Genomic DNA, 53,761 nt, shown 5'->3' with positions numbered 1-53,761 from the left:
GCCGCACAGCGGCCTGGAAGGAAACCTATGAGCATCATCGAAACAAGGGCAAGGCCACCACTGAAGCGCTGGTGATTTTGTCACGTAAACTTGCGCGTATTGCATACGCGCTGCTGAAGAGCGAGAAGCATACGTCAGCAAAACTGCCTAAAAAACGTTGTTCGCAACCATAGAATCTCCCACAGGGGAACGCATTCCAAAATGTGGGAGCGGGCTTGCTCGCGAAGAGGCCAGTCGCTTTAACGCAAAATAATCAGATGCCCAAGCACCTGATGCTGCTCAAACCCCAACACCCCCTGCAAAGAATTCAACACCGCCTGCGGATCCTTACTCGGAAAACTGCCACTGACCTTGCGCGCCGCCAACTCATCATTGAGCAGCACAATCCGCCCCGGATAATACCGGCGCAAATCCTCCACCACGTCCCCCAGTGTCGACTTGTAATACGTCAGCCAACCCTGCCGCCAGGCCAGTTGCGCCTCGCTGTCCACGGCATGCAGTTTTTCCGCCGATCCCGCGCCGTAAGCGACTTGCTGCCCGGCCGTGAGAATCTGCTGTTCGCCATCACGATCCGCCGTCACCCCGACACGCCCGGACAACACCGTCACCTGCGCGCCATGCGCTTGCAGTCGCACCTCGAATTGCGTCCCAAGCACCCGCGCCTGGCCCTTCTCGGCCTCGACCACAAACGGTTCACCAGTGTGCGTGACCGTGAAAAATCCGGCGCCACGGCGCAACTGCACATGCCGCTCACCCCGGCTGAAATCCACTGCAATCGCACTGTCAGCATCGAGGGTGACTTGCGATTGATCGGCCAACGTCACCGTGCGAATTTCCCCCGGCGCGGAAACGTAATCCGCCCCCAGATCATCGATCCAACGCTGCGGCTGCCACCCGGTGCCGAGGCTTATCATCAGCAACAGACACGCGGCCATCGCCAGCGCACCCGACCACCGCAAGAGTTGCGGACGACGCGGTCGATCCATCGCATCGAGATATTCCTGCAGCGCCAAAGCGTCTTCATCGGCCAATGTTCGCGCCGGGCCTTCGCTCAGCTCCCAGACCACTTGCGCCTGCGCATAAGCCTCGGCGTGCGCCGGATCGGCACGCAGCCATTGGCTGAAGGTGAGTTGATCGCCCGCGCTTGGCCGATCATGCAACAGGCTCAGCCAGGCGAATGCAGCCTGCTCCTGAGCCGGTGTCGGGGTGATGTAATCGGTTGGCTTCACGGTGCTTTCCCTGGCAGACGTGGCGCGGGTTCGCGCAGGCTGGCCTTGCAGGCCTCGAGGGCGCGCATCATATGTTTTTCCACGGCACTTTGGGACAGGCCCATGGCTTTGGCGATGTCGGCGTACTTGCGGCCGTGGATGCGATTGAGCAAAAAGATTTGTCGGGTGCGCTCGGGCAATGCACGCAACGCGGCTTCGACGTGGCGCAGATCATTGCCCGCTTCGAGCGCGGCTTGCGGTTCGCTGCCGTGGCTGTCCGGCGCGTCCGGCTGCCAGCCTTCGTTGACCCGTGTACGCGTGCCTTCGCTGCGTAAATGGTCGATGGCGATGTTGCCGGCGCAGCGCAAAAGATAGGTACTGAGTTCTTCGACCTGCACCAGCGGCCGCCGCCAGAAGCGCAGAAACAGATCCTGCACCAGATCCGCCGCTGTCGCCCGGCAGCCGACGCGCCGATTCACCAGCGCTTCCATCTGCGAACGCTGGGACAGAAACACCTGGAGAAAGTGCGCACGCGCCCCGCGCGGTTCGTCGTCGCGGGATTCCGGAGGGAGACCGATCAACACCTCAGCACTGCGCCCATGCCGCCACCGGGCTGGCCAACAGACTCAGCCCGGCGAGCGCCAACGCCAGACGCGGGCGATACGGCATCAGCAACACCAGCGTCAATGCGCTGAGCATCAGCACGGCGAACCAGTCGACCAGGCCAAAGCTCCAGCCGTTCACCGTCACTGCCGCCCACAGCGATAAACACAGCAACAACCATCCGCCGATTTTCAGCGCCTGACGACGCGAGGCCGAAGGTTTGTGGCCGAGCAATTCATCGTGATGACGAGGCATCGACAGGCACAACGCGGTGAACCCGGCATAGCACAGCAGCAGCGCCAGCAGCATCAGTTCGCTCCCTGCTCAAGGGTGATCGCCCGAGCCTTTTCGCGACGAGGATTTTTCACGCTGACGGTGCTGGCGGCGCGTTGCATTTTCCATGCGGCCCACGCCAGAAACACGCCGGTGGCGAAGCAGGTCAGATCGAAACCGGCGAGCGTCCAATCGCCTTGCGTCAGGGTCGCTGCGAGATTCCACGGCGTGGTCAGCGCGTTGATTATCGGCACGGCAGTAAACAGCAACGCGCCGCACGCCAGCTGCTCGACCCAGGCCTTGCGTCCCGGCCGCAACAGCGCGTGAACCACGCTCAAACCCCAGGCGATAAAGAACGCATTCACTTCCCAATCCGCACGCCCGGCGAGGCCAATCGGCAACAGACGATTAGCCAGGAATAACACCGCAATCGCCGTCACCAGCCCGGCCATGCTGGCGATGTTCAGCACTTCAACCAGCCGCAGTTCAAACGGCATCACGCCGCTCTTCGCATGTTTCAGTTGACGCTTGCCGAGCCAGATCACCAGCCCGGTGCCGATCATCGCCGTACCAGCCAATCCGCAAATAAAGTACAGCCAACGCAACACCGGCCCGGCGAAGTGGCCCATGTGCAAACCATAGAAAGCGCCGCCGACCGCCATGGCCATCGGCTGATTCGGTGTGCTGCCGAGCATCTGCCCGCTGACGCCATTGAACGTCACCGCACGGCCGAAATCGTGCACCACGCGGTCGCCGGCACGCGACAGCACCACCGTCGCGTTGGCATCGCCCGGATTGTTCACCGACAGTCGCGCCGTATGGCCGCCCGACCATTGTTCGCTGGCCTTGGCCAACAGCGGTGCCATGGGCGCCAGCGCCTGCGCAATGTTGGCGCGTTCCGGGGTATTCGAGGCTGGGAATACTTCATCGTAAAACTTGTTCACGTCGCTGCCGTACGACGCCAAAATGCTCGCCGGCATGACCATCGACATGAAAATCACCAGGCTGCTGTAGGTGATCATCAGGTGAAACGGCAGCACCAGCACGCCGACCGCGTTATGCCCGTCGAGCCAGGAGCGCTGGCCTTTGCGGGGGCGGAAGGTGAAGAAGTCTTTGAAGATTTTTTTGTGGGTGATGATCCCGGTGATCAGCGCGACGAACATCACCATCGCGGCGATCGTCGCCAGCCAGCGCCCCCACGGATAGGGCATTTGCAGCTGAAAGTGGAAGCGGTAGAAGAACTCGCCGCCCATGCTTTCGCGGCCCTGCACTTCGCTGCCGGTTTGTGCGTCGAGGGTTTTCGATTCGAAGCGGCCGCGTTCGCCGGGTTTGCCCGGTGACTGTTGCCAGCGCACGGTCAGGCCGGGATCACGGGCGTCGGGCAAGTCGATCAGCCAGCGTGAGGCGCCGGCGGCATGTTGTTGCAGATAGTCCTGCGCCAGGCCCAGGCTCGCCTCGGCATTCAACGGTCGCGAGGGAATTTCCGGCTGCATCCAGTGCGTGGTTTCATCATTGAAATAGGCCAGCGTGCCGGTCAGAAAAATCGCGAACAGCAACCAGCCGAACACCAGCCCGACCCACGTGTGCAACCAGGCCATGGCCTGGCGAAAACCCTCTTTCATGCAAAGCCCAACCCGCGAGCAGCGCCGGAGATGGTCGCCAGAATCACGCTCGGCACCAGCAAACCGACCCACGCCGACCACGCCGTGCGACAGGCAAAGCACCACAACACCGCCACCAGATAAACCAGAAACGAGACGGTCATGCCAGTCACCACGGCTTCGGCGCGGTTGAGCGGCAACCACATAGTCAGAGTGACACTGGCCAGCGCCGCGACCAGATAGCCGCCAAACACCGCCGCCAGCACCCGCGAGGTAACGGCCAGACGATAGGACATGGGAAGTGTGGCGAGTTTGGCTTTCATGTTTCGACCCTGAAACGAAAACGTCCGGCCGACAAGCCGAACAACAGTCGAGCAATATTAATGATAAATATTCTCATACGCAAAAGCATCTGATTGCCGGACACCGTCAGCGCACCCTACAATGCGAACAGTTCTTGTTCTCTAACGCACCTCTCTACTGCGTCAACAAAACGCCCGGAGTCACCGTTGTCGTCCGCCCATCCCGTCGAATCGCTCTATCAGGCCCACCACAACTGGCTGACCGGCTGGCTGCGGCGCAAACTCGGCTGCCCGGACAGCGCGGCGGATCTGGCGCAGGACACCTTCATCAAAGTGCTGACCGCTCGCGATCCACCGGTGATCATCGAGCCGCGCGCGTTCCTCACCACCCTCGCCAAGCGGGTGTTGTTCAATCACTACCGCCGTCAGGATCTGGAGCGCGCCTACCTCGACACCCTCGCGCAGATGCCGGAAATGCTTGCGCCCTCGGAAGAACACAAAGCGATCATCCTGCAAACCCTGATGGAGCTGGATGAGTTGCTCGACGGTTTGCCGCGCCAGGTCAAACGCGCGTTTTTGCTGGCGCAGGTCGATGGCCTGACTTATCCACAGATCGCCGCCGAACTCGGCATTTCTGTGGCCACGGTCAAACGTCATCTGAACAAAGCGGCGATGCGCTGCTACTTCGCCCTATGAATCGCGCTCCGGATTTTTCTTCGCAGGTGGCCGAACAGGCTGTGCACTGGCTGATGGAAATGCAGCAAGGCGCCCTGAGCCCGCGCGAGCAGATGGCGATGCAGCAATGGCTGGAGGCGCACAGCGAACATCGGCGGGCGTGGGAACACATTCAGCGGGTCAATCAGCGGTTGCGCGGTGTGTCTTCACCGCTGGCGCATGCGGCGTTGAACGGGCCGAAGTCGGGCAGTCGGCGTCAGGCGCTGAAATTGTTGCTGATTCTTGGCGCTGGTTCGGCTGCGACCTGGGGAATGCGTGAGCACAATCCGCTGCCGTCGCTGCTTGCTGATTACCGCAGCCCGGTTGGCCAGCGGCGCAAGGTGGCGTTGGGTGCGGGCGATCAGTTGCACCTCAACACGGCGAGTGCGGCTGACGTGCGGATTGATCAGCGTCTGATTCGTTTGCTTGAGGGAGAAATGCTCCTGACCGCGTCGCACGGGTTTGAAGTGCGCACGGCGCAGGGCATTCTGAAAACCCAGGGCGCGCGTCTCAATGTGCGGCAATTGGCTGATCGCACGCAGGTGGCGTTGTTTGAAGGGCGGGTCGAACTAAGCGCCGATGGGCGTGCGCCGATGCTGCTGCCGGTGGCACGGCAACTGAGTTTTACCTCGACGTCTGTTGGTGACGCGCAAGCGCTGGATGCCAACAGTGGCGCCTGGGTCGATGGCATGTTGGTGGCGGCGCATATGCGTCTGGGGGATTTTCTCGAGGAGCTCGGTCGCTATCGTCGCGGGCAGCTTAATTGCGACAGGAAGGTTGCTGATTTGTTGATCTCCGGGACGTATCCGCTGGACGACAGTGAGCGGATTCTTGATCTGCTGGAAATCAGTTTGCCGGTGAAGGTGAAGCGCTTTACCCGGTATTGGGTGACCGTTGAGGCGCGGGTGTAAGGAGCAAGATCAAAGGATCGCAGCCTTCGGCAGCTCCTACAGGAGATATCCATTGCAAATGTAGGAGCTGCCGCAGGCTGCGATCTTTTGATCCTTGAAAAATAAATGAGCCGTTTTTCAGATCTGGCGTGACAGAGAAGGAAAGCCCCCTTGATTCAACCTTCTCAGGATCATCCACCATGCACCCCACCCGCCTCACGCCACTGGCCCGCAGCCTGCGCAATCTCGTCCTCGGCGCCAGCTTGAGCTTCAGCGCACTGCCCGTCGCGATGGCGGCCGACGCCAAGGCTTATCACATCGCACCGTCGTCGCTGGAAAACGCCCTCAACCAGTTTGGCCGTGAAGCGGGCGTGCTGATCTCTTTCGGTTCACAAGTCACCAGCGGCGTACAAAGCCGTGGTCTGGAAGGCAGCTATACGCCTGAGCAAGGTTTGAATGCGCTGCTCGAAGGCACTGGTCTGCAAGCACGCGCCGAAGGTAACAACGCGTTCAGCCTGCAACCGATCACCGATGCCGCGCTGGAGCTGGACACCTCGAAAGTCGTCGGCGACTGGCTCGGCGATGCCGCGCAGATCAACGTCTTCGAACACCCCGGCGCGCGCGATGTGATCCGCCGCGAAGAATTCGAACGCCAAGGCGCAACTCAAGCGCGTGATGTGCTCAACCGCATTCCCGGCGTCAACGCCCCGGAAAACAACGGCACCGGCAGCCACGACATGGCGCTGAACTTCGGCATCCGCGGTTTGAATCCGCGTCTGGCCGCACGCTCGACCGTGTTGATGGACGGCATCCCGGTGCCGTTCGCACCTTATGGCCAACCACAGTTGTCGTTCGCGCCGATCAGCATGGGCAACATGGATGCGGTGGACGTGGTGCGCGGCGGCGGCGCGGTGCGTTACGGCCCGCAGAACGTCGGCGGCGTGGTCAACTTCGTCACCCGCGCGATTCCTGAAGCGCCTACGGTCAAGGGTGGCTTCCAGACTGAGACCAGCCCTTCGTCGAGCCACGACGGCTTCAAGACCAGCGCCAACCTGCTGGCTGGCGGCACCAACGCCAACGGTCTCGGCGGCGCATTGCTTTACTCCGGCACGCGCGGCGGTGATTGGCGCGAACACAGCGACACCGAAATCGACGACCTGATCCTCAAGGGCAAATACCAGCTCGACGAGGCAAACAGCTTCAACGCCATGGCGCAGTATTACGAAGGCAAGGCCGACATGCCGGGCGGTCTGAACGTCGCCGATTACGATGCCGATCCGTATCAGTCGACGCGCCCGAAAGACCAGTTCTGGGGCCGTCGCACCATGTTCAACTTCGGCTATCGCTATCAGGAAGATCGCCGCGAATTCACTGCCAACACTTTCTTCACCAAAACCCTGCGCAGCGGTTATCTGGATCAGGGCAGCTTCCTCTCGCTGTCGCCGCGCGAGTACTGGGTACGCGGCCTGGAAACTCGCTTCGCCCAAGGCTTCGACCTCGGCCCGACCAGCCATGAAGTCGGCATCGGCTACCGCTACATCAACGAGGCCGGCCACGAACTGCGCTATCGCACGCCGATCGCCAGCAACGAATACCCGACCACCAACAGCCGCAACGACCGCGATACCCGTGGCGGCACCGAAGCCAATGCGTTCTTCGTCGACGACCGCATCGACATAGGCAAATGGACGATCACCCCGGGCGTGCGCTACGAGATGATCGACTCGCAGCAAACCAACAACCTGACCAACGTCAAATATGAAGGCGACTACAACACCGCGCTGCCGGCGCTGAACGTGCTGTATCACCTGACCGACAGCTGGAATCTGTACGCCAACACCGAAGGCTCGTTCGGCAGCGTGCAGTACAGCCAGATGCCCAACCGCGTGAGCAGCGGTGAAGTGAAACCGGAAAAGGCCCGCACCTGGGAGCTCGGTACTCGGTATGACAATGGCGCGTTGCGCGCGGAAATTGGTGCGTTCTTGATCAACTTCGACAATCAATATGAAAGTAATCAGACCAACGATTCGGTGATCGCCCGGGGTGAAACTCGTCATCAGGGCATCGAGACCAGCGTCAACTACGCGCTGGATGACTTGAGCCCGGCGCTGGCGGGTTTCGATGTTTACGCGACTTACGCCTTTGTTGACGCGACCATTCGTGAAGACGGGCCGAACAAAGGTAATCGTGTGCCGTTCTCGTCGAAGCACAAAGGCACGATTGGCATGGGTTATACCGAAGGGGCGTGGAAGTTGAATCTGGACAGCAGTTTCCAGAGCGACCAGTTTGCTGATAACGCTAATACCTCGAAGGAAAGTGCTGATGGCAGCAATGGCAAGATTCCAGGGTACATGCTGTTCAGCAGTCGCGCGGGGTATGACTTTGGGCCGCAGTTGTCGGATTTGAATGTCGCGGTTGGGGTGAAGAACATTTTTAACACGCAGTACTTCACGCGCTCATTTGATGACAACAACAAAGGCAAGTATGTGGGGGAACCGCGGACGGTTTATGTGCAGACTTCGGTAGCGTTCTGAGGATTGAAGAGCCCCTCACCCTAACCCTCTCCCGGAGGGAGAGGGGACTGACCGCGTTGTTTTGGCGTATTGCGCCGACATGCAATATCGAGCCGAACTCAAGTCTTGATACAACTAAGATCGGCCCCCTCTCCCTCTGGGAGAGCGCTGGGGTGAGGGTTCTCGGCTACAGTGAAATATCAAATCAACTTCACAAGGATCGTGAAGCATGCAAACCCGCCCCACCCTCGTCCAGTTCTCCCGCCAGTTACGCGCCCAGCAAACCGACTGCGAACTCCTGCTCTGGCAGAGATTACGCTCCCGCCAGATCGCCAATCTTAAATTCCGCCGACAGTTTCCCTGCCCGCCTTACGTGCTGGATTTTTACTGTGCTGAGCTGAAATTGGCGATTGAGCTGGACGGTGGGCAGCACTTTGAAACGTCGGGATTGATTCATGACCAGCGCGAACTCTCTATTTGTACCTGCAAGGCATTGAGGTCGTACGGTTCAGCAATCTGGAGGTACTTCAGCAGATGGATGCCGTACTGGAGCAGATCATACGAATAGCGGCAGCTCGAAAATTGCCCTCACCCTAACCCTCTCCCGGAGGGAGAGGGGACTGATTGGGGGATGCTTGCGAGTCACGCCGACCTGATTCTGCTTTGCCGAATCCATAATCAACGCGGTCTTTCAGGTCGATGTACCCCGCAAGACACCTCGGTCGGCCCCCTCTCCCTCTGGGAGAGGGCTGGGGTGAGGGGCTGTCCTGCTACAAAAAAAACGGGCCTGCTTCCGCAGGCCCGTTCTCATCAGGTTGGCTTATAAAATCAGCGCATCAACTGTTGATCGCTGCCTGTTCGTTCTCGTCAAATTCTTCCGCCAACAGCTTGTCGTTGGCCTTGCCGGTGAAGGGCACTACAGCGGCGCGTGGTTTACCTCGCAGTTTGCCGAAGAGGTGCTCCAGGGCGTGCTCGAGTTTTTCGGCAGCGCCGTCGATCGCCTGTTCCAGCGAATCGGCTTTGTGGGTCACGGAAATCGGTTGATGGCCTTTTGGCCGCGCTTCCAGTTGGCAGCGCATGTCATGCGGTCCTGGTTTGTCACCGTTCTCGTCGCTCAGATGGACTTCGACACGGGTCAGGTCTTCCTCATAACGGTCGAGCGTGCTCTCAATGGTTGTACGTACCCACTCCTCCAGTCGTTTACTGCCTTGAACATGGTTATCGCTGTTGACTTGGATTTGCATAGTTCATCCCTTATTTCAGCTAGCTCGCGAGGGGCCTGAATTGAATTTCCTGACCCCTTGGTTACAACAATCGGCCCGACTGCCGAACATTTCAACCCCTGAGAAAAGATAAATATTCATTCGCAAAAAAAGCCGGACAACCGAGTAAAGCGCTGGTAAGGTCGGGAGTTGGGTCGCCTCGCAACCCGGCAAAATCTGCTCACAATTGCCCGTCGTTCAACGGGTGCAAGCTGCGAAAAATCCCAGCCTCTTCTACCAGCCAATCATGCACCGCACGCACGCCCGGATGGCTCAGCGCCCCTGGCGCATAGAGCAACACGTAACGTTTGTGATTGGGCACCGACAAGCCGAACGGCACGATCAACGCGCCCCGCTCCAGTTCATCGTTAAGCAATGTGCGCCGGGCAATCGCCACACCCATGCCGGCAATCGCCGCTTCGATGGTCAGGTGATTGCGGTTGAAGGTGTGCCCACGCCGTACGTCGGCGCCTTCGAAGCCGATCGCGTTGAGATAAAACTCCCACTCCGCATATTCATAACTGCCGCGCCAAGCGGTGATGTCGTGCAGCAGCGGGAAATGCCCCAGATCCGCCGGCCCGTGCAGCGGTGGGCGACCGCGTAGCAGGCTCGGCGCGCACACCGGGAAAATCTGCTCATCGAGCAAGGCTGTGGATAACAATCCCGGATAGCTGCCGTCGTTGAGATCGATCGCCAGATCGAAATCGCCTTCGTGCAACGGCACGCTGCTGTCCTCCGCCACCAGTCGCAACTGAATATCCGGAAAACGCTGTTGCAGGCGCGGCAAGCGTGGCGTCAGCCATTTGCTCAGAAACGATGGAATCGAGCGTACCCGCAGCGTGCCGCTGATCATCCCGGCATCGAGTCGACGCAATTCCGCATCGATGCTGCCGTACGCCTCGTTGACCGTGATCGCCAGCCGCTGCCCTTCCGCGCTCAACTCCACGCCCCGCGCACGCCGGTGAAACAGACGAAAGCCGAGGCGCTCTTCCAGTTGGCGGATTTGCTGGCTGACCGCGCCCGGGGTGATGTGCAGCTCTTCCGCGCACCGGGTGAATGACAGGTGCCGCGCGGCACAGGAAAACACCTGCAGCCAGACATAGGTCTGTGCGTGCAATTGACGACTCATCGTTTAGTCCTGCTAAAGGCTGTCTTAGGAAGTTTCGTTGGTCACGTCAGACCGAGAGAGGCAGTATCGCCGACATTGCGCTTGGCCTACAAAAAATGGCGGCGATTCCTACTCCATGACTTGCAAGGCTTTAGTATGGCTATCAGTGTTTTCGATCTTTTCAAAGTCGGCATCGGCCCGTCCAGTTCCCACACCGTCGGCCCGATGCGCGCCGCCGCGACCTTCGCTCAGGCGCTGATCGACCAGCGGTTACTCAATGATGTGCGGCGCGTGGAAATCCGCCTGTACGGCTCGCTTTCCGCTACTGGCGTCGGTCACGCCACCGATCGCGCCACGGTCATGGGCCTGATGGGCGAATGGCCGGACAGCATTGATCCGTCGACCATCGACCCGCGCATCCAGCAATTGCGTGAGTCAGGCCAACTGTCCCTCGCCGGTCAACGCGCGATTGCCTTCAACTGGCAGGAAGATCTCCTACTGCTCGACGAGAGCCTGCCCTACCACCCCAACGCCATGTCGCTGACAGCTTTCGGCGAAACCAACGTGCTGCTTGAGCAAACGTACTACTCGGTCGGTGGTGGTTTCATCGTCGAAGCGGCGGAAGCCGAGTCGGGTGTCGCCCCGGCCGGCGACGTGGTGCTGCCGTACGATTTTTCCAGCGCCGCCGAACTGCTGTCGTTGTGCAAAAAGCATGGCTTGCGGGTGTCCGAGCTGATGATGGCCAACGAGCGCGCCTGGCGCAGCGACGCCGAAATCCGTCAGGGCTTGTTGCACATCTGGTCGGTGATGCGGGAGTGCGTCGAACAAGGTTTGCGCCATGAAGGCATTCTGCCCGGCGGTCTCAATGTGCCGCGTCGAGCGGCGAAATTGCACCGCAGCTTGTTGGAAATCGGCAAACCGAATGTGATCAGCTCGACCTTGTCGGCGATGGAATGGGTGAATTTGTTCGCCCTCGCGGTGAACGAAGAAAACGCTGCAGGCGGACGCATGGTTACTGCACCGACCAACGGCGCTGCGGGGATCATTCCGGCCGTTCTGCACTACTACATGAAATTCAATCCGGACGCGTCTGACGACGATGTTGTCGCGTTCTTTCTCGGCGCGGCCGCCGTCGGTATTTTGTGTAAGAAAAATGCCTCGATCTCCGGCGCCGAAGTGGGTTGTCAGGGCGAAGTCGGCTCGGCCTGCGCAATGGCCGCTGCGGGTCTGGCTGACGTGCTCGGCGCCACTCCGGAGCAATTGGAAAACGCCGCCGAAATCGGTCTGGAACACAACCTCGGCCTGACCTGCGACCCGGTCGGCGGGCTGGTGCAAGTGCCGTGCATCGAGCGCAACGCGATCGCGGCGGTGAAAGCGATCAATGCCACGCAAATGGCCCTGCGCGGCGACGGCAATCACTTCATCTCCCTGGATCGGGTCATCCGCACCATGCGCGATACCGGCGCCGACATGCACGACAAGTACAAGGAAACGTCGCGCGGCGGCCTGGCGGTGAACTGGGTGGAGTGCTAATCCCGATTGCACTGTCAGCGGTCATCTGCGCAGTTCTGCCCTGAAACCGCGCGATAAAAAAAGGCGAGCCCCGTGGCTCGCCTTTTTTATCGCCGTGTTCATTGTTCGACAATTTTTCCGGCATGTCCCTTGCAAACTCCCCGTAGGAGCTGCCGAAGGCTGCGATCTTTTGATCTTCATGACTGAAATCAAAACAACGAAGATCAAAAGATCGCAGCCTGCGGCAGCTCCTACACGAGCAATTCGCGAATGGCCACGGAATGGCCGGTGATCAGGTCTGGCGAACCAACCCGATCACGGCCGGTCAACAACTGCACGTTCAATCAGGCGGTGACGCATCATGGACAATCCATTTCAGATCATTACCGATGCCTTTGCGCCGGACTATCAGATCAACCTGAGCATTCAAGGGCTGGACGGCAGCATTATGCTGACCCTGTCCAACAACGGCCGGATCGTGGCCAAACGCATGATCAGCGCCGAACAACGCAACGATCCCGCACGCCTTAAACGGCTGGTGCAGAGCATTCAATTCGGCATCGCCATCGAACAGGGCCACAGCGCCATGGCGATCCTCGAATCGATGACCAGCGGCGAAGGACTGACCCCGCCACCGCAAAAAATCATTGATCAGCCCCGACCAGCGGCCGGACTTTAAAGCTCGCCCTTCTCGACCTCGGGATGCTCGCTGGAACCTGTACCGAGGGTGCGCTGTGGTTTCTCGATTTTCACCGAGGGAAATTGTGACGAGGCGTAACGCACCACCAGAATCGCCAACGCCAGCAGCAGAATCCCGCCGCACAGGTAGATGATGCCCATGTCCGGCGGGTTGTGGTGCGAGACGTTGGAGATCAACAGGCGCGTCAGCGCGGTGATCGCCACGTAGATCAGGAAGCGCACCGGCATGTGGTTGGTCTTGAAATAAATCCCGACCATCGCGCCCAATTCGAGATAGATGAACAGCAACAGAATGTCATCAATCTTGATGTGGCCCTCCTCGAGCATCCCGAGAAACTCCATCACCGCCGCGTATGCCGTCACCGCACCGATGGCAAACAGCGCCAGATAGTGGAAGGTTTCGACGAACAGGTTGCCCAGGGACTCGGCCAGTTGATGCACGTTTTGCCGCAGTTTCTCGGCCCAGTTTATTTTCACGATGATGTTCCTTAGCTCGATGCGAGCGGATGATGCGCGTTGGACGTGACGGTTTTCTGCACGTAACGGTTTTCATGCAGAAAAGAGGCCACGCCATCATGGCGAGCCATCACCAAACCCGCGCCGTGGCGTTTGGTCGCAGGCCTCGGGTTTGCACGATCCCTGTGGGAGCGAGCCTGCTCGCGAATGGCCCCAACACGATCCCACTGCCAAACCCTAAATCCGGTCTACATTAAAATCCCACTACCCATGGCGCAGGGATTCGCTTATCCTTTTCGCTGTATATGGATACAGTAGTCGTCAAGACAACTTAATGTGAAGGCATGTGAGGTGGTGAATGGCCGTCGAAGTGGTATACCGCAGCAGCCGAGATCTGGAGCGCTTGTTCATGGATAAAGCCGAAGCTGACCGTCATGACAAAATGCTCGAACTGGCCGAATATCTGGCCGATGTCCTGCAAAAAGCCGTTCCGTCCCTGACTGAACAGCAAGTGGAAGAAGCCGGGATCTACATGGCGAAGAATCGCGATGTGTTCGCCCGGGCGTTCAAGAGCCAGCCTGACGCACTGTCGGAGCTGATCAACGCACCGGCCGAGCCTGTCGAGAACGCTGAAGTGGTGGAAGTCGCTGAAGCGCCGGCCAAGCCTGCGAAAGCGGCAAAGGCCCCGAAGTAATCAACAAAGGATCGCAGCCCCTGCAGGAGCTGCCGAAGGCTGCGATCTTTTGATCTTCCCCCCATCACCGATACAAAACCCGCTCCGCCAACTCATCCGCCACCCGCGCTGGCGAACGCTTCTCCGCCTGCGCATGAGCAAACACTTCCGTCAGCCGCGAACTGATTTTCGACAGATGCGCGGTAATTGTCGGCAACTCTTCGCCGCGATGTTTCAACGAAACATAAATCAGCCCACCGGCATTGATCACATAATCCGGCGCATAAAGAATTCCGCGCCGTTCCAATTGATCAGCCACGTCCAGATGTGTCAGTTGATTGTTCGCCGAGCCCGCCACCGCCGAGCAACGCAATTGTGTGACGGTGTGACTGTTGAGCACCCCGCCCAGCCCACACGGCGCAAGAATGTCGCACGGCGTACTGAGCAACGCATCGTTGGCAATCGGATGCGCGTTGAGTTGCTCCATCGCCAATTGCACCTTGCCGTGATCAATGTCACTGACCAGCAATTCGGCACCCGCCGCGTGTAGTTGCTCCGCCAGCGCATACCCGACATTGCCCAAACCCTGAATCGCCACGCGCAAACCTTCAAGATTATCGCTGCCCAGCCGCGCCATGGCGGTCGCGCGAATGCCGGCGAATACGCCCATTGCCGCATGCGGGGCCGGATCGCCCGCCGAGGTGGTGCTGGTGACGTGTTGGGTTTGTTGAGCGATGCAATCCATGTCCGCCACTGAGGTGCCGCTGTCGATGGCGGTGATGTAACGGCCATCAAGCTGATCGATGCAGCGACCGAACGCCTCGAACAGCGCCGCACGATTTTCCACATGCGCCGGCCGCACGATCACCGCAACGCCACCGCCCTGCGGCAATCCCGCCAGCGCGGCTTTGTAGCTCATGCCCTGAGCCAGACGGATGGCGTCCTCGATGGCTGATTCATCATTCGGATAGGCAAGGTAACGACACCCGCCCAAGGCTGGCCCGAGGCGACTGTTATGGATGGCAATGACCGCCTTCAACCCGGAAACCGGGTCGACGCTAAGGTGCAGCGAATCCAGGCGAGTGCTTTGCATGAGCGCAAACATTGTTGGGCTCCCGAATCACTTCTTGTAGAACGCCAGTATAGGCTTGCGCCTGAAAATTGCTGGAGCGCACCGGAATAAGCGGCCTCGAAGTCAGATGTTTTGCGGCATAACTCAATCGCTGCAAAATCCGCCACTGGACGAATAGCACTGACGGGGCTAAAACGAGGCATTCGAGGGAGATTGCGATGAGTCCGCGTCAACGATTTTTCGAGTGCCTGCACCGTTCACCGCCCGCGCTGTTAGAAGCCGCGTTGTGGATTGCTGCCGAGCACGAAAAAGACGTCGACCCGGCGGCGCTGCTGCACGATTTCAAAGAGCTGCAACAGCGGGTGAGCTATGGACTGCCGATGCTGCCGGTCAGTGAACTGGCGCAACCGTTGCTGCGGCGGATGACCGATCTGGGTTTCGCTCAGGATGATTTTTTGCCGCTACGACCGCAGGCGGCGATGCTGCCCAAAGTCATGCACACCCGTCGCGGTCAGCCTTTGGCGCTGGCGTTGATTGCGCTTGAGCTGGCGCAAGGTCTGGAGATTCCGCTGGTCGGGGTCAACTTCCCCGGGCACTTTCTGCTGCGAGTACCGGGGGCCGATCACCTGCTTGATCCCTGCGGCGGTCGACGCCTGTATCCGAATGATTGTCGCGAGTTGTTGCAGCGCCAGTACGGGCCGAACATGAAACTCAACGCCGAGCATTTGCTGACGGCCTCGCCGGTGCAGATGCTGCAACGCCTGTCGCGCAACTTGCGGCAATTGCACCTGACCCATGAGGACTACATTGCCTCGCTGATCGACGCTGAACGGGTACTCGAACTGGGCGACGCCGCTGCCGCTGATTATCTGGCGCGGGCGAGTTTGTATCAGCGGCTGGATTGCCCGAATGCCGAGCGCTTCGATCTGGAGCGTGCGTTGTTGCTGAGCGATGATCCAATCCAGCGTTTGCGCCTGACCGACCGGCTCAGCCACTTGCCGCCTAATTCTGTCGTCCATTAAAAGCAAAAGATCGCAGCCTGCGGCAGCTCCTACAGATGATCCCATGTAGGAGCTGCCGCAGGCTGCGATCTTTTGATCTTCAGGATTTAACCGCCGCCGCAACACCCACAACCGAACCACCCTCGGAAGGCGAGCGCACCTGGATGATCAGCAGCGCCGCAATGACCGCCGGAATCGCGCAGAAGAAGAAAATCTGCGCCACCGGAATGTGCATCGCCAACAGCAGACTGCCGAACAACGGCCCGAGAATTGAACCAAAACGCCCTACACCCAATGCCCAACCAGTACCCGTGGCGCGAACGTGCGCCGGATAAAAATTACTCGCGAACGCATTCAACGTCAGTTGCCCGCCGATGATGCAGAACCCCGCCGCAAACACGCAGGCCACCAGGTAACGCGGATTGTCGTGATTAAGGCCAAGCAAAATCGTACACAGCGCCGCGCCGGCCAACACGCCAGACAACAGCCGCACCTTGCGCTTTAAACGGTCGGCAAACCACGCCATGCAAATCGCGCCGAGGGTGCCGGCGAACAGGAACATCGACGTCACCAGATTGGCTTCGTTGAGTGTCAGGCCACTTTCCAGCAGCAACGTCGGCAGCCAACTGATCATGAAATACAGAAGAATCAGGCTGACAAAAAACGTCGCCCAAATCAGCAGCGTCGGTCGCGCGTAGCCGTTGCGGAACAATTCGACCACGGTCAGTTTGCTGCCCTGCTCGCGCTCGTTCTGCTCGACGCTCGCCACTGGCGGTTGCCAGTCCGGCAACATTCGCGCGGTGACTTTGCGCAGGCGCGCATACGGCGGCGCGTCACGCAGCAAACGCGGCAGCGACTCCGGCAGCATCCACCAGAGGAACGGAAACAGCAGCAACGGCGTCACGCCGCCAGCGAGGAACACTGCTTGCCAGCCGAACTGATCGATAAATCCGGCCGCGACAAAACCACCCGCCGCCCCACCGAACGAAAAACCGCACGCCGCCAGCGTCACCATCAAAGTACGCAAGCGTGGTGGCGAATATTCCGACATCAACGCCATCGCGCTGGGCATCGCGCCGCCCATGCCGATGCCGCAGATAAAACGCGCGATCATCAGCGTATTCAGGGAATCGGCGAACACCATCAACACGGTGAGCGTGGCGTAGATCAGCACGCAAGCAAGCAGAATCCGTCGCACGCCGAAGCGGTCGGCCAATGGCGTGACCACCAGCGAACCAATGGTCAAACCGAGCAGGTTGGCGCTAAAAACAGGTCCGAATGCGGCTTTTTCCAGACCCCAATCCTGAGCCAGTGCCGGGACAACGTAACCGAGCACCTGCGCGTCGTAGCCGTCGGTGACGAGCAGCAAGGCGAGCAGGATCAGGAGCAACCACTGATAACGGGACACCGGACGGGCGTCGAGTGCCGCACGGAAGCTGGCAATCTGGTTGTGCATCGCAAGGTACCTGTTTTGTTTTTATGATTTTTTGCTGTGGCAACCGGATCGTTCCCACGCTCCGCGTGGGAACGATCCGTCACAATTTTGGTTACGGGGTGTCAGGTTGATTCGCGGGATGGGCTTTGATGAACGCCGGATGGTCTGCCGCCAGCGCCGCCACTCGGCAGATTCGCGGGTAAGCCTCCAGCGACACATTGAACCGCTCAGCCGCATACAACTGCGGAATCAGGTAAACATCCGCCACACACGGCCACTCGCCGAAACAGAAACCGCTATCACCAATCAACTGCTCCACCGTCGCCAAGCCTTGGCCGATCCAGTGGCTGATCCACTCCACCACCTGCGGCTCGTCATGCCCCAACTGACGCAGGCGATTGAGCACGCTGACGTTGTGCAGCGGATGCACGTCGCAACCGATCACCGCCGCGACAGCACGCACATGGGCGCGGGCCGCGAGGCCTTCCGGCAACAACGGCACCTGTGGATAACGTTCCTCCAGGTACTCGATGATCGCCGGCGACTGGATCAATAACTCGCCTTCATCAGTGCGCAAGGCCGGCACTCGGCCTTGTGGATTGATCGCCAGATACGCCGCCTGCCGATGCTCGCCACCGGACGGCGCGATCAGATTGACCGGCAACGCCTGATAATCGAGGCCCTTCAATGCCAGCGCGATCCGTACGCGGTACGACGAGGTCGAACGGTAGTAGGTATAGAGATCCATGAACCGCTCCTGTCAGCGCGCCGCCAACACTTTGCCACGGCATTCGCCGAAGCCGATCGAGGCGAAACCATCACGGGCGCAACGTGCGCGCAGGATGATTTCGTCACCGTCTTCAAGGAATTTGCGCACTTCGCCGGAGGCCAGTTCGATCGGTTTTTTACCGCCCTCGGTGATTTCCAGCAGGCTGCCGAACTGACCGTTTTCCGGGCCGGACAAGGTGCCCGAACCGAACAGATCACCGGCCTGCAACTGGCAACCGTTGACGCTGTGGTGCGCGACCATTTGCGCGACAGTCCAGTACATGTAGCGGGTGTTGCTCAGGGTCAGGCGATGGGCTGGCAGATTCTGTTCGCGCATGGCTTCGGTGAGCAGCAGCACTTCCAGTTCGATGTCGAAAGCACCGCCGTCCTGATCGCGTTGATCGAACAGGTACGGCAGCGGCTGCGGATCACCCTCCGGACGCTTCGGTTGCGCGGTGCGGAATGGCGCCAGCGCTTCTGCTGTTACGACCCACGGCGACACGCTGGTGATGAAGCTCTTCGACAGGAACGGGCCCAGCGGTTGGTATTCCCACGCCTGGATATCGCGCGCCGACCAATCGTTGAGCAGGCAGAAACCGGCGATGTGATCAGCGGCATCGCCGATGGCGATCGAGTCGCCCATCTCGTTGCCCTGACCGATCCAGATGCCCAGTTCCAGTTCATAGTCCAGACGTGCGCACGGGCCGAAGGTTGGCTCGGTCTGACCGGCCGGCAAGGTCTGGCCTTTCGGACGACGAACGTCAGTGCCGGATGCGCGTACGGTGGAAGCGCGACCGTGGTAACCGATCGGCACGTGCTTGTAGTTCGGCAGCAGCGGGTTATCCGGACGGAACAGTTTGCCAACATTTTGCGCGTGCTCGATGCCGACGTAGAAGTCGGTGTAATCGCTGATGCGTGCCGGCAGGTGCAGTTGGCAATCGGCGGCCAGTGGCAGCAGTTTTGCACCTTGCGCTTCGATGCTGCCACGGTGCGTGCTGCCTTCGCTGAACAGTTCCAGCAAACGCTCACGCAGAGCCACACGAGCGTCGCGACCGAGTTCAAAAAACGCGTTCAACTGGCCGCCGTGCATGGCTTCGACGGCACTGCGCGCGGCGCCGTCGAACAGCCCGGCTTCCAGCGCGACTTGCAGATCAAAAATCTGTTCGCCAATCGCCACGCCTGCGCGCGGCGCCGAACCGTCGATACTGAACACACCGAGCGGCAAGTTCTGCAGCGGGAAATCTGCGTGACCGTTGGCTGAAGCGACCCAGCTGCGGGTAATGGAATTCTGCGTCATGGGTTATCTCCGGGTCGGGTCGAACGTGGCGGGCAGCGTGGCCCAGCAAGCGTCGTAAGTAGATTGCAATTGCGGGCAGTCGAGGGCGAAACGGCTTGGGCGCAGCACCTGACTGGTCTCGAACATGAAGGCCATGGTGTTGTCGATTTTCGCCGGTTTGAGCTCGGCGTTGATCGCCTTGGTGCAGGTCTCGCCGTCCGGGCCGTGGGCGCTCATGCAGCTGTGCAGCGACGCACCGCCGGGCACGAAGCCTTCAGCCTTGGCGTCGTATTCACCCTGGATCAGGCCCATGAATTCGTTCATCAGGTTGCGGTGGAACCACGGTGGCCGGAAGGTGTTTTCGGCGACCATCCAGCGCGGCGGGAAGATCACGAAGTCGAGGTTGGCCAGACCGTGCACGCTGGTCGGCGACGTCAGCACGGTGAAGATCGACGGATCCGGGTGATCGAAACTGACCGTACCGATCGTATTGAAACGGCGCAGGTCGTATTTGTACGGCACGTTATTGCCGTGCCAGGCGACCACGTTCAGCGGCGAGTGATTGAGTTCAGTGGCCCACAACTGGCCGAGGAATTTCTGCACCAGCGTGGTTGGCTGCTGCAGATTTTCGTAAGCGGCGACCGGGGTCAGGAAGTCGCGCGGATTGGCCAGACCGTTGCTGCCAATCGGCCCCAGATCGGGCAGACGCAGCGGCGCGCCATGGTTCTCGGCGACATAACCGCGCGCCTGCGGGTCGAGCAGTTCAACGCGGAATTTCAAGCCGCGCGGCAGCACGACGATTTCCAGCGGCGCCACTTCCAGCACACCCAATTCAGTGGCGATGCGCAGACGGCCGAGTTGCGGCACTAGCAGCAGTTCGCCGTCGGCATTGAAGAACACGCGTTCCATCGAACGATTGGCGGCGTAGTTGTAAATGCTGATGCCGGACGGTTTTTCGGCGGCGGAGTTGGCCACCATGCTCACCAGACCATCGATGAAATCAGTCGGCTCGGCCGGGATCTCCAGCGGATTCCAGCGCAGACGATTCGGTGTCACATCGCCCAACGGCCCACCGGCCAGTTGCCGTTCCAGTTTGACGAACGCCGGGTGATTGGCCGACGGCTGAATCCGGTACATCCAGGTGCGCCGCGCTTCACTGCGGGTCATGGTGAACGCTGTGCCGGAAAACAATTCGGTGTAGAGGCCGTACGGGGCTTTTTGCGGGGAGTTCTGGCCGACGGGCAGCGCGCCGGGCAACGCTTCAGTGCTGAATTCGTTGCCGAAACCGGACTGATACGCCAGCGCCTGAGCGGTTGAATCGAGGTTCATGGAGCCTCCTGAACAGGGAGTCGGCAGTGGCCCATCACTCTGGCTCAGAGGTTTCGGCACGCCGGGGTTGTTATTATCGTAATTCGATTACGCATAACGTAATTTGCTCGCTATCCAGCGTCAAGCTATAAAGACGCCCATTCGTATCGGAACCCGGCCGCACCATGGAAAAAACCACCGACAGCAACGGCAAACAGAAAGTCCGCTCCGCCGAAGTCGGCACCGACATCCTCAAGGCTTTGGCCGAGTTGTCACCGTCGACCTCGCTGTCGCGTCTGGCCGAACACGTACAGATGCCGGCGAGCAAGGTACATCGCTATTTACAGGCGTTGATCGCCTCGGGTTTTGCCGAGCAGAACGCCGCCACCAACCATTACGGTCTCGGTCGCGAAGCGCTACGTGTGGGTTTGGCCGCACTCAACAGTATGGACGTGCTGAAAGTCGCCGCCCTGCCGTTGGCCGAACTGCGCGACGAACTCAACGAGACCTGTTTTTTGGCGGTGTGGGGCAATCAGGGTGCAACCGTGGTGCACATCGAACCGGCGGTGCGTGCGGTGACGGTGGTGACGCAGTTGGGCTCGGTGCTGCCGCTGCTCAGTTCTTCAACGGGACTGGTGTTCAGCGCGTTTCTGCCGCATCGGGAAACCGATGATCTGCGCGAGCAGGAAATCGCCGTTGCCGATCACCCGCTCAAAGACGAAAAGACTTACACAACCCTGTGCGAACAGATCCGCGAACGCGGTCTGCACCATGTTCACGGCTTGCTGATGCCCGGCGTGGATGCGTTGTCCGCGCCGGTGTTCAATGCGGTTGGCCAAGTCGCGGCGGTGCTCACGATTGTCGGCCCGACCTCGCTGTTCCATGCAGACGAAAACGGCCCGGCGGCGCAGCGCTTGTTGGCGACGACGCGGGCCGTGAGTTGGCGCATGGGCTTCGAAAAACCAGCCAGTCAGCTCATGTGAGGAAACTGGCAAAGGCATCTGCGTTTCAAGCGATCAAGCGAGCTTGGCCCTTAACATCATGTTGGGGCACAACGACCGCCGTCAGATAGTCAACACCCACCGGAACACCGGTCGCCGCCGAAACCAGTTCGGAAATGTCCTTGATGTTGGACAGCAAACCAATTGCATTGACCGGGGCACCGACCGCCGCGACCTTGCCTATGTACAGTGAGATCGCCCCCCTCCAGGCGGAGGCGAAAAACGAATTGGCCGCTTTTTCATCGCCCTGGCTGGCCGCCGCGATGCCTTGAATGACCGAACGCGTAATGCGCAACAGGCTAGCTACCAGGCCAACAGGGGGAATGAACAGAGACACCACATCCGCGGCAAACTCGATGAGGATTCTTGCATCACGCCAGAAAGCTTCGGTGGGGCTGGTGGTCTGATAGTCAACATCGGCTAGGAATCGGCCAATCATGTCTTGATACTGACTCTTGAAACTGTATACCTGATAGCTGTTATCCAGAACCGGCGCTGGTGTACTAACGGCTTGCTTCGGTGAGTATTTATTCAGGAGGTTTTTCACGACCGTTGTGTCTTCAAGACGAACCAGTTTCAAAATATCCATTTTGAAATCGAAAATGGCCAGCCGCGCAGCAAATTCCTTTACAGGGAAAAAGTCTTTCCCATCGAAGGTATGCGGCACATAGATTATCGATTCCAGCCGATCATTAATGTGCCGGCTGAAGACATAAGCGCCAGAGACCTTCCGTCCTTCCAGCGTCAAATTGTAAACACCGACGCCGGGGGTTCTGCCCCCGACAATGGCACTTTCCAAAGGGATGTCTTTATCCAACCCGTCAATCAACTCTTTTAACCAGTTAAATTCATGTGACAACAGGCTTCTTTGCATCTTCTGGGTCAGCGCAGCCCTGAGCATTTCGTTTTGTTTTAGTTTGCGATAAAGGTCCACCCGCAGATCAATATCCCGCGCATTCAAAAATCTGGCCCTGAGGTACTCGGCGTATTTTTCTCCGGGCATCAAATCGATCAAATAACTCACAACATTTGCGCTCAATCCCGCCACAACGCCTTCTTTGTCGGCATGCCAGAAGGTTGCTGTACGGAGCTGTTCCTTTAAGTCGCCAGCTACTTTGAAATCAGGTCGCAAGGCATAAAACAGCTTTTCAAAAACCGAAACATCACTGCGCCAAAGCTGCCATTGAATGAACAGGTCAGTCAGGCTGATTTTTGAGTCGGCGTGAAAATTTACCCATACTTTGTCCGGGTCAATATATGGATAATTCCCCCTCTGAGCGAGGTACTGATTGATCTCCCTCATGACCAGATCACGGGAAAATTTTTTAAACGGAATGATATCCAGCTTGTCCTTGGATAACTCATAGAGCGCTTTGAAATCCGTATTTAACCGATTGAGCAGATTCTGCTCTGGGGCAATGGCCCGACTGAACCAGCTCGGCGTTGTCTCTTCCACCTGACTGGATCCACGCTTCGTAAGCGCATTAGCAACGCCCATCAATGGGCCACTTTCAACCCAGACTTTCAAACCAATGCTGGACGTATCAATCCAGCGATCAAGTCCGTAGTTATTTTTCATCAAACTGTTTTGCAGGGCTGCCAGGTCGATTGTGCTCAGTTGCACGCTCAGATAGGCCCAGCCTTCATCCTCCATGATCCAGCGCAGTATATGGGAGCGTAATTCTTTCAGCCCGGCAAACTGATACCACTCCTGTCCGGTTGGATACCCGGGCGCATACAAGACATGGGTATCTCGCTCGGCAGCCGCACCTTTGCCTCGATAAATCGTTAATCCAATTAATGGTTGAACCGAATTCAGTGTTAAGGCCGCGGTCTCGAAAGACTGATCGCCAAAGTTGTAACGCATCACCACATTTTGTGCAGTGGGATTAACATGTTTCTGAAGTACAGCAGAAAATATCGCCAATGCCGTCTGCCGCCCCAGCAACTCTCGCATGGCCTCAATCACCTGCATCCCGTTGAAAACCGGACCGCGAGCAGCACTGTAAGCGACTCGCAAATTCATTGAGCGGACGGCCCGCAGGATATTGTCCGGGCGCAATTTCGAATTATGGTGAAGCCCTTCAACTATCAACTCATATTGCCCGGCTTCATCATGAACGCCATACATGAATAGTTGCGTCAGTGTTTTGCGCTCGGCGAGCTCGATTTTTTTACCGCTTGCCAACTTCACGTAGTGCCGAGTGGTCACGAAAATGCTGTCCGGATCCAGACGTTCATCCGCACCCGGCGAGATAAAATTCTCTACAGCCAGACGCGCATAATCTTTCAGCGTGCCGACACCTCGGCAGGCTTGGTGGTATTTGACTTGGGCCTCCAGTAATTGCTGTTCGAGGGATGCGTATACTTCCTGATTCAAGGAGTCGGCTGATTTCAACCAATCGGGCCTGGCATTCTTCTGCACCTGGCGGAGCAAAGCCGCCTGTCGGGACGCGGCCATTTGAGCAATAGTGGGAAACGACTGCACCGCGTCAACCGCTGCAACGATTGCGTTCAAATCCGAATCCAAGCCCTTTAACTGATCCAGATGAAAGTCCTGATCCGCATACATGTTTTTTAACATGTGATCGGTAAAGTGCGTGAACAACTCGCCCTCAACTTTTATGAAGCGCACCTCCGGAACCGCCGGAAAGTTGGCTCGGTGATTGAGCGAAAGCATCTGCAAAAATTCTTCACGGCCCTCGGGTGACGTCAGTCGTTTGATCAACACACGATGAAGTACGGCTGACGATGAGAACTTCTCGATGCCGCGAGCGGGCGAATAAAACACAATCTCACCATCATTCGTCGGGGTCAGCTCATCGTTGACCGGTGCATTGAGCGGCACGGCAAAACAAAAAGGTTGCTCAACGAATGCATCGCCCTGTGCCCCAATGTATACGCCATGGCAAGCCCCCCAGAGCCCTGGCCTGATCTTCGATTCAATCGCGGCGTGATCGATGGGTGTAATGCTCCCCAGCACTACCTGAGCTTGCATCTCCTGAATGAAAAGTTTTGCCTGGAGCAGGCTTAACTCATACTTTCTGGAGGCTGAATTCAGGTTTCTCCCGGGACTGTCTTCCGACTTGGACTCCCAGTGTTTTCCTGCCATTGAAATATAGTATTCAGGGAACTTGCGAATCAAGCTACCCAACATTGCCTCGATGCTGGCAATACTGACTCCCGACAAACGATCACGAGGATCGGTCGTACCGGCAAAATCATAAACAGCGTAATTCGCCGTGTCGTATATGGGTACGTAACCGCGTTGCAAACAGGTTAAAAACACATCTGACAAACGACCCACCGGCTCCGCTTTCTGCGGATTAGACGCCGTGGAAAAGTTGATAAACGTTTTGCTTACCAATGCATCAGGCGCAATTTTCGAAAGCCCTTCGACGAGGCAATCATGAACGACTTCCATGAATCGTGGAACCCGCTTCAACTCCTCCAGCAACATGGCCAACGCCTTGCCTATTTCCGTCAACTTTTCAGTTTGTGCTTGCAAAACGTCCATATTCAATAATCCCGACCAGTTTGATATTAGCAGGCAGAAAACTGCTACCTGCGCTGTCAACACAAACTAATCCGAACCGTAAAAATAGATACCACCAATACCTTTCCAAACTTGTGCACCTCCCTGCCAACAGCCAAGACAAAGGGGCTCGCATTTATTACTAAATTGAAATCCCCAACAACCTGGCTTTCGCGACAGCGTGAGTTCGGCGCTCCACACCTAATTTTCCGTAGATCCGCCGCACATGGGTTTTTACTGTATGTAATGAAAGAAAAAGCTTTTCAGCAATTTGCTGATTCGAATCACCTGATGCCACCAGCATCAACACTTGAAGTTCGCGCTGACTCAATAAACTACTTACCTGCGCGTCAACCTCCAGTTCGGATAGAACTTCACTGTGGGTTTCTACCTCAAAGATTTTCGCCTGACGCAAAGCGGCATGAAGTTTCAATGCCTGCAGGTTCGAGCGCTGAACACCTATCAAGCCCTGCTCTGCATGTTGATGGGCCAAGGCAGTCTCGTTTAGTAATAGCGCCACCTCCGCCAATGCGAAATGCAGTTGCACTTGCAGCGTTACAGCACCACGCTGATAGGCTTCGTCCAGCATCGACTGAAGCCGATCAAGTGGGTCGGCAATGCGGCGTAAGTATGCTTTGGCCAGCACCAATAAATATTCGATGCGCGGGATCAACTCGACCGTCGCCGGAGGTGCTTGCAAAGCATTGGGCGGTTGATAGTGGCATAACACCCGACTCAGCGCCTCGTGTGCCAATTCCGGACGCCCCTGCTGCAACCACAACTCACTGCTGACCTGCAGCAGCACACCGCGGTACACCGAGTCCGGAATGTGCCGCTGCTGCATCAAGCGTTCGGCTTCACGCAGGCGTTCAAATGCGTAGGCATAATCAGCGCGATTCGCAGCGATTCGCGCCTGACCGAGATAACCGAACAGCACGCGTTTGTCATGACTGCGCAAACAATCTTCCAGACCCCGATGAAACAACTCGGCGGCCCGCTCTGCCTGGCCCATACACAGGGCTAATCCTCCGCGGCGCAGAGCGATGCGCCCCAGTAGCGGCGTTGGCCGTTCCGCCCTGTGGATCAATAATTCATGAATGCCGGCGAGTAGCGTTTCGGCCCTTGCCGGAGCGCCTCTTTGCTCCAATAGTTGCGCGTGATCAAGTTCAAGCAAACCTTCAAACAGCAACGCCCCCTGAGCTCGGGCCAGGCACAACGCTTCACGATTGAACGCTTGCGCCACGTCGAACTCACTGCGCAGCAACGCCTGCTGAGTCAGCCCCGACAGGCACAGCAGTCGGGTCGGCCACGTCTCGGGCGCCAGCTCGGCCAGCGCTTGCTGAAAGTGTTCCTGCGCGGGCTGCATCTGCCCTTGCAAATGCAGGAGCCAACCCTGTTGCGCCTGCCAACGGGCGATCAATTGCCGCTCGGATTGCACTGACGGTTGCGGCAGGAATCGCGTCATATGCGCAATGCATTGCTCTGCTTGCTCGAAGCGGCCGGCAAATAACAGTGCCCCGGTAAACAGTCCAACCAATTGCGGCGAACTCAGAATCAATTCTTCGCCCTGTTGCTCGTGCAAGCGCAGCAACAACACTACGGTCTGCTCTTCAAAAAGATGCTCGAAACTGAAGTGCTGCAACAGGCTGACCGCCACTTCGAATTCTTCTGCGAGCAGCGCCTGCTCGAACGCCGAACGCCAATCCTTGCCGACGGTAAAAAACTGACAGGCACGCCGATGCCAGGAACGGCTCGCCGGCCATTGCTCTTCGCGCATGACTTGCGCGAGCGGCGGGAACACTTGCAGCCATTCAGCCGATTCGTGCCACGGCTCGATAAAGCAGCCCAGCGTTTGCAGCGTGCGCAAGAGTTGCGCACCCTCGCCGGCACCGAACAAGTGCTCGCACAGTTCGGCATTGAATCGCGGCAGATGTGCCAACACCCGCCAGGCCTCGGCCAGCTCCGGCGTGAGGCTGCTGAAGAGTTCGTGTTGCAGATAATCCAGCAGCGTATCGACACGTTGCTGCGGCTGCAGACTTTGCGTCCAGTCGCACTTTTGCAGCAGCGCCATGCGCACCCCGGCGCACCAGCCGCCAGTGCGCTGGACAATTCGCCCGGCCACACTGTGGGCCTGCTCTGCCGTCAAATGCGTCAACGCACAGGCGATTTCGTCTTGGGTCAGGGCGAGGGTCACGCTTTCAGATTCATATAACTCATCGTCGAGCAGCAAACGCGGCCAGTTGCATTGCGGCCGTCGGCGCGTGCCGATCCACCACGTGAGTGCCGGGCTGCTGACCGCCAGCAAGCGATCAAGCAACGTGTCCAACTCCGGATCGGGCAGGCGGCAGTAGTCATCGATAAACAACCAGGTCGGCTCAGCCCAACGTGCCAGCGTCGCGATCAACCACGCCTCATCCACCCGCTCGGGCAGTCCCAAGGTCTGCGCCAGACGCTGGCAGAAGTCGGCGGGACTGAGCGTTGCGCCGGCCAAAGGCAACCACCGCACCTCGCACGCCGGCGGCGCCTGAAACAGACATTCAGCAAGCAATGCACTTTTGCCGCTGCCGGCCGGCGCGCACACCAGCCGCACCCGCGCCACGGATTCGAGCAACGGCGCGCTCAAACGCGGACGCGACTGATGATGGGAAGAAAGCCTGGGCAGAAATCCGCGGCGATCCAGGCAGGGCGTCATGGCGGTCATCGAGTGAGCCTTCTTATCGTTATGCACTCACCCTAGCCCGCTCCGGGCACCTTGTTGACGAGTATTCAGCGCGCTGATTGCGGCCCATAAAAAAGGCGACCGAGTGGTCGCCTTTTGCCTTGCCGATGTATCCGGACCGTTACCGAACGCCCTCGGCGCGCAAGGCCGATGGCGTGTAATCCGCCGCCTTGGCTTCGAAGCCGAATTCGTAACTGTGTTTCTCTTCGTTCTTCATGCCCAGGGCAATGTAGCGACCGGCAATGATGTCGTAGAGCGCTTCGAGGGTGTAAGCCTGGGCCTGATGCTCGTAGTGATATTCAGAGTGACCTTCGGCCACGCGCCACAGTTGACCGCGACCGTCATAGTGATCGACCAGTGCGACTTGCCAGCTGTCCTCATCGATGTACATGTGGCGCTTGGCGTAGATGTGCCGCTCGTTCGGTTTCACCGTACCGATCACCTCCCAGACACGGTGCAGTTCGTAACGGGTCAGATCCTGATTGATGTGCCCGGCCTTGACGATGTCGTCGTATTTCAGGCTCGGCGAATCGAGTTTGTAGCTGTTGTACGGGATGTACATTTCCTTCTTGCCGACCAGTTTCCAGTCGTAGCGATCCGGTGCGCCGGAAAACATGTCGAAGTTGTCCGAAGTACGCAGGCCATCCGCCGCCGTGCCCGGGCCGTCATACGCCACTTGCGGCGCCCGACGAACCCGACGCTGGCCGGCGTTGTAGATCCACGCCAGACGCGGCTCCTTCACCTGATCGAGAGTTTCGTGCACCAGCAACACGTTACCCGCCAGACGCGCCGGCGCGGTCACCGACTGTTTGAAAAAGGTCAGCACGTTGGCGGCTTTTTCCGGGTCGATATCCTTGATCAGTTGCGGCACGGCGATCTCTTCTTCGAAGCGGATCGGCGTGAAGCTGCCGTTAGTCTGCGGGGTCACCTGAGTGATGATGCGTTTGACGTTGCCACCGTGATAACGGGTGATGTGGTTCCACAACACCTCGACGCCGTTCTTCGGAATCGGGAAGGCGTAGTAGCGGTTGCCGGTGAAATTGGCCAGGCCATTGCCATCGTTGATGGTGGTGACGTTGAGCGCACTGCGCTTGGCCGATTCGTAGATTTCCGGCGGCACGGCGACGGTGCGGTGAGTGGTGTAGACCGGAATTTTGTAGGTTTCAGGATAACGCTTGAACATCGCCACCTGGCCTTCGGACAGCTTGTCTTTGTACTTGTCGACGTTGGCCGGGGTGATGGTGAACAACGGTTTCTCGTTGGCGAACGGGTCGGCGAGGAAACCTTTGCTGTCCACTGCGGCGGCATTTTTCGGGATACCGCCGGTCCACGCCGGAATCGAGCCATCGGCGTTGCCGGCCTTTTCAGCACCGAGCGGGGTCAGGCTGGTGCCGAGTTTGTTCGCTTCATCCGGCGAAACTGCCGCCATCACGTTGGCCGCCAGCACACTCAGGGCCAGCACACCACATTGCAGAATCATTTTGCGCATTGCAGTCATCCTTCTCGGGCAGATCAGAAGTTCACGCCGAAGCTCAGGGCCACGAAGTCACGGTCTTCGAGGACGTTGTAGTCACCGCCAAAAAAGTCGGTGTAACTGAGGCTCGCGGTGTAGGTGTTGCGGTAGTCGGCATCGACGCCGACGCTGATCGCTTTCGCGCCTTCGTTGAACAGGCCGTTGGGCCCGTAACCGGCGACGTCATGCGACCACGACAGGTTGGGTTTGAAGTTGATCCCGCCGACCACGTTGGCGTAATCGAGGATCGCCCGGGCGCGGTAGCCCCACGAGGTCGAGGTGACAAAGCCATCGGTGTCGCCGCCGAAACCGTACTGGCCGTACACCGAGTCGCGGCCATAACGCAGCTGACTGCGCGACTCCAGACCACCGACGTGCACCACCGCCGCTTCGCCGACTACGGTCAGACGTTCAGCGCCCAACACCTGATCGAAGAAGTGCGTGAGGGTGCTCTGCACTTGCGTCACTTCTTTACGGCGATAACCTTTGTTGTCCGCGCCCGGCGAGGTCGCCAGTGGCGAGGCCGCACCGCCGGCAATCGGGTTGAGCAGCGCCAGCGTCAAGTCGTTGGTGTTGACCTGCACCGGCGCGTTGGGCCGGTAGCTGATCTCGCCAGTCCACGCAGTACCGGTCGGCAAGGTGGTGGAGAAACTCGCGCCGTACAGGCGAATGTCTTCCGGGTATTCGAGGTAGTACTGACCGCGTCCGAGCATCACGCTCTGCGCCAGCCCCGCACCGCTGCCAGGCGCCAGACCGTTGGCTATGCCGACCATGCCCGGCAATGCCGCCAGCGTCGAAAGCCCCGCCGTAGTGGTGCCCACCGTTGGCGTGCGGCTGTGGTAATTCATGAAGTAGAGGCCGTACTCGGTATCGTCGCCGAGCCAGCGCAGCGCCGTGCCCCACTGCCCGGAATCCCGCGCATCGCGGTCGCCGCCACGGGGAATCACCACCCCTTCGCGAGTGACCTGAATGCCCTGACCGAATGCCTGGGTCAACGGCACAAACGGTGCAATGGCTGGACTGCCGACGGTGTAGCCGTTGTTGCAACCATCCGCCGCCACGTCGACACCGAAGAACGTGCCGCAGTTGTCGAGAACGGTCTGATCCCACTCCAGTTGGTAAAAGCCTTCAACCGTCAGTTGATCGGTCAGACCTTGCGAACCGAACAACATGTTCACCGGAATCAGGCCTTCCTTGATCTCGGCACCGGGACGGCGAAACGCGGAAACGTCGACCGGGTTGATGCTGTTGATCGAGTTGCCGATGAAGGTACTTTCGCCCCAACTCACCACCTGCTTACCCGCGCGCACAGTGCCCGGCAAATCAGCGATGGAATAGTTGTGATAGACGAAGGCATCGAGAATCTGCGCGCCGGAAGACTTGGCGCCTTCCTTGCGACCGCTGTCGCTGATCTGTTTGAACTCGCGGTCTTCGTCCTTGAGCTCGAAGTCGTACCAATACTTGCCGCGCACAAACACACCGGTGTCGCCGTACTTCAGTTCGAGGTCGTGAATACCTTTGAAGATTTTCGAAAAGGTCTCGCCTTTCTTGAAGTTCAGGCGCCCGTCATCACCCGTGGAAGATTGCCCGGTACCGCCGTTGACCGTGCCGACCAGCGACTTGTCGGCATCGCGCATGCCCCAGCTCGCCCCGATCGACAAGGACGAGTCGAACGTCCCTTCGATTTCGCCGATGTTGAACGAAACCGCCTGCGCCTGGGCACAGCAACCCAGAGCCACCGCAGCGGCCAGCGCTTGCGGTGTGAAGATGGCGCGCATTGTTGTTTTTGTCATGCGTCTTCCCCGGTGAGTGACAGAAGGCCCCACCCTACTGCCGCCACCAGCGGACGATAAGCGCACCAAGGAGGTATTCACGCTGTCGCTCGAAAGGATGAATGCCCGCACAGAACGGGGCTTTGCGCGATCCATGAGTGAGCTGGATGGACGATCATCAGCGCAGCGCATGGTGCATGCCGGGGCACAGCGACTGTTGCATGCTCCGCAACAGTGCATGTCCGGAATCGCTATTTTTCCTACAGGCCGAAGTGCTTATTCTGAGCGGGCTTTCACGGGATACGCTGTAAAGCGCGAAGCACTGGCCATGAGCAACTCTGGCCATTGCTGACAGATTTCAGATGAATCGATAGGTCGGTTTATCGCCCCGGTGTTCACTGACGTTGATTTGTAGCTCCTTGATCCAACGTCTTACCTTGGCCGCTGCGTTTGCAGCGGCCTTTTTTATGCCTCGAATAAAGTTTCTGCCCCCGCCCTACGCGAAGTTTCCGAAAGGGACATCGGAAATTTCTTTCTGCGTGTAACGAAATTAACCGGCGAATTTCCTAAATAGCGAAATCTCACTCAACTCCGCACAACTTGACTTACGACCTTATCGGAAACATCCGATTAAGTACTGTTGTAACTTAAAACGTATCAAGAATTGGCGAGTGATAGGGATGTCATCCATCGACCTACAGCAAGAGCGCGAATATCAGAAATTACTCAAGGAGATGTGGTAATGGGCACCATTGAGCAAATCGTAAAAAATGAATCTTTGGATGACATCGTCACCGTATTCTCGCTGTTCAACGCGAATCCGCATCTGGACATGATGATCAGACGTTATAACCGAGAGCTGATCTCCGAATACGGAGCTTTGGAAATGACATACGCGCGCCTTCTTGCTGCTGGTGTATTGGCACACGGCGACAAAGGCTTGGCAGCCAAAGGCCCAAACTGGAAAGCCCCAAAATTCATGATGGAAAACAGATACTCCTAACCGGACCATCAAGCCTGAGATTGATGGTTCTTTTCTCAAAAAGAAGACTTCTGTAAATGCGCCATCAATTGCCCAAGCGCATCCATATTTATCTCAAAGATGCGCTCACTGACTTTTGATTTTTAGCTCCTTGATCCAACGTCTTACCTTGGCCGCTGCGTTTGCAGCGGCCTTTTTTATGGGCGCCGTTTTGCCCACCTCTCCTGCATTCATCAGGAAGTTTTCCCATCAGTTGTAGGAAATCTCTTTTTGACCCGCTGATGCCAAGCTTTAATTCAGGGCTAAAGATTATTCATACAAATACGCGCGTCATTACTGACGAACGATGCAGACATGTCTGTTCAAAAGCTGATGTAGGTTAATCGCTCCGAAAAATCCGAAAAAATTGCAGCGAGTAAAACGAATGTTGGAACAAGATTTTGTTAAAGCCGCAGAGACTAAAATCGAAAGAAAAGGATCTGCTGCCGACCTCATCATGCTTGCGCGTCTTGATGCCATCCTGGAGTGCAAGCTTGAGATGACCGACACCGATCGCCGGTACTACGCGCATGCGATTCGAATGATGGAGCGATTCAGAGCGATGGGGCTTGCTGACGACTACGTTCCCAAGAGTAATCCGTCGCTTTGGAATAACGTCCATTCGGCCACACTTGAAGATTTCAAACTGGGTGACGATGAGGCATTGCGCTACACCGCCGAGGCGATTGACGCTGCGAAAAAGCAGGAGCTGGAAGCATTTGAATGCATCAGCAGAGTCAAGAGTTCGCCTGCAAAACTCGAGCAGGCTGTCAGGCAAGAAAATCTGAGAGATTTGTTATCAGTGTTGGCAATCGGTTTGGCATTTCCCGCCCTCGATACACTGTTCGGGCGTTATCGATTTGAAGTCATTGCGCGTGGTGAACTGTGTAAAACGTACGAGGAATTATTTCGTGAGGGCGTATTGGCTGAGGGCAAAGAGGCTGTCGCCATTCCGGGCCCAAATTGGAAACTCCCGGAATTCATAATTGATAAACGGTACGAGGAATAAAAGAAAGAGCCTCGCCACGTCGAGAACGCAGCGAGGCTAAAACGTCCCTTACAGCCAATACTTCTGCAAATTCGCCATCATTTCCTTCAGCGCTTCAATATTGTCCTTCGGATGCGCCGCGCCTTCGAAATCACAAATCTGCTGCCAGTGCGCCGCGACATCTTCCGGCGAGAAACCCACTCGCGGATCAAACCCGGCGCCCAAACTGCGCTCCCAACGCACTTTGCCCATCCAGCCGCCGCCGACTTCGAACAGTCCAGAAGTCTCTTGGCATTGCTCGCTGGCCAGGTACACCACCAGCGGGCTGACCAGTTCCGGTTTGAGTTGTTCGAACACTTGCGGCGGGATCAGGCCTTCGGTCATGCGCGTGCCGCCGGTTGGGGCGATGGCGTTGACGAGGATGTTGTTTTTGCGGCCTTCGATGGCCAGGGTGCGGGTCAGGCCGTAGAGGCCGAGTTTGGCCATGCCGTAGTTGGACTGGCCGAAGTTGCCGTAGATGCCCGAGGTCGAGGCGGTGAAGATCACGCGACCGTAGTTTTGCTCACGCAGGTGTGGCCATGCGGCGCGGGTGACTTTGTAGGCGCCTTCGACGTGGACGCGGTAAACCAGATCCCAGTCGGCGTCGTCCATTTTGTGGAAGGTCTTGTCGCGCAGGATGCCGGCGTTGTTGACCACCACGTCGACGCGACCGAAGACGTCGAGGGCGTTTTGCACGAGTTTGTCGCCGTCGGTGACCGAGTCATGGTTGGCTTCGGCGGTGCCGCCGGCTTCACGGATTTCGGCGACGACGCGGTCGGCAGCGGAGGCATTGGCGCCTTCGCCCTGAGCCGAGCCGCCGAGGTCGTTGACCAGCACTTTCGCACCTTGTTTGGCGAACAGCAGTGCGTGGGCGCGGCCAAGGCCACCACCGGCTCCGGTGACGATCACGACTTTATCTTCGAAACGCACAGACTCATTCATCGAGGCAACTCCAGCAGGCCAATGGGACATTGATCCCGAGTGTCAGGCACGGGGCTTGGTGTCACAACGAACAGGGCTGGGGCTGAATGGTGTGCGATAAGGTTGGGGGATAGTCAGGTTTGAAAAGCACAAGATCGCAGCCTTCGGCAGCTCCTACAGGGGATCAGTGTAGGAGCTGCCGAAGGCTGCGATCTTTTGATCTTCAGGAACAGGCCACTTTGCGCGGTGGCAGCACCTGACGCTCGCGAAATTCCAGATAGTGCTTAAGCACCAGCACCGGTGCTTCGGTTTGCGGGTAGTGACCAATGCCCGGCAACAGCACAGCGTCGGCATCAGCAATCAACTCGCAATAACGCTGCACCATGTGTGCACCAGAGATCGGGTCGACTTCGCCATCAATCACCCGCAGAGGAATTTCACCGCGCTGCATCGCCGCGACCCAACGATCACGCTGCACCCGACGCTCCGGAATATAGCTGATCAGTTTGTGCATGATCCGTGGCCCACGATTAGTGTCGACCAGGCTCCAGAAATCATCCAGTTCGCTCTCTGTCGGCCGCGTGTTCGGCCCAAAAATCTGTCGAAAACTTTTCACCAGCGCATCGCGGGTAAACGCGCGCCCGATCATCCAGCCCAATGGGCTGAGCAGCAGTTTCTGCATCAACACCGGCCGATGGGTTTCCGGAAACAGGCCACCGTTGAGGAACACGCAACTGGCGATTTCGAGGCGATCTTCGTAATGCCGGGCCAGCAGTTCCTGGGCAACGCTGTCGCCGTAATCGTGCGCCAGCACATGCACCGGTTGCTCGACCTGCAAATGCGCGAGCAATGCCTGCTGCAAATCCGCCTGTTCCAGCAAGCTGTAAGTGTGGTTGATCGGCTTGGCCGAATCGCCGAAACCGAGCATGTCGCAGGCAATCACCCGATAACGCTGGGCCAGTGGCTGCCACAGGTAATGCCAGTCCCAACTGGCGGTCGGGAAGCCGTGGATCAGCAGCAGCGGCTCGCCCTGCCCCGCCGTCCAGTAACGGATCGGCTGACCACGAAAGACAAACGTCCGGCTGCGTTTACGCCAGACACACAGAGGAATCTCGGCAAGTGGCATTAGAGTTTATATCCGGGGTCTTGTTTATCGAGTTTGCGCAGCAGCGCTGGCCAGGCCAGCGCGCCACCCATGCCTTGAGCACTTTTGGTGACGCCGGCGATCATCGCTTTGGCGCCTGCCAGAATTTGCGGTTCGATGGCGATGAGTTCAGCGCCACCGGTTTGCGCCATCACCTGAATGTCGCAAGCGCGTTGGAAAGTGAACATCATCAAAAAGGTGTCGGCGATGGTGCTGCCACAGGTCAGCAGACCGTGGTTGTGCAACATCAGGAAATTGTTTTCGCCGAGGTCGGCCTGCAAACGCGCCTTCTCTTCGTGGTTCAGCGCCACGCCTTCATAGCCGTGATAGGCGAGGCTCGACAGCACGAACAACGATTGTTGGCTGATCGGCAACACGCCCTGCTTTTGCGCCGACACCGCGACACCCGAGGCGGTGTGCGTGTGCAGCACACAAACCACGTCGTGCCGCACTTCGTGCACGGCGCTGTGGATCGTGTAACCGGCGGGATTGATTTCGTACGGGCTGTCCATGAGTTTGTTGCCGGCCTGATCGACCTTCACCAGGCTCGACGCGGTGATCTCATGAAACATCAGACCAAACGGATTGATCAGAAAATCTTCGGTGCCCGGCACCTTGGCGGAAATATGCGTGAAGATCAGATCGTCCCAGCCATGGGCGGCGACCAGACGATAACAAGCGGCGAGATCGACACGGGTCTGCCATTCCGCAGCACTGACCTGGTCTTTGACGTTAAGGGACGATTGGACGGGGGCTACGCTCACTGTATGCACCTCTGCGTTCTTATTGTTCTGCAACGTGTGAGCAGTCTAGTCAGGTGCAGGCAATCACGTAGTTGCATTGGCAGCCAGCTTGATGACTGACCGGGTCAGTCGTGCAAACAGCTTGGATCCATGTCAAAGCAACGACGCCAACAAAGGTGCGGCAAACAGATTGAGCAACCCGGTGAGCACCATCACCAACCCGGCGACAGAGCCTTCTTCACCGCCCACTTCATGCGCGCGACTGACCCCGGCACCGTGCGCGCCAACGCCGAACAACGCGCCACGCGCCAGGGCACTGCGCAGCGGCAACCACTTCAACAGCACGCCGCCGAGCATCGCGCCGAACACGCCGGTGAACATCACGAACACCGCGGTCAACTCCGGCACACCGCCGAGGTTTTGCGCGAGCGGCATGGCGAACGGCGTGGTGATCGAACGGGGCACCAGCGACATCGTCACCGAACTGTCGAGCGCCAATGCCTTGGCCAAGCCGAACGAGGTGCCGATCGATGCCGCACTGCCCGCCACCATGCCGAGCATCAGCGCCGACCAGTGCCGCATCAGCAATCGGCGTTGCTGCCAGATCGGCACAGCAAACGCGACGGTCACCGGGCCGAGTACCAACATCAGCCAATGGGTGTTGCTGGAATACTCGGCATAGGCGGTGTGCAGCGGCACGGCGAGCGCCAACAACAGCGCCGGCACCAGAATCAGCGGCGACAACACATAACGTCCGGTGCGTCGATAAATCCAGCGGCTGAACAGGTACGCCAACAAGGTGAAGGCGAGCCAGAACATCGGCATCCATTCAAGCTTCATGGGAACGCCTCGCACGCACGGCCAATTCCACGGTGAATGCGGTCACCAGCATCACCATCAAGGTACTGGCGGCGATCACCAGCAAAATCCTCCAGCCGTCATTGCGCAGCAACGTGCCGTAATCGAGCAGGCTCATCAGCGCCGGGATAAAGAACAACAGCATTTCGGCCATCAACAAGCCCGCGCCCAATTGCAGCGCCGCCGGTTTGACCCAGCCGAGCGCGAAGGCCAGCAGCAACAGCGCCATGCCGCTCACGCCGCCAGGAATCGGCCAGGCCAGCCACGCGGCGAGTTGGCAGCCGAGCAGGTAGAGACCGAGTAACACGGCGAGTTCGACGAAGAGACGTGAAAGGTGTTTGAAGCGGGCGGCGTTCATGAGATTGGCTCCTTACAGAAGCCTATTTTACAAAGTGACCTGCCATCCCCGAAGCGAATTGTTAGACTCAAAGCCATTCCAAAACGGAATCAGGCTTATGGAATTCAAACAGCTGCGCAGCTTTGTCGAAGTCATGCATCAGGGCGGGTTTACCCAAGCGGCGAAAACCCTGCACATCAGCCAATCAGCGGTGAGCAAACAAGTCGCGCAACTGGAACAGAGCCTCGGCACGCCGCTGCTGGAACGCCTCGGTTCACAGTTGCGCCTGACCGCCGCCGGCAGCGTGGTCTTGCAACGGGCCGAAGGCATGCTGCGTTTACGCAACGAATTGCTGGTCGAACTGGACGATCTCAGTCATCTGGCCCGTGGCGAGTTGCGCCTCGGTCTGCCGCTGTTGGGCAGCGATGCTTTGTTCGCCGGGCTCTTTGCTGAATATCGCCGGCGCTACCCGAACATCAGCGTGCAGTTGCTCGAGGGCGGCAGCCGCAACATCGAGCAAGCTGTTCTCAACGGGGAACTGGAGCTGGGTGGCAGTTTGTTGCCGAAGGATCCGCAGTTCGACTGTCAGCCGTTTTGCGATGAGAAGCTCGATGCGCTGCTACCGGTCGATCACCCGTTGGCGGATCGCGGCGAAATCGGATTGGAGGAGCTCGCCGATACGCCGTTCCTGCTTTATCAGCGCAGCTTCGTGCTTAACGATCGTTTGCTACAGGCGTGCCAGCAAATGGGCTTCACACCGAAGGAAGGCGGGCGCAGCGGTCAGGCGGATTTTCTTGCGGCGCTGGTGGCCGCCGGGCAAGGCGTGGTGTTGTTGCCCAGCGTGGTGGCGCGCGGGCTGGTGCGGCCAGGCGTGGTGCGCCTGACCTTGCGTGCGCCGGATTATCTGCGCTGGGACATCGCGTTTATCTGGCGTCAGGGCGCTTATTTGTCGAATGCCGCGCAGGCGTGGCTGGCACTCCTGCGCGAGCGGCCGATCAGCCCTTGAGCGCGTCGATCAATTGCGCCAGCCAAGGTTCGGCGTCGGTTTCCGGGGTCACGCTTTCGCTGGCGTCGATGCGCAGCATCTCCAGCACTTCACGCACACCCAGTTCGCCGAACAGTTCGCGCATTTGCTCGCCGCCACCGCAGAAGGTGTCGCCATAACTGGCGTCGCCCAAGGCGATCACCGCGCCCGGCAAACCGCGCCACGCGGCTGGCAGTTGATCGCGAATGGTCGAATACAACGGTTGCAGGTTGTCCGGCAACTCGCCCATGCCAGTGGTCGAGGTCACCGCGAGGAACGCTTCAGGGCCGAACGCTTGAATGTCCGCCAGGCTGGCGCGCGAGTTGTAGAAGGTTTCAAAGCCAGCGGCTTTCAACAGGTTCTGGGCGTGGCGGGCGACTTCTTCGGCGGTGCCGTAAACCGAACCGGAGAGGATGGCGACTTTCATCAATCTGATCCTGAAACTGAAAAAATGAGCGGCGATAGTAGCAGCCCGAGCCGCAAAGCTGCGATTGGATCTCAACTGGCGATAATGGCCAGTAGACAGCGCTGATGGTTTATCTAGAATGCGAACCCTCGGCCATTCTGAACGGACTCACAGATGATCAACGCCAGCCTGCTGCAAATGGTGATCAACGCCTCCAACGATGGAATCGTGGTAGCGGAAAAGGAAGGCGATCAGGACACCATCCTGATTTACGTCAACCCCGCATTCGAACAACTGACCGGCTACAGCAGCGAAGAGATTCTCTACCAGGACTGCCGCTTTCTGCAGGCCGGAGACCGCGACCAGGCCAGTCTGGAGCGGGTTCGCGAGGTGCTGCGCAACAATGGATCGTGCCGGGAAATCCTGCGTAACTATCGCAAGGACGGCACACCGTTCTGGAACGAACTGTCGCTTTCAACGGTAAAAAGCGCTGACGACGGGCTGACTTATTTCGTCGGTGTACAGAAAGATGTAACGATTCAGGTCAAGGCTCAGCAACGTGTTGCGCAACTCGAACAGGAGGTCGCGACACTGAAAGCACAGCTGGCAGAACTGAAAGCGACGAACGGCGCAAACAAATCAGCGAACTAATTGTCATTAACTACAATCACCAATGACTTTGTAACTATATCTTTCGAGCTAGCCATGCAACGCGACGCCCTCCTCACTCAGGATGAGCTGGATTTCATCCAGACCATGCAGCACAACCCGCAACTGAATGTGCGGGATGCGACGTCGAGTCTGCTGGTTAATGGCGGTTCGCAGATCCGTGATTTGCTCACGCGCCTGGCCGCTCACGAACAAGTGACCATTCAGGCCAACTTCGAAAACCAACAGATGACTTTCCCGCTGCACCTGGTGGAAGACGAGTTCCACGCGCTGCATTTGCGCCTCGGCGTGCCGAGCATTTACGAAGACGGCCCGATGGTGCGTCCATGGCGCCTGGCGCTGGACGAGCCGGTGGCGCTGGAAAATGCCAATGGCCAACCGGGCACGTTGTGGGTTCATGAGGTGTCGCACAAAGGCGTGTTGCTGGAAGTGCGCAACAAGACCAAACCACCGAAGCATTTCGCCCTGTGGTTCAGCCCTTCAGGCTATGAGCGAATTTCCCTGCGCGGCAATTTCGAGCGTGAGACCGACAAAGGTTTCTTCGCCTACGAACTGAGCCAGACCGATGCCGATGAAACCGAGCGCCTGCGCCAGTTCATTCTGCAACAACATCGCCTGACCCACCCTGCCCTGCACACCTGAGTCTCAGGTATCGAGTTTGCCCGCGAGAAATTGCGTCAGCCGCTGACGCATCGTCGCGCCTTCATTGCCCAGGCAACCGATTGACGATCCGGCCAGAGTTTCCTCTGCCAGATCCGCTGCATCCCCCGCCAGCAACACCTGACAATCCAGACTCAGTGCCAAACGATTCAAACGCCGTGGCAGCTCGGGGGCCGGTGCATGATTGGAAAACAGCACCAGCGCCTGTGGTTTGATCTTTTCGCAGACGAGCGTCAACTCATCGAACGGCTGACCGGTCGTCAATACCCGGACACCGGCGTCGCTGCTGCTCAAAAACAGCGCGGCCACCAGCAATTCCAGTTCACGGCACTGACCGGCCAATGCACTGACGAGAATCTTGCGGGGCTGCGTGGTGCGTAACGCGATGATCCGCTGCATTACGCGGGTTCTGAGGTAGCCGTCGTAGAACAGCCATTCGCTGGTGTGTCCGAAGGCTTCCTGCCCGAGCAGCAATTGCCGCCACAGCGGCAGCAGGATGTCCTGAAAAACCACGGGCAGCGAATAAGAAGAAAAAATCTGGCCGTAGACTCGATCCAGTTCAAGATCGTCGAAGGCGCTGACCGCACGCTTTACCTGATGCTGCCACTGCTGGTAATCGGCCTGCACCTGATCATCGGAAATGATGTGCGCCAGTGCTTTTAGCGGTTCGGTCTTCGCGAGGATTTTGCCGACCTTGCTGACGGAGACGCCACGATCGATCCACTCGACAATGCTGCGAACGCGCTCGATTTCGGTCATTGAATACAGCCGATGCCCACTTTCGGTGCGCGTCGGTTCGATCAAACCGTAACGTCGCTCCCAGGCACGCAGCGTGACCGGGTTGACCCCGGTGAGTCGGGACACTTCACGAATGGGAAAGAGGTCTTCGCGCTCGAGCGCGTCAGACGCCCGTGAAACAGGGCTCAGCTCCGTGATGACAGGCATAGTGCGCTCAACGTCCTTGTAAAGTGATTGGATCCATTCTAGCTGCAATGCCCGCTAAAGGTAAAAGCGATGAACTGCGACGAAAGTCTCTGGTTAAATCGCGAAATTCAGGAATAATCCTTGCTTGGCAATAAACGCGGGCCTCTACCCCGGCGCGCGTCTGGCGAAACTCCTACCCGGAGTGCCGCGAACGAAATACGGAGATACACAATGTCTACTTCCCCCGTCACGCTGATGGTCGCGCGTCGCGTCGCCGATGGTCGCTATCAGGATTTGATCGCCTGGCTGCGCGAAGGCGAACAACTGGCCACCGACTTTCCCGGTTATCTCGGCTCTGGCGTGCTCGCTCCGCCGCCCGGTGATAACGAATTTCAAATCATTTTCCGCTTCGTCGATGAACAGACTTTGCATGCGTGGGAGCATTCGGCTTCGCGTACGGCATGGCTGGATCGGGGCAGCGATCTGTTTGCCCATCCGAAGGAACATCGCGTCAGCGGCATCGAAGGCTGGTTCGGCGCGGCCGGTCAGCGCCCGCCACGCTGGAAACAGGCGGTGGCAATCTGGCTGGCGTTCTTTCCGGTGTCGATGCTGTTCAACTTCGTGCTTGGGCCGTTGCTCGGCGAAATGAGTCTGTTGCCGCGGGTGTTTATCAGCACGCTGTGCCTGACGCCATTGATGGTTTATTTCTTTATTCCGCTGTCGACGCGGTTACTGGCCAATTGGTTGAACAGCACGCCGGTTCGACGTGTACCAGCCGAGCCAGTATCCCAAAATCGCTGATATCTTTGTAGGAGCAAGGCTTGCCCGCGAAAGCAGCGTGTCATTCAGCATTGAAGGTGCCTGACACAACGCTTTCGCGGGCAAGCCTTGCTCCTACAAAAGCGCAAAGCAAGCCGTGTCGCTGTTATAGTTTTTGCTCCCACCGCGATGCGAGCCGTTCATGTCCACTTCCGCAGCCCCGATCCTCATCACCGGCGCCGGCCAGCGTGTCGGTCTGCATTGCGCGCAGCGTTTGCTTGAAGACGGTCATCGCGTCATCTTCACCTACCGCACCGAACGTCCCGGCGTACAAACACTGCGCGATTTGGGCGCCATCGGCCTGTTCGCCGACTTCTCCAGCGAAGCCGGGATTTTCGCCTTCATCAGCGAACTGAAAAACCACACCGACAGCCTGCGCGCCATCGTGCACAACGCCTCCGAATGGCTCGCCGAAACCCCGGGCAGCGAGGCCGAAGCCTTCACGCGCATGATCAATCTGCAAATGCTCGCGCCCTACCTGATCAACCTGCACTGCGCCGATTTGTTGCACCGCTCGACACCCGCCGACATCATCCATATCAGCGACGATGTCACGCGCAAGGGCAGCAGCAAACACATCGGCTATTGCGCCAGCAAAGCCGGGCTCGACAGCCTGACGCTGTCCTTCGCCGCGCGCTTTGCGCCAGCAATCAAGGTCAACGGCATCGCGCCGGCCCTGCTATTGTTCAATCCCGACGACGACGCGGCGTACCGCACCAAAGCGCTGGCCAAATCGGCGCTGGGCATCGAGCCCGGCAGCGAAGTGATCTACCAGAGCCTGCGCTATCTGCTCGACAACCCTTATGTCACCGGTACGACCCTGACCGTCAACGGCGGGCGGCACGTCAAATAACGCCTAGCTGCGAGGATGTCCATGAGCCTTTCTCTGCCCGAAAACTACCGTGAAATCCTCATCGGTCTCGGCGAAAATCCCGACCGCGAAGGGTTGCTCGACACCCCGGTGCGCGCGGCCAAAGCCATGCAATACCTGTGTCACGGTTACGATCAGAGCGTCGAGCAAATCGTCAACGGCGCGCTGTTTGCTTCGGACAGTGACGAGATGGTGATCGTCGCCGACATCGAGTTGTACTCGTTGTGCGAACATCACCTGCTGCCCTTCATCGGCAAGGCCCATGTGGCTTATATTCCGACGGGCAAGGTGCTGGGATTATCGAAGATCGCGCGGCTGGTCGACATGTTCGCCCGACGCCTGCAGATTCAGGAAAACCTCACCCGGCAAATCGCCGACGCGGTGCAACAGGTCACCGATGCCGCTGGGGTCGCCGTGGTCATCGAAGCCAAACACATGTGCATGATGATGCGCGGCGTGGAAAAACAGAATTCGACGATGAACACCTCGGTCATGCTCGGCGCCTTCCGCGAGTCGAGCAACACCCGTCAGGAGTTCCTGCAATTGATTGGACGGAGCAAGTAAATGCCACAACTTCAACCGGGAATGGCGCGCATCCGGGTCAAGGATCTGCGCTTGCGCACCTTTATCGGGATCAACGAGGACGAGATCCTCAACAAGCAGGATGTGCTGATCAACGTCACCATTCTGTATGCCGCGCAGGAAGCGGTGCGTGACAACGACATCGATCACGCGCTGAACTACCGCACGATCACCAAAGCGATCATCGCTCACGTCGAGGGCAACCGTTTTGCGCTGCTTGAACGCCTGACGCAGGAATTGCTCGATCTGGTGATGAGCAACGGTTCGGTGCTGTACGCCGAAGTCGAAGTCGACAAGCCGCATGCGCTGCGATTTGCCGAATCGGTATCGATCACCCTCGCGGCAAGCCGCTGAGCTTCAAGCTTCGAGCTGCAAGCGTTAAGCTACCGCCACCCACAATCCAAACTTGCAGCTTGAAGCTCGCCGCTTGAAGCTGTCTCGAAGAGACCTCCATGAACGAGCAACAACGCCTCGAACTCGAAGCCGCCGCCTTCCGCCGGCTGGTCGCCCATCTGGACAGCCGCAAGGACGTGCAGAACATCGACCTGATGAACCTCGCCGGGTTCTGCCGCAACTGCCTGTCGAAGTGGTACAAGGCCGAAGCCGACGAGCGCCAGATCGACGTCAGCCTCGATGACGCCCGCGAAGTGGTTTACGGCATGCCGTACGCCGAGTGGAAAGCCCAATATCAGCAAGAAGCCAGCGCCGACCAGCAAGCGGCGTTCGCCAAAGGAAAAACCCATGAGTGACCTGAACACCCTGCGCGCCAGCCTGAAAAGCGGCGACCACGCTTTCGCCGACACCCTGGCTTTTGTTGCCGCCAGTTACGACTACCAGCCGCAAGCCTTCAACAACGGTGGCGTGGAAAACGCCGCCGGGCAGAACGAAGGTTCGTGCAAGACTTTGGGCCTGGCGCTGCTGGAAGGCCTGAGCAATGAAGAAGCGCTGCTGGCGTTTGGCGAGCATTATCGCTCGGTGTTGGCGACGCCTGAGGGCAGCGATCACGGCAATATTCGTGCGTTGATCAAGCACGGGCTGGCCGGCGTCAAGTTCAGCGCCCAACCCCTGACCCGCCGCTGATCAAGATCAAAAGATCGCAGCCTTCGGCACCGTGATCGTTCCCACGCTCCGCGTGGGAATGCAGCCGGGGACGCTCCGCGTCCCATCGGACGCAGAGCGTCCATATGAGGCATTCCCACGCAGAGCGTGGGAACGATCATCACATTGGTTATGCGGTGGTTCGGAATCTCGGGCACAAAAAAACCGGCCAATCTGGCCGGTTTTTTTGTGCCTGCGATCTTAGAACGATGCGTTCTGCAGACCGTCCAGGTAACGCTCGGTGTCCAGTGCCGCCATGCAGCCGGCGCCGGCCGAGGTGATGGCCTGACGGTAAACGTGGTCAGCCACGTCACCGGCGGCGAAGATACCTTCGACGCTGGTCGCAGTCGCATTGCCTTCACGGCCGCCGTGCACCACCAGGTAACCGTCTTTCAGGGTCAACTGGCCTTCGAACAGCGAGGTGTTCGGGGTATGGCCGATGGCGATGAACACGCCGTCGACGGTGATTTCGTCGAAGCTGCCATCGTTGTTCTTCAGACGCGCACCGGTCACGCCCATGTTGTCGCCCAGGACTTCGTCGAGAGTGGCGTTCAACTTGAGGATGATCTTGCCTTCAGCGACGCGAGCGTTGAGCTTGTCGATCAGCATCTTCTCGGCGCGGAAGGTTTCGCGACGGTGAATCAGGGTCACGGTGCTGGCGATGTTGGCCAGGTACAGTGCTTCTTCAACCGCGGTGTTGCCGCCGCCGACCACAGCGACTGGCTTGTTGCGGTAGAAGAAACCGTCGCAGGTTGCGCAGGCCGAAACGCCTTTGCCCATGAACGCTTCTTCCGACGGCAGGCCCAGGTAACGAGCGCTGGCGCCGGTGGCGATGATCAGGGCGTCGCAGGTGTATACAGCGCTGTCGCCGGTCAGGGTGTAAGGCTTGGCAGCGAAATCCACAGCGTTGATGTGATCGAAAACGATCTCGGTTTCAAAACGCTCGGCGTGCTCGCGCATGCGCTCCATCAGGGCTGGACCGGTCAGGCCGTGAACGTCGCCCGGCCAGTTGTCGACTTCGGTGGTGGTGGTCAGTTGACCGCCGGCCTGCATGCCGGTGATCAGCAGTGGCTTGAGGTTGGCACGGGCCGCGTATACCGCAGCGCTGTAACCGGCAGGGCCGGAACCGAGAATAATCACTCGCGAATGACGGACTTCAGACATGATCTGCTCCTGTTGACCGGGCCGAAAAAACTGGCACGGATCGCCGGACTGCCGGCGGAAATAAAAAAGGACCGTGGAAAACCTTGGGGAAGGCTTGAGCTCGACAGTCCTGTAAAAAGTTGGGTGCAGCGTATCGAGGGGGGCAAGATTAAGGAAATACGGATTAACAATCCAGCTCATAGGTGGTCTCTATGCCGACACACTGACGAGATGGACGTCTTTGTTACAGTGAATGTCGATCGCTCTACCGTGCTTTCGCCGCCGTTGCAAAGTCGGTAAGGTCGGCGCGTTTTCCCTTGCTCGGAGCACCTTATGCCCGCCCCTGTTCTGTCCGGCCCGCAATACCTGCGCGAAGGCCTCAAACTGGTTCTCAGCCCTGGCCTGCGCTTGTTCGTGTTGCTGCCGCTGGCGATCAACCTCGTGCTGTTCGTCGGATTGATCTATCTGGCCGGCCACCAGTTCAGCCTCTGGGTCGACACGCTGATGCCGTCGCTGCCGGAATGGCTGAGCTTCCTCAGCTACATCCTCTGGCCTCTGTTCGTCGTGTTGGTGGCGCTGATGGTGTTTTTCACCTTCACCATGCTCGCCAACGTGATCGCCGCACCGTTCAACGGTTTCCTCGCGGAAAAAGTCGAAGTGGTCGTGCGCGGCACCGATGACTTCCCGGCTTTCAGCTGGGGCGAACTGATCGAGATGGTACCGCGCACCCTCGCCCGGGAAATGCGCAAACTTGGCTACTTCCTGCCCCGCGCGATCGGTCTGTTCATTCTTTCGTTTATCCCGGTGGTGAACATCATCGCCGCGCCGCTGTGGCTGTTGTTCGGCGTGTGGATGATGGCGATCCAGTACATCGACTACCCGGCAGACAACCACAAACTCGGCTGGAACGAGATGCTCGCCTGGCTGCGGCAGAAGCGCTGGCAGAGCATGAGTTTTGGCGGGATCGTCTATCTGGTGCTGCTGATTCCAGTGGTGAACATTTTGATGATGCCGGCTGCTGTCGCTGGTGCGACGCTATTCTGGGTGCGTGAGCGTGGCGCCGAGAACCTGGTGACTCAGCGCTAACGCGGCGTCACAAATCCATCATCCGAACGTCACAACGACGACATGGCCTCAGCCGACACTGAGGTCATGACGACAGCTCTGCATATCACCCTCATCAGCGAAACCTTCCCACCGGAAATCAACGGCGTGGCCAATACCCTTGGCCGCTTGTGCGATGGACTGCGCGCGCGTGGGCATCAAGTGGATCTGGTGCGCCCGCGTCAGGCCGGCGATCCGCAGCGCAGCGATGACGACGCGCTGCTGTTGTGCCGAGGCTGGCCGCTGCCGGGCTATCCGGGACTGCAATGGGGCCAGTCGTCGATGCACAAATTGCTGCGCCGCTGGAAACGCCAGCGCCCGGATGTGCTGTACATCGCCACGGAAGGCCCGCTGGGTTTATCGGCTTTGCGCGCGGCGCGACGCCTGGGGATTTCGGTGGTCAGCGGCTTTCACACGAATTTTCAGCAATACACCAGTCAGTACGGCCTCGGCCTGCTGACGCGGATGCTCACGCATTATCTGCGCTGGTTTCACAATCGCTCGGCGATGACGCTGGTGCCCAGCGCGAGTCAACGTCTGGAACTGGAGCGTCGGCATTTCGAGCGTTTGGCGTTGTTGTCGCGCGGTGTGGACAGCCAGTTGTTTCACCCGAGCAAACGCCTGAACGCCCTGCGTGAGCAATGGGGACTCGGCGAGCGCGACGTTGCCGTGATTCACGTAGGACGCCTCGCGCCGGAGAAAAACCTGGGCCTGCTCAAGCGCAGCTTCGAAGCACTGCGCAGCGCTTATCCACAGCGCAATCTGAAACTCATCGTGGTCGGCGACGGGCCGCAGCGAGTGGCGCTGGAAAAGGAACTGCCTGAGGCGATTTTTTGCGGTGCCCAGCGTGGCGAAGCGTTGGCGGCGCACTATGCGTCGGGGGATGTGTTTTTGTTTCCGAGCCTGACCGAAACCTTTGGCAATGTGGTGCTGGAGGCGTTGGCGTCAGGGTTGGGGGTGGTGGCTTACGATCAGGCTGCGGCGGCGCAGCATATTCGCCATGGCTACAGCGGCGTGCTGGCGATGCCCGGGGACGAAGAGGCATTTTGCGAGGCGGCGGTGTGGTTATTAGAAGAGGATGAGCGCTTGCGTTGCGTGCGCCTGAATGCGCGGCAGCATGCGAGTCGCCAGGGGTGGGCGGCGATCATCGAGCAGTTTGAGAGCCATTTGCGTGGGGCTTGTTTGGGGGGGTTGGTGGTGCCTGAGGCTCAAACACTGCCCTGAATTGTTGTTGCCTTTGAAACCGCCTTCGCGAGCAAGCTTTGCTCCTACAAGACACGTGGCGAAATGCCGTTGATCTTGTAGGAGCAAGGCTTGCCCGCGAAGAGGTCAGTGATAGCGCCGCTTAAACCAGCGACATCAACGCCTCACGGCTGAACGGCAAAATATCCTGTTCACGCCCTTCGCGGACTTTCAACGCCCAGTCCGGGTCAACCAGCAGCGCACGCCCCACCGCCACCAGATCGAATTCCTCTTTGTTCAAACGCTCCAGCAAGTTCTCCAGACTGGCCGGTTGCGCGACCTTGTCGGTGTTGACCATGAACTGCAGGAACTCGCCATCCAGACCAACGCTGCCAACGGTGATAGTCGGTTTGCCCGTCAGCTTTCGCGTCCAGCCAGCGAGGTTCAGGTCAGAGCCGTCGAACTCAGGTTCCCAGAAACGGCGCGTCGAGCAGTGGAAAATATCCACGCCAGCGTCGGACAACGGCTTGAGGAATTCGCCCAGCGCTTCCGGGGTCTGCACCAGACGCGCGGTGTAATCCTGCTGCTTCCACTGCGAGAAGCGGAAGATGATCGGGAAACCTTCGCCCACCGCAGCACGCACGGCTTGAATCAACTCGATGGCAAAACGCGAACGGTTGGCCAGACTGCCGCCGTATTCGTCGGTGCGCTGGTTGCTGCCTTCCCAGAAGAACTGGTCGACCAGGTAACCGTGGGCGCCGTGGATTTCCACGCCGTCCATGCCGATGCTTTGTGCATCTTTGGCCGCTTGGGCGAAGGCTGCGATCACGTCCTGAATATCTTGTTTGGTCATGCCGTGCACCACGACCTGACCGTCCTTGAGTTTTTCCGACGGGCCGTAACCCGGCACGCTGGCGTCCGGTTCGGTGCCGATGCGGCGCACGCTGCCCACGTGCCACAGTTGCGGAACGATTTTGCCGCCTTCAGCGTGAACGGCGTCGACGACTTTTTTCCAGCCGGCCAACGGCGCTTCGCCGAAGAACTGCGGCACGTTCGGGTAACCGTTCGAGGCAACGTGGCCAACGGTGGTGCCTTCGGTGATGATCAAGCCAACACCGGCAGCCGCACGACGGCGGTAGTACTCGATGACTTTCGAATTGGGCACGCCACCCGGGGAGAACGAACGGGTCATCGGCGCCATGACCACGCGGGTCGGCAGTTCGAGGGCACCGAGGTGGAACGGTTTGAACAAGGCTTGAACGGGCATCGAAGAGCTCCACAGAGATGACTTTATGACGGCGATAATATGGAGAGTCGAAGCCGTTGAACAGCATTATTGATTTCGGTGATTAAGGATCAAAAGACGCAGAGCAAAAGATCACAGCCTTCGGCAGCTCCTACATGGGATTTTGAGGTCACCTGCAGGAACTGCCGAAGGCTGCGATCTTTTAATCTTGCTTGATCAGCTCAGCGCTTTTTCAATCGCATGAACAATGGTCGGATCATCCGGCGCCGTGCGTGGCGAGAACCGCGCCAGCACCCGGCCGTCCTTGCCGAGCAGAAACTTCTCGAAATTCCAGGTAATGTCACCGGGAAACTCCGCGCCCTCGCCCGCCAGCAGACGGTAGAGCTGATGCCGTTCGTGACCGTTGACTTCGAGCTTGCTCGACAACGGAAACGTCACGCCATAGTTGAGGCTGCAGAAATCCTGAATGTCCTTTTCAGAACCGGGTTCCTGACCGGCAAACTGGTTGCACGGCAGGCCCAGCACGCTGAAGCCTTTGCCTTTGAACTGCTGATAGAGGTTTTCCAGCGCCGCATACTGGGGGGTCAAGCCGCATTTGGAGGCGACGTTGACCACCAGCACGACTTGGCCCTTGAAAGGCGCCAGCGGTAGCTCCTGACCATCCAGGGCTGTCAACTTAAGGTCGTGAAAAGCACTCATGACGAACTCCAAGATTCCCGTGTTCTACTCGAAACAGCCACTTGGCGAGACCACCAAGGACAGCCGCGGACTAAAAAGGCGCCCGCAGGCGCCTCTCCAGTACTCGAAGCTTAGCGCAGAAATCAGTGGTGATGGCCACCTTCGCCATGGACGTGACCATGAGCGATTTCTTCCTGGCTGGCATCACGGATGTCAACGATCTTCACTTTGAAGTTCAGACGCTGGCCGGCCAACGGGTGGTTGCCGTCAACGGTCACGTCGTCGCCGTCGAGGTCACGGATGGTGACGATTTGCATCTGGCCGTCCGGCGCCGAAGCGTGGAACTGCATGCCGACTTCCAGCTCGTCAACGCCTTCGAACATGCTGCGGCTCAGGGTGCTGACCAGCTCAGCGGCGTATTCGCCGTATGCGTCTTCCGGCTCAACGGAAACGTCCAGCTCGTCACCAACGGTTTTGCCTTCCAGAGCTTTTTCCAGGCCCGGGATGATGTTGCCTGCGCCTTGCAGGTAGACCAGCGGAGCGCCGCCGGCGGAGCTGTCGATGACCTCACCAGCGTCGTTGGTCAGGGTATAGTCGATGGAGACAGCCTTATTGGCGGCGATCAGCATGGGGCGAGACCTTTTGCATAAGAATATAGAAAGGCCAAGTTTAGCGAAGCAATCGCGCGAAAGCGAACACAACCCGGACAAACGGGTTTCAACGATCACAGGCTTCCATCAAGACGAAGAGGGCCATTGGGTGGCCGAGCTTTCCTGTGGCCACACCCAGCACCTGCGCCATCAGCCGCCATGGCAAACCCGGGCGTGGGTACTTGACCCGGCGCAACGTATTGAAAAAATAGGCCAACCCTTTGCCTGCGGTTGGTGCGCACAAGGCTCGGTTAGCGATAACCTTGGCGACTGAATTTCGGTAGTCAGCCAGATATAAGCTGACACCATTGCCATGCAACTTTAGAGAATTCGCATGCAAACTTTTTTTATCGCACCCACCGATTTTGGCGTGGGTCTGACCTCCATCAGCCTCGGGCTGGTACGCACGCTGGAGCGAGCGGGCCTGAAAGTCGGGTTCTTCAAACCGATTGCGCAGCCGCACCCGGGCGACACCGGCCCTGAGCGTTCCACCGAACTGGTGGCGCGCACCCACGGCCTGAAACCGCCGCAACCGCTGGGCCTCGCTCACGTTGAGCGGATGCTCGGCGACGGTCAGCTCGATGAGTTGCTCGAAGAAATCATCACCCTTTACCAGCAAGCCGCGATCGGCAAAGACGTGCTGGTGGTCGAAGGCATGGTGCCGACCCGCAGCGCCAGTTATGCCGCACGGGTCAATCTGCATTTGGCCAAGAGCCTCGACGCCGAAGTGATTCTGGTCTCCGCGCCGGAAAACGAAGTGCTCGCCGAACTTTCCGGGCGCGTCGAACTGCAGGCGCAATTGTTCGGTGGCCCAAAAGATCCGAAAGTCCTCGGCGTGATCCTCAACAAGGTCAAAACCGACGAAAGCATGGACGCCTTCGCCGCGCGTCTGAAGGAGCATTCGCCGTTGCTGCGCAGCGGTGATTTCCGCTTGCTCGGCTGCATTCCGTATCAGCCAGAACTCAACGCCCCGCGCACCCGCGACGTCGCCGATCTGATGGGCGCGCAGGTGCTCAACGCCGGTGATTACGAAACCCGGCGGATGACCAAAATCATCATTTGCGCGCGCACCATGCGCAACACCGTCGAGCTGCTCAAGCCCGGTGTGCTGGTGGTGACGCCAGGCGATCGCGACGACATCATCCTCGCCGTCAGCCTCGCCGCGATCAACGGTGTGCCGCTGGCCGGCCTGTTGCTGACCAGCGACACCCTGCCCGATCCGCGCATCATGGATCTCTGCCGTGGCGCGTTGCAGGCCGGTCTGCCGGTGTTGTCGGTGAGCACTGGATCCTACGACACCGCCAATCTGCTCAACGGTCTGAACAAGGAAATCCCCATTGATGACCGCGAGCGTGCGGAGATCATCACTGACTTCGTCGCCAGCCACCTCGACGCCAAATGGCTGCACCAGCGCTGTGGCACGCCTCGGGAAATGCGCCTGTCGCCAGCGGTGTTCCGTTATCAATTGATTCAGCGTGCGCAGGCAGCGAACAAGCGCATCGTCCTGCCTGAAGGCAGCGAGCCGTTCACTGTGCAAGCGGCGGCGATCTGTCAGGAACGCGGGATCGCCCGTTGCGTGTTGCTGGCGAAACCGGAAGACGTCGAAGCCGTCGCCCGCGCCCAAGGCATCACATTGCCGCCGGGGCTGGAGATTCTTGATCCGGATCTGATCCGCGAACGCTATGTCGAGCCGATGGTGGCCCTGCGCAAAACCAAAAGCCTTAATGCACCGATGGCCGAGCAGCAACTGGAAGACACCGTGGTGATCGGCACCATGATGCTCGCGCTGGATGAAGTCGACGGCTTGGTTTCGGGCGTGATCAACACCACCGCCAACACCATCCGCCCGGCATTGCAGCTGATTAAAACCGCACCGGGCTGCACGCTGGTGTCGTCGGTGTTCTTCATGCTCTTCCCGGAAGAAGTGCTGGTCTACGGCGACTGCGTGATGAACCCGCACCCGAGCGCCACCGAGCTGGCCGAGATTGCCTTGCAAAGCGCCGATTCGGCTGCGGCGTTCGGCATCACCCCGCGCGTGGCGATGATCAGTTACTCCAGCGGCGAATCGGCCACTGGCGAGGAAGTCGAAAAAGTCCGCGAGGCCACCTTGCTCGCCCACGAACAACAGCACTCGCTGCTGATCGACGGCCCGCTGCAATACGATGCTGCGGCCAACGCTGAAGTCGCCCGGCAACTGGCGCCGAACAGTCAGGTCGCCGGTCGCGCCACGGTGTTCGTCTTCCCCGATCTGAACACCGGCAACACCACGCACAAAGCCGTGCAACGCAGCGCCGATTGCGTCAGCCTCGGGCCGATGCTGCAAGGCCTGCGCAAACCGGTGAACGATTTGCCGCGCGGCGCGCAAGTCGATGACATCGTCTACACCATCGCCCTCACCGCGATTCAAGCCGCCAACCGACCTATGGATGTGTAAATGCTGGATTTTCTACCTGCACCCGTGCGCGGTGTGATCGCTTCGCTGCTGTTGGCGCTCAACACGATTCTGCTCTGCTCGTTTCTGTTCTGCGTGGCGCTGGTCAAGGCGTTGCCGTTTGCCTTCACTCAACGCATCGCCGCTTGGCTGATGAGCCACACCCATGAAGCGTGGATCAGCAACAACAAAGGCTGGATGAACCTGGTGCGCCGCACGCGCTGGCACCTCAGCGGCTTGCAAGGCCTCGACTATCAGCACTCGTATCTGATCACCAGCAACCACCAGAGCTGGGTCGATATTCTGGTGCTGCAATACGTGCTCAACCGCCGGATTCAGCCGCTGAAATTCTTCCTCAAGCAGGAGCTGATCTGGGTGCCGGTGATTGGTCTGGCGTGGTGGGCGCTGGGCTTTCCGTTCATGAAGCGCTACTCCAAGGCGTACCTGGCCAAGCACCCGGAGAAGAAAGGCAAGGACCTCGAAACTACGCGTAAAACCTGCGCGAAATTTCGCAATAATCCGGTGGGGATTTTCAACTTCGTCGAGGGCACGCGGTTTACCGAAGGTAAGCATGCGCAACAGCAATCACCGTTCAAATATCTGCTCAAGCCGAAGGCTGGCGGCATCGCGTTTGTACTGGATGCGATGGGCGAACAACTGGAGTCGATCGTTAACGTGACGATTCACTACCCGGCCGGGCGTCCGGGGTTTTGGGATTTGCTCTGCGGCAATGTGCGCGATGTGGTGGTGCATTTTGAAGAGCTGAAAATTCCGCAGCAATTCATTGGCAAGAATTACGACCAGGACGGCGAGTATCGTTTGCAGTTTCAGGGCTGGATCAATCAGCTGTGGCTGGACAAGGATGCGCTGCTGGAACAGATGCACCGCGAATATCCAGCCAAATGATCGGTTGCCTGTGATGGCCTCTTCGCGGGCAAGCCTTGCTCCTACAATGTGATGAGGTGCACTTCTTGTAGGAGCAAGGCTTGCCCGCGAAAGCGATCTTAAT

At 58.6% G+C, this 53,761-nt stretch carries 51 protein-coding genes and 3 pseudogenes; 26 read left to right on the top strand and 28 right to left on the bottom strand.

What is annotated here, in order from left to right:
• A pseudogene (locus QMX93_RS11560) lies at nucleotides 1-173 on the top strand (IS110 family transposase); the annotation flags it as partial.
• Between the two features lie 66 nt (nucleotides 174-239).
• Here the strand turns inward: QMX93_RS11560 and QMX93_RS11555 are convergent.
• Genes QMX93_RS11555 through QMX93_RS11535 form a run of 5 tightly spaced genes read right to left on the bottom strand, consistent with a single transcriptional unit; the run spans nucleotide 240 to nucleotide 4,008 of the window.
• Complete coding sequence (locus tag QMX93_RS11555) at nucleotides 240-1,229, bottom strand: FecR family protein (RefSeq protein WP_282355857.1); 990 nt, start codon at nucleotides 1,227-1,229, stop codon at nucleotides 240-242.
• Nucleotides 1,226-1,792, bottom strand: a complete 567-nt coding sequence (locus QMX93_RS11550; RefSeq protein ID WP_123595011.1) for an RNA polymerase sigma factor — start codon at nucleotides 1,790-1,792, stop codon at nucleotides 1,226-1,228. Before QMX93_RS11550 ends, QMX93_RS11555 begins: the two co-directional genes overlap by 4 nt.
• A gap of 1 nt (nucleotide 1,793) precedes the next feature.
• The gene (locus tag QMX93_RS11545; RefSeq protein ID WP_053117253.1) at nucleotides 1,794-2,120 is read right to left on the bottom strand and encodes a DUF3325 domain-containing protein; all 327 of its coding nucleotides are present in this window, start codon (nucleotides 2,118-2,120) and stop codon (nucleotides 1,794-1,796) included.
• Nucleotides 2,120-3,706 carry a PepSY-associated TM helix domain-containing protein gene (locus tag QMX93_RS11540; protein ID WP_282355846.1) on the bottom strand — a complete coding sequence of 529 codons (1,587 nt, stop codon included), beginning with the start codon at nucleotides 3,704-3,706 and terminating at the stop codon, nucleotides 2,120-2,122. The genes QMX93_RS11545 and QMX93_RS11540 overlap by 1 nt, the downstream gene beginning before the upstream one ends.
• On the bottom strand, nucleotides 3,703-4,008 hold the full coding sequence (locus QMX93_RS11535) for a DUF3649 domain-containing protein (RefSeq protein ID WP_053117249.1): 306 nt from the start codon (nucleotides 4,006-4,008) through the stop codon (nucleotides 3,703-3,705). Before QMX93_RS11535 ends, QMX93_RS11540 begins: the two co-directional genes overlap by 4 nt.
• 186 nt (nucleotides 4,009-4,194) lie before the next feature.
• On the opposite strand from QMX93_RS11535, the gene QMX93_RS11530 reads away from it, so the two are divergent.
• The 4 genes and pseudogenes from QMX93_RS11530 to QMX93_RS11515 all read left to right on the top strand — a co-directional run bounded on the left by QMX93_RS11530 (nucleotide 4,195) and on the right by QMX93_RS11515 (nucleotide 8,701).
• On the top strand, nucleotides 4,195-4,683 hold the full coding sequence (locus QMX93_RS11530) for a sigma-70 family RNA polymerase sigma factor (protein WP_282355841.1): 489 nt from the start codon (nucleotides 4,195-4,197) through the stop codon (nucleotides 4,681-4,683).
• Nucleotides 4,680-5,612, top strand: coding sequence for a DUF4880 domain-containing protein (locus tag QMX93_RS11525; RefSeq protein WP_282355839.1), 933 nt, complete (start codon nucleotides 4,680-4,682; stop codon nucleotides 5,610-5,612). Before QMX93_RS11530 ends, QMX93_RS11525 begins: the two co-directional genes overlap by 4 nt.
• 179 nt (nucleotides 5,613-5,791) lie before the next feature.
• Nucleotides 5,792-8,125, top strand: a complete 2,334-nt coding sequence (gene fecA, locus QMX93_RS11520) for a TonB-dependent Fe(3+) dicitrate receptor FecA (RefSeq protein ID WP_282355837.1) — start codon at nucleotides 5,792-5,794, stop codon at nucleotides 8,123-8,125.
• 208 nt (nucleotides 8,126-8,333) lie between these two features.
• Nucleotides 8,334-8,701: pseudogene (locus tag QMX93_RS11515) on the top strand (endonuclease domain-containing protein).
• A gap of 239 nt (nucleotides 8,702-8,940) precedes the next feature.
• On the opposite strand, the gene QMX93_RS11510 reads toward QMX93_RS11515, so the two are convergent.
• Both QMX93_RS11510 and QMX93_RS11505 read right to left on the bottom strand, forming a co-directional pair.
• A complete protein-coding gene (locus QMX93_RS11510) occupies nucleotides 8,941-9,348 on the bottom strand; it encodes an HPF/RaiA family ribosome-associated protein (RefSeq protein WP_053117239.1) in 408 nt (135 codons plus the stop codon).
• Between the two features lie 199 nt (nucleotides 9,349-9,547).
• Nucleotides 9,548-10,495 carry a LysR substrate-binding domain-containing protein gene (locus QMX93_RS11505; RefSeq protein ID WP_159812191.1) on the bottom strand — a complete coding sequence of 316 codons (948 nt, stop codon included), beginning with the start codon at nucleotides 10,493-10,495 and terminating at the stop codon, nucleotides 9,548-9,550.
• Between the two features lie 135 nt (nucleotides 10,496-10,630).
• Here QMX93_RS11505 and QMX93_RS11500 point away from each other — a divergent pair, with 135 nt between their 5' ends.
• Both QMX93_RS11500 and QMX93_RS11495 read left to right on the top strand, forming a co-directional pair.
• On the top strand, nucleotides 10,631-12,007 hold the full coding sequence (locus QMX93_RS11500; protein WP_282355834.1) for an L-serine ammonia-lyase: 1,377 nt from the start codon (nucleotides 10,631-10,633) through the stop codon (nucleotides 12,005-12,007).
• A gap of 340 nt (nucleotides 12,008-12,347) precedes the next feature.
• On the top strand, nucleotides 12,348-12,665 hold the full coding sequence (locus QMX93_RS11495) for a DUF3509 domain-containing protein (protein ID WP_282355832.1): 318 nt from the start codon (nucleotides 12,348-12,350) through the stop codon (nucleotides 12,663-12,665).
• On the opposite strand, the gene QMX93_RS11490 is transcribed toward QMX93_RS11495, so the two are convergent.
• Complete coding sequence (locus tag QMX93_RS11490; protein WP_053117232.1) at nucleotides 12,662-13,162, bottom strand: phosphate-starvation-inducible PsiE family protein; 501 nt, start codon at nucleotides 13,160-13,162, stop codon at nucleotides 12,662-12,664. The genes QMX93_RS11495 and QMX93_RS11490 overlap by 4 nt on opposite strands.
• 337 nt (nucleotides 13,163-13,499) lie before the next feature.
• Between QMX93_RS11490 and QMX93_RS11485 the strand changes: the two are divergent.
• Nucleotides 13,500-13,739 (top strand): annotated as a pseudogene (locus QMX93_RS11485) (YebG family protein); the annotation flags it as partial.
• Between the two features lie 160 nt (nucleotides 13,740-13,899).
• Here the strand turns inward: QMX93_RS11485 and QMX93_RS11480 are convergent.
• The gene (locus tag QMX93_RS11480) at nucleotides 13,900-14,919 is read right to left on the bottom strand and encodes a Glu/Leu/Phe/Val dehydrogenase dimerization domain-containing protein (RefSeq protein ID WP_053117228.1); all 1,020 of its coding nucleotides are present in this window, start codon (nucleotides 14,917-14,919) and stop codon (nucleotides 13,900-13,902) included.
• 185 nt (nucleotides 14,920-15,104) lie between these two features.
• Here QMX93_RS11480 and QMX93_RS11475 point away from each other — a divergent pair, with 185 nt between their 5' ends.
• Nucleotides 15,105-15,908 carry a transglutaminase family protein gene (locus QMX93_RS11475; protein WP_212544045.1) on the top strand — a complete coding sequence of 268 codons (804 nt, stop codon included), beginning with the start codon at nucleotides 15,105-15,107 and terminating at the stop codon, nucleotides 15,906-15,908.
• A 79-nt stretch (nucleotides 15,909-15,987) separates the two neighbouring features.
• Here the strand turns inward: QMX93_RS11475 and QMX93_RS11470 are convergent, their stop codons facing one another.
• From QMX93_RS11470 to hmgA, 4 genes are all read right to left on the bottom strand, one after another.
• A complete protein-coding gene (locus tag QMX93_RS11470) occupies nucleotides 15,988-17,343 on the bottom strand; it encodes an aromatic acid/H+ symport family MFS transporter (RefSeq protein ID WP_282355826.1) in 1,356 nt (451 codons plus the stop codon).
• Nucleotides 17,344-17,434: 91 nt separating this feature from the next.
• The gene (gene maiA, locus QMX93_RS11465; protein ID WP_282355824.1) at nucleotides 17,435-18,070 is read right to left on the bottom strand and encodes a maleylacetoacetate isomerase; all 636 of its coding nucleotides are present in this window, start codon (nucleotides 18,068-18,070) and stop codon (nucleotides 17,435-17,437) included.
• 12 nt (nucleotides 18,071-18,082) lie between these two features.
• A complete protein-coding gene (fahA, locus tag QMX93_RS11460) occupies nucleotides 18,083-19,387 on the bottom strand; it encodes a fumarylacetoacetase (protein WP_053117220.1) in 1,305 nt (434 codons plus the stop codon).
• A 3-nt stretch (nucleotides 19,388-19,390) separates the two neighbouring features.
• Nucleotides 19,391-20,695, bottom strand: a complete 1,305-nt coding sequence (hmgA, locus tag QMX93_RS11455) for a homogentisate 1,2-dioxygenase (RefSeq protein WP_150792373.1) — start codon at nucleotides 20,693-20,695, stop codon at nucleotides 19,391-19,393.
• A 164-nt stretch (nucleotides 20,696-20,859) separates the two neighbouring features.
• Here hmgA and QMX93_RS11450 point away from each other — a divergent pair, with 164 nt between their 5' ends.
• The gene (locus QMX93_RS11450; protein ID WP_282355817.1) at nucleotides 20,860-21,657 is read left to right on the top strand and encodes an IclR family transcriptional regulator; all 798 of its coding nucleotides are present in this window, start codon (nucleotides 20,860-20,862) and stop codon (nucleotides 21,655-21,657) included.
• Nucleotides 21,658-21,682: 25 nt separating this feature from the next.
• Here QMX93_RS11450 and QMX93_RS11445 read toward each other — a convergent pair whose 3' ends face one another.
• From QMX93_RS11445 to QMX93_RS11430, 4 genes are all read right to left on the bottom strand, one after another.
• A complete protein-coding gene (locus QMX93_RS11445; protein WP_282355815.1) occupies nucleotides 21,683-25,192 on the bottom strand; it encodes a DUF6543 domain-containing protein in 3,510 nt (1,169 codons plus the stop codon).
• A gap of 160 nt (nucleotides 25,193-25,352) precedes the next feature.
• Entirely contained in the window at nucleotides 25,353-27,911 is a 2,559-nt protein-coding gene (locus QMX93_RS11440; protein WP_282355813.1) for a LuxR C-terminal-related transcriptional regulator, read from the bottom strand.
• Between the two features lie 139 nt (nucleotides 27,912-28,050).
• On the bottom strand, nucleotides 28,051-29,418 hold the full coding sequence (locus tag QMX93_RS11435; RefSeq protein ID WP_053117210.1) for a DUF1329 domain-containing protein: 1,368 nt from the start codon (nucleotides 29,416-29,418) through the stop codon (nucleotides 28,051-28,053).
• A 23-nt stretch (nucleotides 29,419-29,441) separates the two neighbouring features.
• The gene (locus tag QMX93_RS11430; RefSeq protein ID WP_212544053.1) at nucleotides 29,442-31,235 is read right to left on the bottom strand and encodes a DUF1302 domain-containing protein; all 1,794 of its coding nucleotides are present in this window, start codon (nucleotides 31,233-31,235) and stop codon (nucleotides 29,442-29,444) included.
• A 721-nt stretch (nucleotides 31,236-31,956) separates the two neighbouring features.
• Here QMX93_RS11430 and QMX93_RS11425 point away from each other — a divergent pair.
• Both QMX93_RS11425 and QMX93_RS11420 read left to right on the top strand, forming a co-directional pair.
• Nucleotides 31,957-32,217, top strand: coding sequence for a hypothetical protein (locus QMX93_RS11425; RefSeq protein ID WP_282355810.1), 261 nt, complete (start codon nucleotides 31,957-31,959; stop codon nucleotides 32,215-32,217).
• A 403-nt stretch (nucleotides 32,218-32,620) separates the two neighbouring features.
• Nucleotides 32,621-33,244, top strand: coding sequence for a hypothetical protein (locus tag QMX93_RS11420; RefSeq protein WP_282355808.1), 624 nt, complete (start codon nucleotides 32,621-32,623; stop codon nucleotides 33,242-33,244).
• A 48-nt stretch (nucleotides 33,245-33,292) separates the two neighbouring features.
• On the opposite strand, the gene QMX93_RS11415 is transcribed toward QMX93_RS11420, so the two are convergent.
• From QMX93_RS11415 to QMX93_RS11395, 5 genes are all read right to left on the bottom strand, one after another.
• Nucleotides 33,293-34,204: an SDR family oxidoreductase gene (locus QMX93_RS11415; RefSeq protein ID WP_282355806.1), complete on the bottom strand. Its 912-nt coding sequence runs from the start codon at nucleotides 34,202-34,204 to the stop codon at nucleotides 33,293-33,295.
• Between the two features lie 202 nt (nucleotides 34,205-34,406).
• Nucleotides 34,407-35,309 (bottom strand): alpha/beta hydrolase, encoded by a 903-nt coding sequence (locus QMX93_RS11410; protein ID WP_282355804.1) that lies wholly within the window; start codon nucleotides 35,307-35,309, stop codon nucleotides 34,407-34,409.
• A complete protein-coding gene (locus tag QMX93_RS11405) occupies nucleotides 35,309-36,091 on the bottom strand; it encodes a class II aldolase/adducin family protein (protein WP_053117200.1) in 783 nt (260 codons plus the stop codon). The genes QMX93_RS11410 and QMX93_RS11405 overlap by 1 nt, the downstream gene beginning before the upstream one ends.
• Before the next feature lie 132 nt (nucleotides 36,092-36,223).
• A complete protein-coding gene (locus tag QMX93_RS11400) occupies nucleotides 36,224-36,910 on the bottom strand; it encodes an LrgB family protein (RefSeq protein WP_053117198.1) in 687 nt (228 codons plus the stop codon).
• Entirely contained in the window at nucleotides 36,900-37,286 is a 387-nt protein-coding gene (locus QMX93_RS11395; RefSeq protein ID WP_282355798.1) for a CidA/LrgA family protein, read from the bottom strand. Before QMX93_RS11395 ends, QMX93_RS11400 begins: the two co-directional genes overlap by 11 nt.
• 97 nt (nucleotides 37,287-37,383) lie before the next feature.
• On the opposite strand from QMX93_RS11395, the gene QMX93_RS11390 reads away from it, so the two are divergent.
• The gene (locus QMX93_RS11390; RefSeq protein WP_053117194.1) at nucleotides 37,384-38,271 is read left to right on the top strand and encodes a LysR family transcriptional regulator; all 888 of its coding nucleotides are present in this window, start codon (nucleotides 37,384-37,386) and stop codon (nucleotides 38,269-38,271) included.
• Here QMX93_RS11390 and QMX93_RS11385 read toward each other — a convergent pair.
• Nucleotides 38,261-38,716, bottom strand: a complete 456-nt coding sequence (locus tag QMX93_RS11385; RefSeq protein WP_053117192.1) for a flavodoxin — start codon at nucleotides 38,714-38,716, stop codon at nucleotides 38,261-38,263. The genes QMX93_RS11390 and QMX93_RS11385 overlap by 11 nt on opposite strands.
• A gap of 153 nt (nucleotides 38,717-38,869) precedes the next feature.
• On the opposite strand from QMX93_RS11385, the gene QMX93_RS11380 reads away from it, so the two are divergent.
• Together QMX93_RS11380 and QMX93_RS11375 are read left to right on the top strand one after the other, a co-directional pair.
• Nucleotides 38,870-39,346 (top strand): PAS domain-containing protein, encoded by a 477-nt coding sequence (locus tag QMX93_RS11380; protein WP_053117190.1) that lies wholly within the window; start codon nucleotides 38,870-38,872, stop codon nucleotides 39,344-39,346.
• A 54-nt stretch (nucleotides 39,347-39,400) separates the two neighbouring features.
• The gene (locus QMX93_RS11375; protein ID WP_053117187.1) at nucleotides 39,401-40,006 is read left to right on the top strand and encodes a hypothetical protein; all 606 of its coding nucleotides are present in this window, start codon (nucleotides 39,401-39,403) and stop codon (nucleotides 40,004-40,006) included.
• A 3-nt stretch (nucleotides 40,007-40,009) separates the two neighbouring features.
• On the opposite strand, the gene QMX93_RS11370 is transcribed toward QMX93_RS11375, so the two are convergent.
• Nucleotides 40,010-40,969, bottom strand: a complete 960-nt coding sequence (locus QMX93_RS11370; protein ID WP_282355791.1) for a MerR family transcriptional regulator — start codon at nucleotides 40,967-40,969, stop codon at nucleotides 40,010-40,012.
• A gap of 210 nt (nucleotides 40,970-41,179) precedes the next feature.
• Between QMX93_RS11370 and QMX93_RS11365 the strand changes: the two genes are divergently transcribed.
• The 6 genes from QMX93_RS11365 (at nucleotide 41,180) to QMX93_RS11340 (ending at nucleotide 44,300) form a co-directional block, all read left to right on the top strand.
• Nucleotides 41,180-41,749 carry an antibiotic biosynthesis monooxygenase gene (locus QMX93_RS11365; RefSeq protein WP_282355789.1) on the top strand — a complete coding sequence of 190 codons (570 nt, stop codon included), beginning with the start codon at nucleotides 41,180-41,182 and terminating at the stop codon, nucleotides 41,747-41,749.
• Between the two features lie 160 nt (nucleotides 41,750-41,909).
• Nucleotides 41,910-42,620 (top strand): dihydromonapterin reductase, encoded by a 711-nt coding sequence (gene folM / locus QMX93_RS11360; protein WP_282355787.1) that lies wholly within the window; start codon nucleotides 41,910-41,912, stop codon nucleotides 42,618-42,620.
• Nucleotides 42,621-42,641: 21 nt separating this feature from the next.
• Nucleotides 42,642-43,202, top strand: a complete 561-nt coding sequence (folE, locus tag QMX93_RS11355; protein ID WP_053117179.1) for a GTP cyclohydrolase I FolE — start codon at nucleotides 42,642-42,644, stop codon at nucleotides 43,200-43,202.
• Nucleotides 43,203-43,574: a dihydroneopterin triphosphate 2'-epimerase gene (gene folX, locus QMX93_RS11350; protein ID WP_053117178.1), complete on the top strand. Its 372-nt coding sequence runs from the start codon at nucleotides 43,203-43,205 to the stop codon at nucleotides 43,572-43,574.
• A gap of 98 nt (nucleotides 43,575-43,672) precedes the next feature.
• Nucleotides 43,673-43,969 carry a DUF1244 domain-containing protein gene (locus QMX93_RS11345; protein WP_053117177.1) on the top strand — a complete coding sequence of 99 codons (297 nt, stop codon included), beginning with the start codon at nucleotides 43,673-43,675 and terminating at the stop codon, nucleotides 43,967-43,969.
• Entirely contained in the window at nucleotides 43,962-44,300 is a 339-nt protein-coding gene (locus tag QMX93_RS11340) for a HopJ type III effector protein (protein WP_282355783.1), read from the top strand. Before QMX93_RS11345 ends, QMX93_RS11340 begins: the two co-directional genes overlap by 8 nt.
• 219 nt (nucleotides 44,301-44,519) lie before the next feature.
• Here the strand turns inward: QMX93_RS11340 and trxB are convergent, their stop codons facing one another.
• Nucleotides 44,520-45,482, bottom strand: a complete 963-nt coding sequence (gene trxB, locus QMX93_RS11335; RefSeq protein WP_282355781.1) for a thioredoxin-disulfide reductase — start codon at nucleotides 45,480-45,482, stop codon at nucleotides 44,520-44,522.
• Between the two features lie 312 nt (nucleotides 45,483-45,794).
• Here trxB and cysZ point away from each other — a divergent pair, with 312 nt between their 5' ends.
• Both cysZ and QMX93_RS11325 read left to right on the top strand, forming a co-directional pair.
• Nucleotides 45,795-46,547, top strand: a complete 753-nt coding sequence (gene cysZ / locus QMX93_RS11330) for a sulfate transporter CysZ (RefSeq protein ID WP_159812166.1) — start codon at nucleotides 45,795-45,797, stop codon at nucleotides 46,545-46,547.
• A 42-nt stretch (nucleotides 46,548-46,589) separates the two neighbouring features.
• Entirely contained in the window at nucleotides 46,590-47,789 is a 1,200-nt protein-coding gene (locus tag QMX93_RS11325) for a glycosyltransferase family 1 protein (protein ID WP_282355778.1), read from the top strand.
• Between the two features lie 121 nt (nucleotides 47,790-47,910).
• Here the strand turns inward: QMX93_RS11325 and QMX93_RS11320 are convergent, their stop codons facing one another.
• The 3 genes from QMX93_RS11320 to QMX93_RS11310 form a co-directional block, all read right to left on the bottom strand.
• Nucleotides 47,911-49,014 carry an NADH:flavin oxidoreductase gene (locus tag QMX93_RS11320; RefSeq protein WP_282355775.1) on the bottom strand — a complete coding sequence of 368 codons (1,104 nt, stop codon included), beginning with the start codon at nucleotides 49,012-49,014 and terminating at the stop codon, nucleotides 47,911-47,913.
• A gap of 195 nt (nucleotides 49,015-49,209) precedes the next feature.
• Nucleotides 49,210-49,692, bottom strand: a complete 483-nt coding sequence (locus QMX93_RS11315; protein WP_053117143.1) for a glutathione peroxidase — start codon at nucleotides 49,690-49,692, stop codon at nucleotides 49,210-49,212.
• Nucleotides 49,693-49,814: 122 nt separating this feature from the next.
• Nucleotides 49,815-50,300, bottom strand: a complete 486-nt coding sequence (locus QMX93_RS11310) for a peptidylprolyl isomerase (RefSeq protein WP_053117141.1) — start codon at nucleotides 50,298-50,300, stop codon at nucleotides 49,815-49,817.
• Here QMX93_RS11310 and QMX93_RS11305 point away from each other — a divergent pair.
• From QMX93_RS11305 to QMX93_RS11295, 3 genes are read left to right on the top strand one after another with little or no spacing between them, the layout of a single operon-like run.
• The gene (locus tag QMX93_RS11305) at nucleotides 50,269-50,595 is read left to right on the top strand and encodes a DUF3565 domain-containing protein (protein WP_082341397.1); all 327 of its coding nucleotides are present in this window, start codon (nucleotides 50,269-50,271) and stop codon (nucleotides 50,593-50,595) included. The genes QMX93_RS11310 and QMX93_RS11305 overlap by 32 nt on opposite strands.
• A 60-nt stretch (nucleotides 50,596-50,655) precedes the next feature.
• Entirely contained in the window at nucleotides 50,656-52,755 is a 2,100-nt protein-coding gene (gene pta / locus QMX93_RS11300) for a phosphate acetyltransferase (RefSeq protein WP_053117139.1), read from the top strand.
• Complete coding sequence (locus QMX93_RS11295) at nucleotides 52,756-53,658, top strand: acyltransferase (protein ID WP_282355770.1); 903 nt, start codon at nucleotides 52,756-52,758, stop codon at nucleotides 53,656-53,658. It abuts the gene before it with no gap.
• Nucleotides 53,659-53,761 lie beyond the last annotated feature (103 nt).

The sequence above is a fragment of the Pseudomonas sp. PS01303 genome, from assembly GCF_029959385.1.
Taxonomy (GTDB): Bacteria; Pseudomonadota; Gammaproteobacteria; order Pseudomonadales; family Pseudomonadaceae; genus Aquipseudomonas; species Aquipseudomonas rustica.
Note: the sequence above shows the minus strand (reverse complement) of the source record. Positions and strands in the feature narration are given on the sequence as shown.

Excerpts from the sequence above, each read along its gene's own strand:
- QMX93_RS11390 (WP_053117194.1), top strand. The coding sequence starts at position 37,384 with ATGGAATTCAAACAGCTGCGCAGCTTTGTCGAAGTCATGCATCAGGGC.
- QMX93_RS11370 (WP_282355791.1), bottom strand. The coding sequence starts at position 40,969 with ATGCCTGTCATCACGGAGCTGAGCCCTGTTTCACGGGCGTCTGACGCG.
- QMX93_RS11295 (WP_282355770.1), top strand. The coding sequence starts at position 52,756 with ATGCTGGATTTTCTACCTGCACCCGTGCGCGGTGTGATCGCTTCGCTG.
- QMX93_RS11345 (WP_053117177.1), top strand. The coding sequence starts at position 43,673 with ATGAACGAGCAACAACGCCTCGAACTCGAAGCCGCCGCCTTCCGCCGG.
- folX (WP_053117178.1), top strand. The coding sequence starts at position 43,203 with ATGCCACAACTTCAACCGGGAATGGCGCGCATCCGGGTCAAGGATCTG.
- QMX93_RS11525 (WP_282355839.1), top strand. The coding sequence starts at position 4,680 with ATGAATCGCGCTCCGGATTTTTCTTCGCAGGTGGCCGAACAGGCTGTG.
- fecA (WP_282355837.1), top strand. The coding sequence starts at position 5,792 with ATGCACCCCACCCGCCTCACGCCACTGGCCCGCAGCCTGCGCAATCTC.
- trxB (WP_282355781.1), bottom strand. The coding sequence starts at position 45,482 with ATGTCTGAAGTCCGTCATTCGCGAGTGATTATTCTCGGTTCCGGCCCT.
- QMX93_RS11325 (WP_282355778.1), top strand. The coding sequence starts at position 46,590 with ATGGCCTCAGCCGACACTGAGGTCATGACGACAGCTCTGCATATCACC.
- QMX93_RS11385 (WP_053117192.1), bottom strand. The coding sequence starts at position 38,716 with ATGAAAGTCGCCATCCTCTCCGGTTCGGTTTACGGCACCGCCGAAGAA.
- QMX93_RS11375 (WP_053117187.1), top strand. The coding sequence starts at position 39,401 with ATGCAACGCGACGCCCTCCTCACTCAGGATGAGCTGGATTTCATCCAG.
- QMX93_RS11475 (WP_212544045.1), top strand. The coding sequence starts at position 15,105 with ATGAGTCCGCGTCAACGATTTTTCGAGTGCCTGCACCGTTCACCGCCC.
- QMX93_RS11540 (WP_282355846.1), bottom strand. The coding sequence starts at position 3,706 with ATGAAAGAGGGTTTTCGCCAGGCCATGGCCTGGTTGCACACGTGGGTC.
- QMX93_RS11310 (WP_053117141.1), bottom strand. The coding sequence starts at position 50,300 with ATGCTGATCGCCGCCAATAAGGCTGTCTCCATCGACTATACCCTGACC.
- folE (WP_053117179.1), top strand. The coding sequence starts at position 42,642 with ATGAGCCTTTCTCTGCCCGAAAACTACCGTGAAATCCTCATCGGTCTC.
- QMX93_RS11315 (WP_053117143.1), bottom strand. The coding sequence starts at position 49,692 with ATGAGTGCTTTTCACGACCTTAAGTTGACAGCCCTGGATGGTCAGGAG.
- QMX93_RS11500 (WP_282355834.1), top strand. The coding sequence starts at position 10,631 with ATGGCTATCAGTGTTTTCGATCTTTTCAAAGTCGGCATCGGCCCGTCC.
- QMX93_RS11505 (WP_159812191.1), bottom strand. The coding sequence starts at position 10,495 with ATGAGTCGTCAATTGCACGCACAGACCTATGTCTGGCTGCAGGTGTTT.
- maiA (WP_282355824.1), bottom strand. The coding sequence starts at position 18,070 with ATGGATCTCTATACCTACTACCGTTCGACCTCGTCGTACCGCGTACGG.
- QMX93_RS11445 (WP_282355815.1), bottom strand. The coding sequence starts at position 25,192 with ATGGACGTTTTGCAAGCACAAACTGAAAAGTTGACGGAAATAGGCAAG.
- QMX93_RS11480 (WP_053117228.1), bottom strand. The coding sequence starts at position 14,919 with ATGTTTGCGCTCATGCAAAGCACTCGCCTGGATTCGCTGCACCTTAGC.
- QMX93_RS11305 (WP_082341397.1), top strand. The coding sequence starts at position 50,269 with ATGGAGACAGCCTTATTGGCGGCGATCAGCATGGGGCGAGACCTTTTG.
- QMX93_RS11365 (WP_282355789.1), top strand. The coding sequence starts at position 41,180 with ATGTCTACTTCCCCCGTCACGCTGATGGTCGCGCGTCGCGTCGCCGAT.
- fahA (WP_053117220.1), bottom strand. The coding sequence starts at position 19,387 with ATGACGCAGAATTCCATTACCCGCAGCTGGGTCGCTTCAGCCAACGGT.
- QMX93_RS11380 (WP_053117190.1), top strand. The coding sequence starts at position 38,870 with ATGATCAACGCCAGCCTGCTGCAAATGGTGATCAACGCCTCCAACGAT.
- QMX93_RS11320 (WP_282355775.1), bottom strand. The coding sequence starts at position 49,014 with ATGCCCGTTCAAGCCTTGTTCAAACCGTTCCACCTCGGTGCCCTCGAA.
- QMX93_RS11425 (WP_282355810.1), top strand. The coding sequence starts at position 31,957 with ATGGGCACCATTGAGCAAATCGTAAAAAATGAATCTTTGGATGACATC.
- QMX93_RS11495 (WP_282355832.1), top strand. The coding sequence starts at position 12,348 with ATGGACAATCCATTTCAGATCATTACCGATGCCTTTGCGCCGGACTAT.
- QMX93_RS11450 (WP_282355817.1), top strand. The coding sequence starts at position 20,860 with ATGGAAAAAACCACCGACAGCAACGGCAAACAGAAAGTCCGCTCCGCC.
- QMX93_RS11400 (WP_053117198.1), bottom strand. The coding sequence starts at position 36,910 with ATGAAGCTTGAATGGATGCCGATGTTCTGGCTCGCCTTCACCTTGTTG.
- pta (WP_053117139.1), top strand. The coding sequence starts at position 50,656 with ATGCAAACTTTTTTTATCGCACCCACCGATTTTGGCGTGGGTCTGACC.
- QMX93_RS11440 (WP_282355813.1), bottom strand. The coding sequence starts at position 27,911 with ATGACCGCCATGACGCCCTGCCTGGATCGCCGCGGATTTCTGCCCAGG.
- QMX93_RS11535 (WP_053117249.1), bottom strand. The coding sequence starts at position 4,008 with ATGAAAGCCAAACTCGCCACACTTCCCATGTCCTATCGTCTGGCCGTT.
- QMX93_RS11415 (WP_282355806.1), bottom strand. The coding sequence starts at position 34,204 with ATGAATGAGTCTGTGCGTTTCGAAGATAAAGTCGTGATCGTCACCGGA.
- QMX93_RS11420 (WP_282355808.1), top strand. The coding sequence starts at position 32,621 with ATGTTGGAACAAGATTTTGTTAAAGCCGCAGAGACTAAAATCGAAAGA.
- QMX93_RS11470 (WP_282355826.1), bottom strand. The coding sequence starts at position 17,343 with ATGCACAACCAGATTGCCAGCTTCCGTGCGGCACTCGACGCCCGTCCG.
- QMX93_RS11340 (WP_282355783.1), top strand. The coding sequence starts at position 43,962 with ATGAGTGACCTGAACACCCTGCGCGCCAGCCTGAAAAGCGGCGACCAC.
- folM (WP_282355787.1), top strand. The coding sequence starts at position 41,910 with ATGTCCACTTCCGCAGCCCCGATCCTCATCACCGGCGCCGGCCAGCGT.
- QMX93_RS11545 (WP_053117253.1), bottom strand. The coding sequence starts at position 2,120 with ATGCTGCTGGCGCTGCTGCTGTGCTATGCCGGGTTCACCGCGTTGTGC.
- QMX93_RS11510 (WP_053117239.1), bottom strand. The coding sequence starts at position 9,348 with ATGCAAATCCAAGTCAACAGCGATAACCATGTTCAAGGCAGTAAACGA.
- QMX93_RS11435 (WP_053117210.1), bottom strand. The coding sequence starts at position 29,418 with ATGCGCAAAATGATTCTGCAATGTGGTGTGCTGGCCCTGAGTGTGCTG.
- QMX93_RS11410 (WP_282355804.1), bottom strand. The coding sequence starts at position 35,309 with ATGCCACTTGCCGAGATTCCTCTGTGTGTCTGGCGTAAACGCAGCCGG.
- QMX93_RS11395 (WP_282355798.1), bottom strand. The coding sequence starts at position 37,286 with ATGAACGCCGCCCGCTTCAAACACCTTTCACGTCTCTTCGTCGAACTC.
- cysZ (WP_159812166.1), top strand. The coding sequence starts at position 45,795 with ATGCCCGCCCCTGTTCTGTCCGGCCCGCAATACCTGCGCGAAGGCCTC.
- hmgA (WP_150792373.1), bottom strand. The coding sequence starts at position 20,695 with ATGAACCTCGATTCAACCGCTCAGGCGCTGGCGTATCAGTCCGGTTTC.
- QMX93_RS11430 (WP_212544053.1), bottom strand. The coding sequence starts at position 31,235 with ATGACAAAAACAACAATGCGCGCCATCTTCACACCGCAAGCGCTGGCC.